The 56,569-nt window shown below is 64.8% G+C and carries 52 protein-coding genes and 1 other RNA gene (1 of these 53 cut by a window edge); 32 read left to right on the forward strand and 21 right to left on the reverse strand.

The genetic code is table 11. The features are described 5' to 3' along the window. The 6 genes from ABIB73_RS10660 to ABIB73_RS10685 all read right to left on the reverse strand — a co-directional run. Positions 1–670, reverse strand: partial view of an ABC transporter permease gene (locus tag ABIB73_RS10660; RefSeq protein WP_354223740.1) — the 5' portion only. It extends 593 nt beyond the left edge of the window; the window shows 670 of its 1,263 coding nt (coding positions 1–670); its start codon is at positions 668–670; the stop codon falls past the left edge of the window. Positions 671–691: 21 nt separating this feature from the next. Further along, positions 692–1,750, reverse strand: a complete 1,059-nt coding sequence (locus tag ABIB73_RS10665; protein ID WP_354223741.1) for an ABC transporter substrate-binding protein — start codon at positions 1,748–1,750, stop codon at positions 692–694. Between the two features lie 56 nt (positions 1,751–1,806). Continuing rightward, a complete protein-coding gene (locus tag ABIB73_RS10670; protein WP_354223743.1) occupies positions 1,807–2,916 on the reverse strand; it encodes an ABC transporter ATP-binding protein in 1,110 nt (369 codons plus the stop codon). Between the two features lie 123 nt (positions 2,917–3,039). Then, a complete protein-coding gene (locus ABIB73_RS10675) occupies positions 3,040–4,608 on the reverse strand; it encodes a DUF4403 family protein (RefSeq protein ID WP_354223745.1) in 1,569 nt (522 codons plus the stop codon). Positions 4,609–4,737: 129 nt separating this feature from the next. Continuing rightward, positions 4,738–5,385, reverse strand: a complete 648-nt coding sequence (locus ABIB73_RS10680) for a Vgb family protein (RefSeq protein ID WP_354223746.1) — start codon at positions 5,383–5,385, stop codon at positions 4,738–4,740. Positions 5,386–5,413: 28 nt separating this feature from the next. Continuing rightward, the gene (locus ABIB73_RS10685; protein ID WP_354223748.1) at positions 5,414–6,634 is read right to left on the reverse strand and encodes a helix-turn-helix domain-containing protein; all 1,221 of its coding nucleotides are present in this window, start codon (positions 6,632–6,634) and stop codon (positions 5,414–5,416) included. Between the two features lie 150 nt (positions 6,635–6,784). On the opposite strand from ABIB73_RS10685, the gene ABIB73_RS10690 reads away from it, so the two are divergent. After that, positions 6,785–7,567 carry a DUF899 domain-containing protein gene (locus ABIB73_RS10690; RefSeq protein ID WP_354223750.1) on the forward strand — a complete coding sequence of 261 codons (783 nt, stop codon included), beginning with the start codon at positions 6,785–6,787 and terminating at the stop codon, positions 7,565–7,567. Further along, complete coding sequence (locus tag ABIB73_RS10695) at positions 7,564–7,851, forward strand: hypothetical protein (protein WP_502918411.1); 288 nt, start codon at positions 7,564–7,566, stop codon at positions 7,849–7,851. Before ABIB73_RS10690 ends, ABIB73_RS10695 begins: the two co-directional genes overlap by 4 nt. Before the next feature lie 17 nt (positions 7,852–7,868). On the opposite strand, the gene ABIB73_RS10700 is transcribed toward ABIB73_RS10695, so the two are convergent. From ABIB73_RS10700 to ABIB73_RS10715, 4 genes are all read right to left on the reverse strand, one after another. Beyond that, entirely contained in the window at positions 7,869–8,366 is a 498-nt protein-coding gene (locus tag ABIB73_RS10700) for a GNAT family N-acetyltransferase (RefSeq protein WP_354223752.1), read from the reverse strand. Beyond that, positions 8,363–8,890, reverse strand: a complete 528-nt coding sequence (locus ABIB73_RS10705; RefSeq protein WP_502918412.1) for a Fic/DOC family protein — start codon at positions 8,888–8,890, stop codon at positions 8,363–8,365. Before ABIB73_RS10705 ends, ABIB73_RS10700 begins: the two co-directional genes overlap by 4 nt. 86 nt (positions 8,891–8,976) lie before the next feature. Then, positions 8,977–9,183 carry a hypothetical protein gene (locus tag ABIB73_RS10710; RefSeq protein WP_354223754.1) on the reverse strand — a complete coding sequence of 69 codons (207 nt, stop codon included), beginning with the start codon at positions 9,181–9,183 and terminating at the stop codon, positions 8,977–8,979. Between the two features lie 118 nt (positions 9,184–9,301). After that, on the reverse strand, positions 9,302–10,003 hold the full coding sequence (locus ABIB73_RS10715) for a L,D-transpeptidase (RefSeq protein ID WP_354223755.1): 702 nt from the start codon (positions 10,001–10,003) through the stop codon (positions 9,302–9,304). Between the two features lie 274 nt (positions 10,004–10,277). Between ABIB73_RS10715 and ABIB73_RS10720 the strand changes: the two genes are divergently transcribed. The 3 genes from ABIB73_RS10720 to ABIB73_RS10730 all read left to right on the forward strand — a co-directional run bounded on the left by ABIB73_RS10720 (position 10,278) and on the right by ABIB73_RS10730 (position 12,852). After that, positions 10,278–11,330, forward strand: coding sequence for a glycosyltransferase family 4 protein (locus ABIB73_RS10720; RefSeq protein ID WP_354223756.1), 1,053 nt, complete (start codon positions 10,278–10,280; stop codon positions 11,328–11,330). Positions 11,331–11,363: 33 nt separating this feature from the next. Then, a complete protein-coding gene (locus ABIB73_RS10725; RefSeq protein ID WP_354223758.1) occupies positions 11,364–12,053 on the forward strand; it encodes a class I SAM-dependent methyltransferase in 690 nt (229 codons plus the stop codon). A 139-nt stretch (positions 12,054–12,192) separates the two neighbouring features. Next, a complete protein-coding gene (locus ABIB73_RS10730) occupies positions 12,193–12,852 on the forward strand; it encodes a hypothetical protein (protein WP_354223760.1) in 660 nt (219 codons plus the stop codon). 320 nt (positions 12,853–13,172) lie between these two features. Here the strand turns inward: ABIB73_RS10730 and ABIB73_RS10735 are convergent, their stop codons facing one another. Beyond that, on the reverse strand, positions 13,173–14,837 hold the full coding sequence (locus ABIB73_RS10735; RefSeq protein ID WP_354223762.1) for an aminotransferase class III-fold pyridoxal phosphate-dependent enzyme: 1,665 nt from the start codon (positions 14,835–14,837) through the stop codon (positions 13,173–13,175). Positions 14,838–14,872: 35 nt separating this feature from the next. Here ABIB73_RS10735 and asd point away from each other — a divergent pair, with 35 nt between their 5' ends. Both asd and ABIB73_RS10745 read left to right on the forward strand, forming a co-directional pair. Continuing rightward, positions 14,873–15,736 (forward strand): archaetidylserine decarboxylase, encoded by an 864-nt coding sequence (asd, locus tag ABIB73_RS10740; RefSeq protein WP_354223764.1) that lies wholly within the window; start codon positions 14,873–14,875, stop codon positions 15,734–15,736. Between the two features lie 66 nt (positions 15,737–15,802). Beyond that, positions 15,803–16,372, forward strand: a complete 570-nt coding sequence (locus ABIB73_RS10745; protein WP_354223766.1) for an NUDIX hydrolase — start codon at positions 15,803–15,805, stop codon at positions 16,370–16,372. Positions 16,373–16,591: 219 nt separating this feature from the next. Here ABIB73_RS10745 and ABIB73_RS10750 read toward each other — a convergent pair whose 3' ends face one another. Both ABIB73_RS10750 and ABIB73_RS10755 read right to left on the reverse strand, forming a co-directional pair. Continuing rightward, positions 16,592–17,959, reverse strand: coding sequence for a FecR domain-containing protein (locus ABIB73_RS10750; protein ID WP_354224273.1), 1,368 nt, complete (start codon positions 17,957–17,959; stop codon positions 16,592–16,594). 299 nt (positions 17,960–18,258) lie between these two features. Continuing rightward, on the reverse strand, positions 18,259–19,035 hold the full coding sequence (locus ABIB73_RS10755) for a DUF2147 domain-containing protein (protein ID WP_354223768.1): 777 nt from the start codon (positions 19,033–19,035) through the stop codon (positions 18,259–18,261). 192 nt (positions 19,036–19,227) lie between these two features. Between ABIB73_RS10755 and ABIB73_RS10760 the strand changes: the two genes are divergently transcribed. Then, complete coding sequence (locus tag ABIB73_RS10760; protein ID WP_354223770.1) at positions 19,228–20,064, forward strand: DUF2147 domain-containing protein; 837 nt, start codon at positions 19,228–19,230, stop codon at positions 20,062–20,064. A 502-nt stretch (positions 20,065–20,566) separates the two neighbouring features. Next, the gene (locus ABIB73_RS10765) at positions 20,567–21,766 is read left to right on the forward strand and encodes an extensin family protein (RefSeq protein ID WP_354223772.1); all 1,200 of its coding nucleotides are present in this window, start codon (positions 20,567–20,569) and stop codon (positions 21,764–21,766) included. Positions 21,767–21,873: 107 nt separating this feature from the next. Here the strand turns inward: ABIB73_RS10765 and ABIB73_RS10770 are convergent, their stop codons facing one another. The 3 genes from ABIB73_RS10770 to ABIB73_RS10780 are packed head-to-tail and all read right to left on the reverse strand — an operon-like array spanning position 21,874 to position 24,098. Further along, on the reverse strand, positions 21,874–23,067 hold the full coding sequence (locus ABIB73_RS10770; protein WP_354223773.1) for a lanthionine synthetase C family protein: 1,194 nt from the start codon (positions 23,065–23,067) through the stop codon (positions 21,874–21,876). Beyond that, complete coding sequence (locus tag ABIB73_RS10775) at positions 23,064–23,408, reverse strand: DUF6665 family protein (protein WP_354223775.1); 345 nt, start codon at positions 23,406–23,408, stop codon at positions 23,064–23,066. Before ABIB73_RS10775 ends, ABIB73_RS10770 begins: the two co-directional genes overlap by 4 nt. 54 nt (positions 23,409–23,462) lie before the next feature. Then, complete coding sequence (locus ABIB73_RS10780; RefSeq protein WP_354223777.1) at positions 23,463–24,098, reverse strand: TetR/AcrR family transcriptional regulator; 636 nt, start codon at positions 24,096–24,098, stop codon at positions 23,463–23,465. Between the two features lie 194 nt (positions 24,099–24,292). Here ABIB73_RS10780 and ABIB73_RS10785 point away from each other — a divergent pair, with 194 nt between their 5' ends. The 5 genes from ABIB73_RS10785 (at position 24,293) to ABIB73_RS10805 (ending at position 32,196) form a co-directional block, all read left to right on the forward strand. After that, complete coding sequence (locus tag ABIB73_RS10785; RefSeq protein WP_354223779.1) at positions 24,293–25,606, forward strand: HlyD family secretion protein; 1,314 nt, start codon at positions 24,293–24,295, stop codon at positions 25,604–25,606. A 26-nt stretch (positions 25,607–25,632) separates the two neighbouring features. Continuing rightward, on the forward strand, positions 25,633–27,219 hold the full coding sequence (locus ABIB73_RS10790) for a DHA2 family efflux MFS transporter permease subunit (protein ID WP_354223781.1): 1,587 nt from the start codon (positions 25,633–25,635) through the stop codon (positions 27,217–27,219). A 326-nt stretch (positions 27,220–27,545) separates the two neighbouring features. After that, a complete protein-coding gene (locus ABIB73_RS10795; RefSeq protein WP_354223783.1) occupies positions 27,546–29,345 on the forward strand; it encodes an ABC transporter ATP-binding protein in 1,800 nt (599 codons plus the stop codon). A gap of 57 nt (positions 29,346–29,402) precedes the next feature. Beyond that, complete coding sequence (locus ABIB73_RS10800; RefSeq protein ID WP_354223785.1) at positions 29,403–30,797, forward strand: MATE family efflux transporter; 1,395 nt, start codon at positions 29,403–29,405, stop codon at positions 30,795–30,797. A 121-nt stretch (positions 30,798–30,918) separates the two neighbouring features. Next, positions 30,919–32,196: an O-antigen ligase family protein gene (locus tag ABIB73_RS10805; protein WP_354223787.1), complete on the forward strand. Its 1,278-nt coding sequence runs from the start codon at positions 30,919–30,921 to the stop codon at positions 32,194–32,196. Here ABIB73_RS10805 and ABIB73_RS10810 read toward each other — a convergent pair. Then, the gene (locus ABIB73_RS10810) at positions 32,193–32,936 is read right to left on the reverse strand and encodes a sulfite exporter TauE/SafE family protein (protein ID WP_354223789.1); all 744 of its coding nucleotides are present in this window, start codon (positions 32,934–32,936) and stop codon (positions 32,193–32,195) included. The two genes, ABIB73_RS10805 and ABIB73_RS10810, sit on opposite strands and share 4 nt — an antisense overlap. A 231-nt stretch (positions 32,937–33,167) precedes the next feature. Here ABIB73_RS10810 and ABIB73_RS10815 point away from each other — a divergent pair, with 231 nt between their 5' ends. Continuing rightward, positions 33,168–33,431 (forward strand): hypothetical protein, encoded by a 264-nt coding sequence (locus tag ABIB73_RS10815; RefSeq protein ID WP_354223791.1) that lies wholly within the window; start codon positions 33,168–33,170, stop codon positions 33,429–33,431. A 7-nt stretch (positions 33,432–33,438) separates the two neighbouring features. Here the strand turns inward: ABIB73_RS10815 and ABIB73_RS10820 are convergent, their stop codons facing one another. Beyond that, entirely contained in the window at positions 33,439–34,809 is a 1,371-nt protein-coding gene (locus ABIB73_RS10820; protein WP_354223793.1) for an aminotransferase-like domain-containing protein, read from the reverse strand. Between the two features lie 49 nt (positions 34,810–34,858). Between ABIB73_RS10820 and ABIB73_RS10825 the strand changes: the two genes are divergently transcribed. Further along, on the forward strand, positions 34,859–35,323 hold the full coding sequence (locus ABIB73_RS10825) for a DUF983 domain-containing protein (RefSeq protein WP_354223794.1): 465 nt from the start codon (positions 34,859–34,861) through the stop codon (positions 35,321–35,323). A gap of 72 nt (positions 35,324–35,395) precedes the next feature. Next, positions 35,396–36,109, forward strand: coding sequence for an alpha/beta fold hydrolase (locus tag ABIB73_RS10830; RefSeq protein ID WP_354223796.1), 714 nt, complete (start codon positions 35,396–35,398; stop codon positions 36,107–36,109). Positions 36,110–36,335: 226 nt separating this feature from the next. Here the strand turns inward: ABIB73_RS10830 and rnpB are convergent. Continuing rightward, positions 36,336–36,811: RNase P RNA component class A (gene rnpB / locus ABIB73_RS10835), an RNA gene on the reverse strand. Between the two features lie 149 nt (positions 36,812–36,960). Between rnpB and ABIB73_RS10840 the strand changes: the two genes are divergently transcribed. From ABIB73_RS10840 to ABIB73_RS10850, 3 genes are all read left to right on the forward strand, one after another. After that, positions 36,961–37,311, forward strand: a complete 351-nt coding sequence (locus ABIB73_RS10840; protein ID WP_354223798.1) for a YciI family protein — start codon at positions 36,961–36,963, stop codon at positions 37,309–37,311. Between the two features lie 100 nt (positions 37,312–37,411). Beyond that, the gene (locus tag ABIB73_RS10845) at positions 37,412–37,762 is read left to right on the forward strand and encodes a YciI family protein (protein ID WP_354223800.1); all 351 of its coding nucleotides are present in this window, start codon (positions 37,412–37,414) and stop codon (positions 37,760–37,762) included. Then, positions 37,762–38,994 (forward strand): RNA polymerase sigma factor, encoded by a 1,233-nt coding sequence (locus tag ABIB73_RS10850; RefSeq protein WP_354224275.1) that lies wholly within the window; start codon positions 37,762–37,764, stop codon positions 38,992–38,994. Before ABIB73_RS10845 ends, ABIB73_RS10850 begins: the two co-directional genes overlap by 1 nt. A 19-nt stretch (positions 38,995–39,013) precedes the next feature. Here the strand turns inward: ABIB73_RS10850 and ABIB73_RS10855 are convergent, their stop codons facing one another. Beyond that, on the reverse strand, positions 39,014–40,039 hold the full coding sequence (locus ABIB73_RS10855) for a D-cysteine desulfhydrase family protein (RefSeq protein ID WP_354223802.1): 1,026 nt from the start codon (positions 40,037–40,039) through the stop codon (positions 39,014–39,016). A gap of 123 nt (positions 40,040–40,162) precedes the next feature. Then, entirely contained in the window at positions 40,163–40,948 is a 786-nt protein-coding gene (locus ABIB73_RS10860) for an N-acetylmuramoyl-L-alanine amidase (RefSeq protein WP_354223804.1), read from the reverse strand. A 509-nt stretch (positions 40,949–41,457) separates the two neighbouring features. Between ABIB73_RS10860 and rsmH the strand changes: the two genes are divergently transcribed. The 12 genes from rsmH (at position 41,458) to ABIB73_RS10920 (ending at position 56,522) form a co-directional block, all read left to right on the forward strand. Continuing rightward, complete coding sequence (rsmH, locus tag ABIB73_RS10865; protein WP_354223805.1) at positions 41,458–42,447, forward strand: 16S rRNA (cytosine(1402)-N(4))-methyltransferase RsmH; 990 nt, start codon at positions 41,458–41,460, stop codon at positions 42,445–42,447. Between the two features lie 3 nt (positions 42,448–42,450). Beyond that, entirely contained in the window at positions 42,451–42,843 is a 393-nt protein-coding gene (ftsL, locus tag ABIB73_RS10870) for a cell division protein FtsL (protein WP_354223806.1), read from the forward strand. Beyond that, entirely contained in the window at positions 42,840–44,582 is a 1,743-nt protein-coding gene (locus ABIB73_RS10875; protein WP_354223808.1) for a peptidoglycan D,D-transpeptidase FtsI family protein, read from the forward strand. The genes ftsL and ABIB73_RS10875 overlap by 4 nt, the downstream gene beginning before the upstream one ends. An 84-nt stretch (positions 44,583–44,666) precedes the next feature. Continuing rightward, entirely contained in the window at positions 44,667–46,124 is a 1,458-nt protein-coding gene (locus ABIB73_RS10880) for a UDP-N-acetylmuramoyl-L-alanyl-D-glutamate--2,6-diaminopimelate ligase (protein WP_354223810.1), read from the forward strand. After that, the gene (locus ABIB73_RS10885; RefSeq protein ID WP_354223811.1) at positions 46,121–47,500 is read left to right on the forward strand and encodes a UDP-N-acetylmuramoyl-tripeptide--D-alanyl-D-alanine ligase; all 1,380 of its coding nucleotides are present in this window, start codon (positions 46,121–46,123) and stop codon (positions 47,498–47,500) included. The genes ABIB73_RS10880 and ABIB73_RS10885 overlap by 4 nt, the downstream gene beginning before the upstream one ends. Before the next feature lie 162 nt (positions 47,501–47,662). Beyond that, complete coding sequence (gene mraY / locus ABIB73_RS10890) at positions 47,663–48,766, forward strand: phospho-N-acetylmuramoyl-pentapeptide-transferase (protein ID WP_354223813.1); 1,104 nt, start codon at positions 47,663–47,665, stop codon at positions 48,764–48,766. Between the two features lie 7 nt (positions 48,767–48,773). After that, on the forward strand, positions 48,774–50,174 hold the full coding sequence (gene murD / locus ABIB73_RS10895) for a UDP-N-acetylmuramoyl-L-alanine--D-glutamate ligase (RefSeq protein WP_354223815.1): 1,401 nt from the start codon (positions 48,774–48,776) through the stop codon (positions 50,172–50,174). A gap of 211 nt (positions 50,175–50,385) precedes the next feature. After that, positions 50,386–51,537 carry a putative lipid II flippase FtsW gene (ftsW, locus tag ABIB73_RS10900; protein WP_354223817.1) on the forward strand — a complete coding sequence of 384 codons (1,152 nt, stop codon included), beginning with the start codon at positions 50,386–50,388 and terminating at the stop codon, positions 51,535–51,537. Positions 51,538–51,724: 187 nt separating this feature from the next. After that, positions 51,725–52,825 (forward strand): undecaprenyldiphospho-muramoylpentapeptide beta-N-acetylglucosaminyltransferase, encoded by a 1,101-nt coding sequence (gene murG, locus ABIB73_RS10905; protein ID WP_354223819.1) that lies wholly within the window; start codon positions 51,725–51,727, stop codon positions 52,823–52,825. A 122-nt stretch (positions 52,826–52,947) separates the two neighbouring features. After that, complete coding sequence (gene murC / locus ABIB73_RS10910) at positions 52,948–54,351, forward strand: UDP-N-acetylmuramate--L-alanine ligase (protein WP_354223821.1); 1,404 nt, start codon at positions 52,948–52,950, stop codon at positions 54,349–54,351. A gap of 241 nt (positions 54,352–54,592) precedes the next feature. Next, a complete protein-coding gene (murB, locus tag ABIB73_RS10915; RefSeq protein ID WP_354223823.1) occupies positions 54,593–55,513 on the forward strand; it encodes a UDP-N-acetylmuramate dehydrogenase in 921 nt (306 codons plus the stop codon). 22 nt (positions 55,514–55,535) lie between these two features. Further along, complete coding sequence (locus ABIB73_RS10920) at positions 55,536–56,522, forward strand: D-alanine--D-alanine ligase family protein (RefSeq protein WP_354223825.1); 987 nt, start codon at positions 55,536–55,538, stop codon at positions 56,520–56,522. Positions 56,523–56,569: the final 47 nt, after the last annotated feature.

Below are 56,569 nucleotides of genomic sequence, written 5' to 3' on the forward strand. Positions count from 1 at the left end.
GCAGGTAAGCGACCGGGAAGCCAAGGATCAGGCAGAGTGCCGTGACGCCGAGGCTGATGATGAAGGTACGGACGAATACGTCGCGGTAGATGGCCTGATCCGGCGGGGCTGCGACGATCGCGCCGTCCACGTTCCGCGTCAGGTCGAGCGCCGCCAGAAGGTAGAAGCCGGTCACTGGGCCACTGGCGTTCTTGATCGTCGTCCAGGTGGTGCGTTCGCGCCAGGCCGGGTTGATCTTGCCCAGCGCCTCCTTGGCCGTGCCGGCCTCCGGCACCGCCTTCAGATTGCGTGCAGTGCTGGTCAGGATGGTGCGGAAGCCGTTCAGTGCGTAGTTGAGCCGCTTCGCCGCGATGGCCACGGTGCCGGAGGCGCGGGCCGCCAGGATGTCGGTTGCCAGCGCCGCGTAGACCTTTTCGTCCGGGAGGTCCTTGCCGTCCCAATTGGCGAGAGCAGCTATTGTTTGCGGCAGAGCCTGACGCACCTCCCGGTCATCGACCGAGCGCCACAGCATGCCGGCGATCGGGCCTGCGAAGGTGAAGAGCAGGAAGACGAGAAGCGGCAGCACCAGCGCCAATGCCTTGACCTGGCGTGTCCGCTCCGCACGCCTCAATCGGCGCTTGAGCGGCACCTCGGTCGACGCATCGGCGCCAGTCAAGAGCGCATCCGTCATTGGTCGAGCCTTGTGGGGGCGCTATTTCGCGGCCCATTTGTTGAAGCGCTCGGTCAGACGGTCGATGTTCTCGAGCCAGAAGGCAACGTTGATCTCGACCGCGTTCTTGATGTTGTCAGGCGCTGTCGGCAGGTCCTTCAGAACGGCGGGTTGCAGCTTGGCGGCTGCGTCCTTGTTCGAGGTGCCATAGGCAATGTTCTCCGACAGCCTGGACTGGTTCTCCGCTTTGCCTGCGAAGTCCAGGAACTTGTAGGCCGCGTCCTTGTTCGGGCTACCCTTCAGGATGACCCAACTGTCGAGGGTGAAGAGCGCTCCGTCCCATACCATGCCAAAATTCTTCTTCTCGTTCTTGTTCGCGGTGTCGATGCGGCCATTGTAGACCGAGGTCATTGCCACCTCGCCCGAAGCGAGCAATTGCGGCGGCTGGGCGCCGGCCTTCCACCAGACGATGTCGCCCTTGATGGTGTCCAGCTTCTTGAACGCGCGATCGACGCCTTCGTCGGTCGCCAGCACCTTGTAGACGTCCTTCGGTGCGACGCCGTCGGCCATGAGGGCGATCTCCAGCGTGGTCTTCGGGCCCTGACGCAGGCCGCGCTTGCCAGGAATCTTCCTGGTGTCGAAGAAGTCGGCCCAGCCCGCAGGAGCGTCCTTCAGCTTGTCCCTGTCGTAGCCGAGAACGAAATCGTAGAGGATGGCGCCGACGCCGCAGGGATTAACTGACGGCGGGATATAGGCGGCCTCGCCGCCGATTTTGGAATAATCCAGCTTCTCGAACAGCCCTTCCTCGCAGCCGACCGCCAGCTCGTCGCTCTCGACCTGGACGACGTCCCAGGTGGCAGCACCACCCTGCACCTTGGCGCGCAACACGCCGACGCCGCCGTCCCAGGACTCGTCGTTCATCGGGACCCCAGCTGCCTTCTTGAACGGCTCGAAATAGACCTTCTTCTGGGCATCCTGATACGCGCCGCCCCACGATACGACGGTGAGGTCACGCGCCTGCGCGACCGTGGCCAGCGCAACGCTAGCGCCGAACGCCGCGGCGAAACCCAGAGCAATCTTGCCAATCTTGCGCTTCAGCATGGTCTTTGTTCCTTCTTCATCTGCGTTGCGTTGAGAATGATCGATGCCGGTCCGGATCAGACGGGATCGAGGGCCAGGCAGTCCTCGGGGCGGAAGGTGATGGACACACTTTCACCATGTCGCAGGCTGTCATGCGCCCCGGGCTGAAGCTTGACCATGAACTCCCCGTTGCCGGCGACGTCGAGGACGGCCAGCGCGTGGTCGCCGAGATAGATGGTGTTCTGCACCTTGGCCGGCAGTCGGTTCGGTCCCTCGCTGGAGGTGTCATCCAGGATAATCGCGATCCGCTCCGGCCGCACCGACAGGGAGGTCGATGCGCCCGCGCCTGATACATTGACCGCCCGTGCGGTCACGGCGCCGCCACCAGCCAGCGCGACGCGGCAAAATTCCCTTTCGATCGTCTCGACGGTGCCGGCCAGCACATTGTTCTCGCCGATGAAGTGAGCGACGAAGCTGTTCACCGGATGCTCATACAGCGCGTCGGGCCTGTCGATCTGCTGCACGATGCCGTCGTTGAACACGGCGATGCGGTCCGACATGGTGAGCGCTTCACTCTGATCGTGGGTGACGTAGACGACGGTGATGCCCATCGTGTCGTGCAGTTGCTTGATCTCCAGTTGCATCTGCTCGCGCAGGCGCTTGTCCAGGGCGCCCAGGGGCTCGTCCATCAGCACGAGTTGCGGATTGAAAACCAGCGCGCGGGCCAGCGCCACGCGCTGCTGCTGACCGCCGGACAGCTGCCCGGGCCGCCGGTGCGCCAGGGTTTCCATCTTGATCATGCGCAAGGCCGCCCTTACGCGCTCCTGCGCTTCTGCCTTGTTCGTCTTGCGAACGGATAGCGGGAAGGCGATGTTCTCCGCGATTGTCAGGTGCGGAAACAAGGCATAGTTCTGGAACACCATGCCGATGTCGCGCTTGTGGGGCGGCACGTTCTTGATCGGCCGGTCAGCGAGATAGATCTCGCCCTGGGTTGGAACCTCGAAGCCTGCCAGCATCATCAGCGTGGTCGTCTTGCCCGAGCCCGACGGGCCGAGCAGGGTGACGAACTCGCCCTTCCTGATTTCGAGGTCGAGGTTCTTCACCACGAGGTGCTCGCCATCGTAGGTCTTCTGAATGCCGGAAAAGCGCACCAGCGTCGGCGCGGGCGTGACCATGCCGGCTTCCATGTCGTCCTCGCGTTGTCCCCTACAGCGCCGTCAGCACCTCGTCCGAGGTTGCGAGGAACAGCTTAGCATCCTCCGACGAGAATGCCAGCGGCGCAAGCGACGCGCCCGGTGAGTGAAGGCGCGCTACATCCCCGACAGCTTCGTCACAGTCACGTTCAGCGTGCCGCCGGCTTCCGCGACCACGCGCAGCGTCTTGGAGTCGAAGGCGATGTCGGCCAAGGTCAGGCTGCTGATATTGGCCTCGACCTTGAGGCCGTCCTCGTTCTTCTGGTAATCGGCGATCACGGCCGCGATCTTCTCGCGCGCGTTGGCGGCGATCGGCTTCAGATCGAGTGTCGCCTTCTGTACCAGCGCCTGCTGCATCTGCGGCACCACCGCGCGTGCGGCCGCCCCCAGCAGGCCGAAGGCAGCCTCGGATTCCACCGCGAGCTGGATGTCGGCGAGCCGCAGCGTCTGCTGTGCCTGGTCGAGCATCGGCCGGCCCCAGATGTGCACCGTCGCCTCGGCGCCGAGGCCGAGCCAGCTCTTCTTCTCCTTGGCGCGCACCAGCAGCGAGACCAGCAGCCGCTCGCCCGACGGGACCACGTTGACGCTCTTTACGGTGACGTCGACCGGGCCGGAGCCGTCCTCGGGATACGTGTGGCCGACCATCTGCGCTGCGATCAGCTTGTTGATCTCGGTGAAGGGCACGTCGATGGGAACACCGATGTTCACACCGGTGCCGGTCGGCGGCACGATCGAGATCTTGTCGGGGAACGGACAATCCGGCTTGGTCGACGTCGAGGTCACGCGCGTCTCGAGCTCGAGGCCAAGCAGCAGCGTCACGTTCTGCGCGTCGACGCGCGGCTGCGCCGCGATGGCGCGGGTCGGCTTCATCTCGAGCCAGAGCGGCGGCAGCGCAGCGGAGGAGCCCGAGCCTTGCAGCGGGATCGAGCGGCAGGCCTTGGCCCATTGCACCTTCGCATTCTCGCGCAGCGAAGGATCGTTGCGGATGCGCTCGGAAACGGTGTTGATCTGCTCGCCGACGTTCTTGTCGATCAGCGGTTTCACCTGTGCCGGCACGTTGACCTTGGCACCGGCGACCGAAAGGTTGGTGTCGCCGAGATTGACCTGGGCGCCGAGATTGGGCTCGAGATGCCAGTTGGCCGCGAGCTTCGGGCGCGAGGTGACGACGACATTGCCCTTGATCTCGGCGCTGGCATTCAGGTTCTTGATGTTGACCGCGCCAATTTGTTTGGCGGCATTGCCGCCGAGCACGCTGCCCAAGGCCTCGCCGAGCGCGCCGGTGGCTTTCGACGATAGCGACCCCGTCACGTTGAGCTTGCCGGTGAGCGGCGTCGATAGCGTCAGAACGTCCTTGTCGCCGGTGGCCGACATCGGTCCGCGGGCAGCAATCCAGCCGATATCGGCGTTTTGCAGGATCTGCGAGATCGGATTGTCGGCCTTGCCGGCGAAATTGTGCGGTGAAGCCTTCTCGGCCTGGTCCCGGATCGCCGACAGCGCGATCGCCACCGGCGCAACCACGATCGAGCTCTTCGCGACCGGCGGCAGCGGCGGCAGTTGCGCAACCGCCGGCGCCGAATTGGTCGCGCGTGGCGACAGCCGGTCCATCACCTTCAGGCTGATGAAAAACGACGCCGCGAGCACCGCAACGGCGATCAGGACAGTCTTCAAGTTCAACGTCAGACGCATTTATCCCCCAGGCCGCCCGGGATGGATTTTACAGGGCGACAGAGGAGGGCGCTAGAGCGCATCGGTGGGGTGGAATTGGGGCGAATGGGTTAACGGCTGCGACCGCGCCGTTGCGGTGTATTCAGACCGTCATCGGGGGGCAGTGCCCCTGGGACGGCGGACCGCTCTCACATTGCCGCGATCGCCGCCGCCGCAAAAGAAGCGATCGGCGCCATCGGACTCCAGTCCCGAGACCATCGTCCCGGCAGGCAGGTCGAGCTGCTCAAGCACCTTTCCGGTTTCGGGATCGATCCGCCGCACATCGCTTTCCTCGCCTTCCCAGGTGCCATGCCAGAGCTCGCCGTCGACCCAGGTGACGCCGGTCACGAAGCGCTTGCTTTCGATGGTGCGAAGAACAATCCCGGTCTCCGGATCGACCTGATGGATCTTGCGCTCACGATATTGGCCGACCCAGAGCGAACCCTCGGCCCAGGCAAGCCCGGAATCGCCACCGCCGCCGGGCGCGGGGATGGTGGCGAGCACCTTGCCCGTCGCCGCGTCGATCTTCTGAATGCGGTCCTCGGCGATCTGGAACAAATGCCGGCCGTCGAACGCCGTTCCCGCATGCGCGGCGACATCGATCGAGCGGGCGATCTTGCCGCTGGCCGGATCGACCGCATTCAATTTGTCGCCGGATGCGAACCAGACATGGGTGCCGTCATAGGTGACGCCATGCACGGCCTCGACGCCCGCGAAAGGCCCGTACTCCCTGACGATCTCGGCAGCCGAACGCTTCATGTGCTTGATCCCTGTGAGATGATCTACCTTACGTCTTCAGGAGGGGCCCGGGGAGTAACAAGCCTGTCGGGAAACCCGGGACAGGCGGGGTGATCCAGCGCCGCGCCCGCCCGTGTCCGAACGACTGCACCTTGTTCAAGCGCGCCAGCTCGTCGAGAGCCCGCTGCACTGTTCGCGCGCTCGTTCCGAGCGCCAGCGCGAGCGCCGAGCTCGACCAGGGTTCGCCATCGGAGAGGAAGGCGAGCATGGCGGCGTGCTTCTCCTCGACCGGCCGTGCCAGCACGAGAACCTGTCGCGTCTTGCGCGGTGCCAGCGCGAAGCCCTGCTTCGTCGCGCTCACATCGGCGAGCGGCTTGAGTTTTGTGCGGAGCCGTCCGATTTCGACCCGCAACCGGGCACGATGCGATTCATCGGCGTGCCTGGCCCGAAACGCTCCGGCGATCAGCACCTCTCGCGAGACGTCCGCGGGCCACGCCTGCGCCAGGGGGCGGGCGAGCGCGAACAGCACCGGGCGGGTTCCGAGCGACACGACGATGCCTCCCTTGCGAACGGTGTGATGGAACGTGTCCACGACAAGCGCTTTGGACGCCGCCAGCGCTTCGACCTGTCCAAGCAACAGCGGATGCTCCTTGCCGCGCGCGATCAGGCGTGCCGCGGGGGTGTCGAGGACGAGGTTCGTGCTTTCGACTTCGGCCGTGAGCGCTGGAATCGCTGCTAACCGCGCCGCGTCGGCCGCGCGGTCGAGCGCCGCGCGCGCATCCTTCGTTCTGAGCCGCCTGATTGCGATGCCCGCGACCACGAGCTCGCGGGCGACCCGAGATGCAGGCGGGAGTGGTGATGCGCCGAGTTCGGCCAGCGTACGCTCGGCCTCGTCGAGCCGCCCGACGAGGAGGAGGCGCCGGGCCTCGATGTGGCCCGCATGCGCGGCATTGGCGAGATCGCCGTGTGCCGCGAGCGTCGCTCGTGCGGCCGCGAGCGTTTTCACCGGCCAGTTCAGGTCGCGCGAGACGAGCGCGATCTCGGCTTCGGCCACCACACACCTTGCGCGCGCCACAGCCTCTCTCGGGCCGAAAGCGCGCGCGGCGCTCCGCAGCAGCGCCTTCGCCTTCGCGAGATCGCCAAGCTGCGCCATCGCGATACCACGAAGCGCGAGCGAGGGCGCATCATTGCGTAATGCCACGCGGTTCAAGGCGCCGAGCGGATCGCCGGCTTCGAGCGCACGCGCTGCGGCCGTGATCAGCGACTCCATGAAAATCCCGCCACACTTGTTACTCCCGCTGTGCGGTCGTCCGGTGCCAGAAATAGCGCACGGCCGACAATGTGCGGCGAGGCGCGAGCGAATTCGCGTCTGTCACAGCGCGGTGCGGAACTCCCGCTCAACCAAGAGGTTTCAAGAGCCATGATGACATCAGTTGAAAACAGACGGAACAACGGAGAGCCCGCCATGCAAACACCACCGGTGGTGTCGCCGCAAGACTGGGAGGCAGCCCGTCAGCAACTGCTCGTGAAGGAGAAGGCGCAGACCCGCGCCCGTGACGCCCTCGCCGCTGAACGCCGGCGAATGCCGTGGATGGCCGTAGACAAAACCTATGCGTTCGATGGCCCAGGCGGCAAGGTCAGTTTGCCTGATCTGTTCCAGGGCCGGCGGCAGCTGATCGTCTACCGGGCCTTCTTCGAGCCCGGCGTGTTCGGGTGGCCTGATCATGCGTGCCGGGGCTGCTCCATGGTGGCCGACCAGGTCGCCCATGTTGCCCACCTGAACGCCCGCGGCACCACCCTCGTCTTCGCCTCGCGCGCGCCCCAGGGCGATATCGCGCGGCTCAAGAAGCGGATGGGCTGGGCGATGCCCTGGGTTACCATCACCGACAGTTTCGACGCCGACTTCGGCGTGGACGAATGGCACGGGACCAACGTGTTCTACCGCGACGGCGACCGCATCTTCCGCACCTACATGATCAAGAGCCGTGGCGACGAGCAGATGGGCGGCACCTGGAATTACCTCGACATCACGCCGCTCGGCCGGCAGGAGGTCTGGGAGGATTCGCCGGAGGGTTATCCTCAGACCCCGACCTACAAATGGTGGAACTGGCACGACAGCTACACGGAAGGCGCGGCACCCGACAAGAAATGGGTCGAGGTGTCGGACGCCGGAGAGAAGGCGCTCCGCGAGGCAGGCGCGTGACTGAGATCTGTCCCGCCAGTGCGGCCACCAACGCCAGCCGTGACGGCAGGGAGGCCGTGGCCGCATCTCACCTCGCCCGATGGCTGGGTCTTGCGGCCACGCCGACCTTCGCGGTCATGGCCGTGCTGACGGCCATTCTCGGGGGCGGCCCGATGGACATGCTCTGCTCCGCCGGGCACGGGTCGCTCGTCGGCGGGATGGTGCCGATGTATCTGCTGATGAGCGCGTTTCATTCAGCGGCGTGGCTGAGGTTGATCCCGGGTCGGGGAGGCGCCATCCGGTGAGCACCGGATGGCAGTAGTTACTTGCAGTTTTCGCTCAAGAACAAAGCCATCAGGATCTCGTCGAAGTATCGACCGTCGTGCTTCAGCGCTTTCACCTCGCGACCGTATTCGACAAAGCCGGCGGCGGTGTAGAGCCGGATAGCGGCCGTATTCCCGCTGACGACGGCCAGCTGGAGCTGTTCGACATGCTTCGCCCCATGTGCCACGACCGCGTCGACGAGGCGTCGGCCCACGCCGAACTTGCGTGCATCGGGGCGCACATACATGCCCCAGAGAACGGCCTTGTGCTCGGTCTTGGCGCCTTCCTGCCGGCGGAAGCCCGCAACGCCCACCAGCTCCTGCGCGATGAAGGCGCCGAAAACATCCGACGTCAAGAGGCGCTCCTCGAACCAGGCAAGCGGCTGTTCCTGCTCGCGCGCGAATGCGCTGGAAAAGGCCGTGGGGTGCGCGGCAAGGGCTTCCAGCCTGACAGGGCGATAGAGCGCGGCATCGGCGGACGTGAGCAGTCTGATCATGGTGATACCCGATGCGACGCAGAGAGGAGATCACGCAGGGCACGAGCCAACATATCTTCGCTACCATCAAAGCTCTCGATCATGGCTTGCATGACCTTGTCAGGATCGAGGCGCTCCATTGCGAGCGGATGGCTGGCGGTCTCGGCCAGAAGAACCAGGAACGTGAGTTGTGTGCGTCCGTTGCCTTCGCGGAACGGGTGGATCGCATTGAGCTCGGCAAGGAAATGAGCCGCGCTTGCCGCAAATTCGGCCGTCGTCGTATCCCGGAAATGTTTCTTGCCCGCGAGAGCACGAAACAGTTTCGACATCTCCCGATGGATGCTCTCGGGGAAGCAGAACATGCTGCCACCCTTCGAAATTCGGACGGTGCGGATTTTGCCGGCCCAGTCATAGACATCCTGGAATAGGTGTCGGTGGATGGCGCGATAGTGGGAATACGTTAACCGTCCGGCCGGCAGAGCCTCCTCCGCACGCTGCGCTGTAATTTCCGCCTCGAAGGAATCAAGCCCGGCTTGGTCCTTCAAATGCAGTTTGTTCTTGAGGACCGTCGTGCCCGGATAACAACCGGATAACAATACGGGTCTTCAACGGCGTCATACATGAGGACTGGTTAGCCCTTCTTGTGGGCTTTGACGATCTCGCGCCGACGCTCGGCGGCCGATAGCCCCTGTTGATCAAACCGGGCAACTCGCGCCTTCATCGCCGCCGAAGGGACGATACCTTCAACGGCGCTGATCTTGGCGAAGCGCTCTCTGCCAACGACGAGCTTGGCGGAGGTTCCGCTCGCATTGGCGGGTGATTTTTTACGACTGACCATGCCCTAGAACCTATCACAGAGAGTGATACTTTGCATCTGCAGTGTTAAGGATGTTGCCCCAAACAAAAATGGCCCCAGCATCGCCGGGGCCGTCCAAATCTCAATACTGTTCGCGGGCTTACCGCGTCGCTGCGCCGAGATCCGCTCTCCGTTCGCTCATCGGCAGTACGATCACCTTGGTGCCAACGTTGACGCGGGAGTAGAGGTCGGAGACGTCCTCATTGGTCAGGCGAATGCAGCCGGAGGAGACGCGCTTGCCGATCGTGTCGGGGGCGTTGGTGCCGTGGATGCGGTAGACGGTGCCGCCGAGATACATGGCGCGGGCGCCGAGCGGGTTGCCGGGGCCGCCGGCCATCTGGCGCGGCAGATAGGGCTGGCGCTGGATCATCTCCGGCGGCGGGGTCCAATCCGGCCACTCGGCCTTCTTGGTCACCGACTGCGTGCCGGACCAGGTGAAGCCGTCGCGGCCGACGCCGATGCCGTAGCGGATGGCCTGGCCGTTGCCGAGCACGTAATAGAGATAGGTGTTGGGCGTATCGATGATGATCGTGCCCGGCGCCTCGCGCGTCGCATAGCTCACGGTCTGGCGGCGGAAGCGCGCCGGCGTCTCGACGGCGTCCTGGCCCTCGGACGGCGCGGCCTGGTAGGGCGTGGCCTGATAAGGCTGAACCGGCGCGGTCATCTGCGGCAGCGGCTGGAAGAAGGGGAAGAGCTGCACGGGCGCAGCCCTGGCCGGGCCGGCGAACGCGATTGCGGAGATCGCCACTGCGCCGATGGCAACGGCGCGCGAATACGTCTTGAACGTGTCCAGATTGAACATTGGTCGCCCCTGTTTGCGCGGTGTTTCTAGGTCACCCCGGCACCGTTTCGGTGCTCCGTTGCCTCAATCACTAACGGCAAAAAGTTTCGGGACGTTTGCGCGGAAAACCGAAAACGGTTTCGTCGCGGCAAGGATTGTTTCATGACAGTTTCGTGGCCCCGCCAGCCCGTTAACGAACAAAACAGCGGGCCGACATTTATGTGACGTCACACGCCTGAAATATCCGTGGTTGATGGTCCTAAGCCGAGAATCATCAAACTCTCGGGATTTCCCCATGCGGGTATTAATCGCGACTGACGCCTGGCATCCGCAGGTCAACGGTGTAGTCCGGACACTGACCTCGCTGGCCGCTGCCGCCAAGGCCCTCGACGTCGAGATCGACTTCCTGACGCCAGACGGCTTTTCGTCATGGCCGCTGCCGACCTATCCGGGCCTGCGCATCGCGCTGCCTACGGGTAAGGAGATCACGCGGCGGATCGAGAAGGCGGCGCCGGAAGCCCTGCACATCGCGACCGAAGGCCCGATCGGCTGGGCCGCGCGGGCTTATTGCCGCCGTAACCACCTCGCCTTCACCACCTCCTACACGACGCGCTTTCCGGAATATGTCTCGGTGCGGACCGGCATCCCCGCCGCCGTCGGCTATGCCGTGCTGCGCCACTTCCACGATGCTGCCGCCATGGCCATGGTGGCGACGCCGTCGCTGCGGCAGGAACTCTCCGAGCGCGGCTTCAAGCGGCTCGGCTTCTGGACCCGCGGCGTCAATACCGAACTGTTTCATCCTGATGCTCCGGCCACGCTCGATCTGCCGCGACCGATCTTCATGACGATGGGGCGCGTGGCGGTCGAGAAGAATCTCGAAGCGTTCCTCTCGCTCGATCTGCCCGGCACCAAGGTCGTCGTCGGTGACGGCCCGCAGAAGGCGCAGCTCGAGAAGAAGTATCCTGACGCGGTCTTCCTCGGCGAGAAGAAGGGCGCGGATCTGACCTCGCATCTTGCAGCTGCCGATGTGTTCGTGTTTCCGAGCTTGACTGACACCTTCGGCGTGGTGCAGCTCGAAGCGCTCGCTTGCGGCACGCCGGTTGCTGCGTTTCCGGTGACGGGGCCCAAGGACGTCATCGCCGATCACCCGATCGGCGCGATCGACCACGATCTGCGCGCCGCCTGCCTGGGCGCGCTCACCATGTCGCGCGAGACCTGCCGCAACTTCGCGCTGGAGCGATCCTGGGAAAACAGTGCGCGTCAGTTCGTCGGAAATCTTACTTCACTTCAACCCAGCCGCATCCTGCGCGCCTCGCCGGTCATGGCGCGGCGGCCGGTGCGCGGTTGATCGTACCTTTGACCCACAGCGAGAACCTCATCGATGGCTAAGATCATGAACCTTGACGGCACCCAGCAGCTTGACCTCACCCGTGGCACGGTCGAGCAGGCCTATGACCGCTGGGCGCCGGTCTACGATCTCGTGTTCGGCGGCGTGTTCGCCAAGGGCCGGCAGGCGGCGATCGCGGCCACCAACAAGATCGGCGGCCGCGTGCTCGAGGTTGGCGTCGGCACCGGCATCTCGCTGCCGCTGTACGCGCCGCATCTGCGCATCTTCGGCACCGACATTTCGGAAGCGATGCTCGACAAGGCGCGCCAGCGCGTCACCGAAGGAAATTTGAAGAACGTCGAAGGCCTCGCGGTGATGGATGCCGAGAGGCTCGAATTCCCCGACAATTCCTTTGACGTCGTGATGGCGCAATATGTCGTCACCGCCGTGCCGAATCCGGAAGTGGCGCTCGACGAGTTCGCGCGCGTGCTGTGCCCCGGCGGCGAGCTGATCATCCTCACCCGCGTCAGCGCCGATGCCGGCGTGCGCCGCTTCATCGAGCAGAAGCTCCAGCCGGTGGTGCGTCCGCTCGGCTTCCGCACCGCCGAGTTCGCCTGGTCGCGCTACGCCAAGTGGCTCGCCGGCGCCAACGGAATCGAGCTTGCCGAGCGCCGCCTGATTCCGCCGCTCGGCCATTTCTCGCTGGTGCGCCTCCGAAAGGTCGATGTCGCCAAGGCGGCGTAAGCAAGGCGGCGTAAGCCGCCGCTAGCGTTCGCGTGCGTCATCGCGTCGCTGCACATCGTCACATGACAAAATGATGATGTCACATGGCGTACATCGAATCCCTGTAAATCCCGTACCCGAAAGCATTTTGGGGGAGAGCATGATCAAGAATTACCTCGAGCAGCTGCGGATCCAGCGCTGGGACGACCATCGCTACTATCACCACAGCCGCATCAATCAGAGCCTGCACTTCGTCAGCGCGCTGAGCTTCCTCTTCGCCTATCTCTGGATGTTCGTCGATCCGATGGTCTCGGCGCTGGTCGGCTGGCTGGTCTCGATGACCTCGCGCCAGGCCGGTCATTTCTTCTTCGAGCCGCACGATTACGACCACATCAACCAGGCCACCCACGAGCACAAGGAAGAGATCAAGGTCGGCTACAACCTTCAGCGCAAGGTGGTGCTGATGTCGATCTGGGCGCTGTCGCCGCTGGTGCTGTTCCTCGATCCGACGCTGTTCGGCCTGTTCAAGCCGTGGGCGGGCGCGACCGATTTCATGCGTCAGGTCGCAAAGATCTGGCTCGCGGTCGGCATCGGCGGGCTTCTGTTCCGCACCGTGCACCTGTTCTTCATCCGCGACGTCGAGACCGGCCTGGTCTGGATGACCAAGATCCTGACCGACCCCTTCCACGATCTGATGCTCTATCGCAACGCTCCGCTGGCGCTGATGCGCGGCGAACTGATGGATCCCGGTCTGCACCTCAATCCCGAGCACACGCTGGGCCTGATCTCCGAGCCCACGCTCGAAGAGCAGCACGCCTGAGCGCGCTGTTCTCACCCAACACTCCGATGTCTGATGATTGCGTCATGCCCGGGCTCGTCCCGGGCATCCACGTCTTGGGGGCCGTCGCTGCGGCTTCTTCGCCTCTCCCCGCGCTTGTCCGCCGAAGCCTTGGCGAAGGCGGATGCGGGCAGAGGCCGACGCGCGCCGAGCGATGCGGCGCATCGCTCGGAGCGCGGCGGGTGAGGGGGGCTCTCCGCGGGGGCGGTGCCAGCGGATCGTCCGCCAACTCTCACCGCGCTCGTAGAGAGTCCCCCTCACCCCAACTCTCTCCCCGCAAGCGGGGAGAGGAAGAATCAGCCTCAGCGTCCAAAATGCTTGGCCAGCATCTCTTTCAGGATCTGCCGCTTGATGGCCTTGTTCGTGAGCACGCCATCGTGCCACCAGAAACCGTCGGCTTTCATCTTCTCCGCGGCGCGGACGAAGCGCTCGGCGACTTCCGTGAAATCGGCGTCGGTGTAGTTGAGGCTGAAGATCAGCCGTCCGCTGCCGACCCAGCTCAGCGACAGGCCTTCGGCGCGCAGGTAATATTGCAGCATCCAGTTGTAGCGGGACGGTTCGGTGTATTTCACCGTCCAGATCGACGACAGATTGGCCACCTGCACCGGCAGCCCGGCATCGGTCAGCATCTGGTTGAGCTTTTGCGCGCGGCCGTTCCAGGTCTCTTCCAAATGGTCATAGACGGCGCGGAAGTTCGGGCTGGCGAGCCGGCTCAGGAACTCGTCCATCGCCGTCATGACGTAAGGGTGCGAGTTGAAGGTGCCGCGGGCGAAGCAGACGTCGGCCGGACGGTCGTCGCGGAAGCGGCGCATCAGCTCCTTTTTACCGCAGACCACGCCGACCGGCAGGCCGCCGGCGAGGCTCTTGCCGTAGGTCACCATGTCGGCGCGCACGCCAAAGTATTCCTGGGCGCCGCCGGCGGCGAGACGGAAGCCGACGAAGACCTCGTCGAAGATCAGCACGATGCCGCGCTCGGTGCAGACCTCGCGCAGCTGCTTCAGCCACTCCGTGTAGGCCGCGCGGTCGAAATTGCCGCCGCGGGAGCTGTCGACCAGCGCGGAATCTCCGGGCGCATTGGAATTCGGATGCAGCGCCTGGAGCGGATTGACCAGCACGCAAGCGATGTCGCGCCGCGTGCGCAGCACGTGCAGCGTCTTTTCCGACATCTCGGCGAGGGTGTAGGTCTCGTGCGCGGTGACAGGGTTGCCGACGCCGGGCTGCACGTCGCCCCACCAGCCGTGATAGGCGCCGGCGAAACGAACGAGATGCGTGCGCTTGGTGTGGTAGCGCGCGAGCCGCACCGCCTGCATCACGGCTTCGGTGCCGGACATGTGGAAGGAGACTTCGTCGAGGCCCGAGATCTGGCAGAGCCGTTGCACGTTCTCGAGGATGACGGGATGGTAGGGGCCGAGCACCGGGCCAAGGGCATGCGCCCGCTTTTCGGATCCCTCGATGCACTCCTTGTAGAAGTCGTTGCCGAAGATGTTGACGCCGTAGGAGCCGGTGAGGTCGTAGAAAGTGTTGCCGTCGACATCGGTGACGGTGACGCCGCTCGAGGACTCCATGAAGGTCGAAGTGCCCAGATTCTCGCGCACGAGCCGCGAGAATTGGAACGGCACGCGGTAGGTTTCGGTGAAGTTCAGGTCGGAGATCTTCTCCGCGGCCTCCTGCGTCATCGCGCGGCCCTTGGGGTAGCGATCGGCGTAGATGCGCGCGAGACGGAAGAAGGCGTCCTTGCGCTGCATCACAACGTTCGCCGGCGCACCATCGCAGCCGAAATACGCATCGCCTTCGAACTCGTAAAACGGAAGCAGCCGGGCTACCCGCCGCGACATCTTGGAGTGCCCGGCGAGCGACCGGTGCTTGGCGCGGGACAACGCAATCCGCGCCTTGAGCTTCGGGAAGGCGGCGGCAGCGGACGCTGCGGCGGCCACGGAAAATGAGAGAATCGGGAGTGTCGTTTCCATGACAACAAGCGCTAACCGGACCAGCTGACAGATTCATGACAGTCAAAGCCCTCATCGCCTCTTTCACCCAGCAGGAAGACCTCAACTTCCTGTTGACCAATCGCATCCCCCGCGCGGCCCTGACCCGCTTCATGGGCTGGTTCTCCAAGATCGAGAATCCGCTTGTTCGGGACGGCTCCATCGCCTTGTGGAAGCTGTTCTCCGACCTCGATCTGTCGGAGGCGCGCAAGACCCATTTCAGGAGCCTGCACGACTGCTTCGCCCGCGAGCTCAAGCCGGGCCTGCGGCCCTTTGATCCCGACCCGGCTATCGTCGCGAGTCCGTCCGACGGTATCGTCGGCGCCCATGGCCGGATTGCCGACACCGAGCTGTTCCAGGTCAAGGGCGCGCCCTATTCACTGCTCGACCTGCTCGGCGATTCCGCACTGGTCGACCAGCATCGCAACGGCTCCTTCGTGACGCTGCGGCTGACCTCGAGCATGTATCACCGCTTCCATGCGCCCTACGACGCACACATCGAACGCGTCACGCTGATCCATGGCGATGTCTGGAACGTCAATCCGATCGCGCTGAAGCGGGTCGAGCGGCTGTTCTGCAAGAACGAGCGTGCGGTGATCCGCACGCATCTCAGCTCCGGCGAGGCCGTGACGCTGGTACCGGTCGCCGCGATCCTGGTTGCCAGCATCCGTCTGCACTTCCTCGACATGGTGCTGAACGCGCAGACGAAAGGGCCGGTCAATTTTCCCTGCGACGTCAACGTGACCAAGGGCGAGGAACTCGGCTGGTTCGAGCACGGCTCGACCATCATCATCCTGGCACCGGGCGATTTTTCGTTCTGCGACGGTATCGGCGAAGGCACGCGCATCCGCGCCGGTCAAGCGCTGCTGCGAAAAAACTAGCCTTCAATCCGCCGTCTCGGCCGCCTATATCGTCCGCGGGGACGGTCGACACGGCGGGAATTTTCGATGGCGCGGGCGCCGGTACTGGCGGCGGGTGGTATCGTGTTGCGGCGTGGCGCGCCGCCGCTGGTTGCGATCGTGCGCCAGCGCAAGCGCAATGAATGGGTTTTGCCGAAGGGCAAGCTCGACGATGGCGAGACGCCGAAACAGGCCGCTCACCGCGAGGTGCTGGAGGAGACCGGCCACGACGTTGCCATCCACGAATTCCTGGGCACGCTCGTCTATCAGTCCGGCGGCCGATCCAAGGCCGTGCATTTCTGGCGAATGGAGGCCGAGGGTGGTGCAGTTCGCAAGCTGATGAACGACATCAAGGCGGTCGATTGGTTGCCGCTGGATGAAGCGATCGCGCGCCTGTCGCGAGAATACGAACGCGCCTTCCTGGTGCAGATCGGCCCGATCGCGCTCGCCGCCGCGGGCCTTGCATCTCCGCCTGCTTCCGAGCCGACGCCACAACTGGCGAGCGACGATATCGATGCCGTCTTGCAGACGCTGACACCCGCCGAAGCCGCCTCCGTCGACGAACTGCGTCACGGCCTGTTGCAAAAGGTGAAGGCGTGGCTGCGGGGAGAGGCGTGAGCGAGGACGATCGGCGCGCTGCTCTTCACCTCGCCCCGCTTGCGGGGAGAGGCCGTATCGCATCGAAGATGCGATACGGGTGAGGGGGACTCTCCGCGTCTTCAGTTAGCTTTTGTGCGGCACCAGCCCCTCACCCCACCCTCTCAGCGCGAGCGAAGCTCGTCGCGCCCCCATAAGAACGGGGCGAGGGAGCGCACCGGCGCTGTTGGCGCTTTGCGTTCATCGCCGCTTCTTTTCCTTCGGAGCCGGCGCAGGCTTGCGCGGCGTGGCGGGGCGTTGCGCGCCTGGCAGGCGCTGCTGCAAGCCGGGCTGACGCTGCACACCACCTTGTTGCGGCTGGACGGCCGGCTGAGCGCCGGGCTGCAATCCAGTGCGCGGCGTCTGGGGCGTCGTGCCCGGTTGCGGCGTGGCGCCGGGCTGGGTGCCTTGTCCGGTGCGCGGCTGGCCTGCCGGCCGTCCCGCACCTTGCTGCGGGCCTTGTTGCTGTTGACCCTGACCCGCGCGCGGCGTGCCCGGCTGCACGGCGCCGCCCTGTCCCTGCCGTTGCGGCGGCTGCGCACCCTGGCGGTTCGGCGCCGCCGGTTGCCGCTGACCCGGACGGTTGTTCTGACCTGGCTGGCCGTTCGGCCGCTGCGGTTGCTGACCCGGCGCAGTCGTCGGCTGCAACTGTTGCTGCTGCGGCGGCTGGGCCGGTCGCGGAATGCGGCTGCTTGCGGCGGGATTGGCGCGGCGGAAGTCGCGCTGCTCGGTGACGATCTGCCGGCCCGCGGTCTGCGCCGCATGCACCTGGTTGACGAAGCCGCGATCGCGCGCAATCTGCTGCGGCGGAATCGTGATCGGCACCGCGGCAAAGCGCATGCCGCCGGGGCCACCTGCACCGGGCCGGATCGCAAAGCCGCTCGAGGCTTGCGTCAGTGCGCCGAGCCGCGTGCCGCTGGCGCGGTCGTTGACGTCGATATGCCCGACCCGGCCATCGGCATCGGGATAGAGCTTGATGTTGACGTTGTTGGCGCCGCTCGCCGCTGCGCCCTCTGGCACGTCGACGACACCGGTGGTGCCGCGGATGCCGAGCGTTGCGGTCGGCGTCGCGATCTTCATGTCGCCAGTCTTGGCCACCGCCGCCGCGACGAAGGCAACCGTACCCTTGCCAATGTCGAAGATCGCCGAGTTCTGCTTGCCGCCGTCCTCGTAGACGTAATTGTCGATGGTGATCTTGGCGCTGGCCGAGAGGTTGAACGTGGTCGCATCGTTGAAGGTAATGCCGAGTGCGGAATTCGACGAGGTCTGCACGACGTCGTTGAGATAGATGTCGTCACGCACTTTCAGCGGATATGAATTCTTGTCGCGGATCACGGTCGCGATTCCCGTCACGGTCGCGACGTTGCCGATCGGCTCGACGGCGGCGGATTGTGGATCGGCGGCCGCCGTTGGCGAGGTTGATGGTGTCGGGGAGGGGGCGGGCGCCGGCTGTGCCTGTGGCTGCGCCTGCGCAAGCTCGATCGTGTCGGACGCGCACGCATTGCCCGCTCCTGCCAGCGGCAAAGCCAGCAGCGCAACAGCAAACACGAAGCGGCGCCATGCCACCATCAAAGCCACGATGAGGTCCCGGTGAGAACGCGAGGCGAGATCGGCCGATATCAACCGGAGCTGGCTGAATGGCGGATGAACATGTGTCGCATAGGAGGGGCGAACGTTCAAACGCCACGTCCCGTGCCGGAATTGCGAACGAGACAGCGATCAATGTACTGATGCTTCCACATCGTCATGGCCGGGCTTGTCCCGGCCATCCAGGCCTTGAGGTGTCCTGCTAAGAACGTGGATGCCCGGGACAAGCCCGGGCATGACGAGCGATTGTGTAGACGTCGTGACGGGTGGCGCCTTCCGCGTCAGCTCACGCGCTTCCAGGTCTGGCCGCCGCAGAACATGCCGCCGAAGGCGCAGCCCTGCACACGCATTGCGTTCGGACTCTTCATCGCGATGGTGGAGTCGTAGTTGCGGCCGGAGTCGGGATCGTGGATGCGGCCGCTCCACTTGGCGCCGTCGGGCTTCATGTTGATCAGGATCCGCTCATTGCTCTTCTCGGCATAGCCGCAGAGATTGGTGCCGCACTGCTCGACGCGCACATTGCCCTTGTTCTCTTCGGTCGCCCACAGGCCGAGCGGCGTGTTGGCAACCTGCGCAGGCGCAGCGGCCGCCGGAGCTGGAGCGGGCGCATAAGCAGGAGCCCGCGCAGTCGCGACCGGCGCGGGAGCCGCAACCGGCGCAGGTTGTGTGACCGTGTCGACCGACGGCGCCGCGGCAACCGTCGTGGCCGGGGCCGCAGGAGCAACAGCGGGGACTGCCGGAACAATCGCCTGCACCGGCGCCTGCTGCACCGGTTGCTGCTGCACCGGCGCCGGCGCGGGCTGAGCGGTCGTCGTGCTCGGCGTAGTGTCGTCGTCGTCCTTGGAGCCAAGGCCGTTGAGGTTGATGTTGTTCAGCTTGATCGGCTTGTTCGACAGGCCCGGCGCCACGATGGTGACGCAGTCGAGCGAGGCGCAGTTGCGCGGTGTCTCGATGCGGACGCGCTGGCCCTCGATCTGGAACGCGATCGAATTGCCGGCATGGGCTGCGGCGGTCGAAGCGAGGAAGAGCGCGGTGGCGGCGATAGTGAGCTTGTTCATGACAACCTCCTAAAATGCGTGGTCCCGATGACCTGAAGTCGGTGAACGACTGAATGTGGTTCGACCCTACGCCGGGCCCATCCCGCCTTCTGTGATGAACGTCACAACGATCCGCCGGCGCCTGGGTGAGCCAGCGCACATTCAGCCGCGGCTCGTCTGCGTAACATCGCCGCGACACAGAAGGAGGCGTCGATGAAGCGGCTTGCGACTTCGCTTGGCACATTGATCGCACTGATGATTGCGCCCACGGCCCAGGCTGGTGCCTATGCCTTCTCGATCGGCGGTCATCGGTTCCATGTCGAGGCACCGCGAAACTGCCGATCGACGTCTTGTGTTGCGATCTCCACCGATCGCGGCACGCAGGACGTCGAGATAACGCCGCTTCGGCATCCTGTGCCGACGCCAGTGGTCTTGCCGCCGCAGCCGGCCTGCCCGGTAGCCCCGATCGGGCCACCGCAAGCGAGCGTCGTCGCGCCATCCGCACCGGCCCCGCTTGTGCCCGTCATTGCGGCCACGACATCTCAGCCTGTCGTCCTGCCGCCGGCACCAAGGCTCGAGCCGCCGAGGACCGAGCCTGCGCGGATTGATCCGCCGCAAACGACAGCTCTCGATCCGCCACGCGTTGCGACCCCGGACGTAGCACCAAAGCCCGTGACGATCTCACAGCGCAGCGACGATGAGCTCGCGCCACTTGGCCAATGGGAGAGCGCGGGCGCCAAGGGCATGGTGCGCATCGAACATTGCGGCACGGCGCTGTGCGGTTATGCGCTGACCGAAGCTTCGAACAAAGGCGAGAGCGTGCTCGTCAACATGAAGCCGAAATCGGACGGCGTCTGGACCGGCAACATCTACAGCCGCTCCAGCGGCAACACCTACTACGCGACGATGACGCTGAACGCCTCCGGCAGGCTCCACGTCGAGGCTTGCGCGCTACTGCACTTCTTCTGCTCGGGCAATGACTGGACGCGGGTCGAGGAGCGGCAGGAGAAGTTGATCACGACGTCGCGGCAGTGGGGCGCGCGGTCGTAGCTTTTCGATCAACAAGCGCGCTGCTCACTCAGTCCCCTAACAAGTGGAGAAGGAGAAGGATGATGGCTATCCCGATCCCGACAATCCCGGCATCATGTGCCGCAATTTCAAGATCGGCGGCATCACGGGATCGGATTGCTCTAATTTCTGAGCAAAACTATTGCCCGCCGGTCGGATGATCCGGCGCGGCCGGAGGAGCACTGCGATTGGTAGACGCTGCTAGATCATGCCGAGCACGATGGCGCCAACAAAGGCCATGGCAAGGTACGCGGTAATAACGCTCAATCTTCCGACGAACGTCATGACGTTGCTCCCTGGATCGCTCCATCTGCGCGCGCTGCGCGCAACCATCATGGTTAACAGAGAGTCACCTTCCGAAAAAGCCAGCCTTACTGTCGTTCAGCCGGCAAGGCGAGTGGCACACCGCGCGCTCAGCATGGTTAAGGAAAGCTGAAATCAACACGTTGAAGAGTCTTTAAGTAAATTCACCGAACCTGCGCGCATGACGCGCGGAGTTCGTTTGTATCTCGTCGGCTCCATCGTCCTTGTTTCGCTCGCGGGTTGCGGACGCGGCTTGTTCCAGGCCGAACGCGAACCGTGGCGGGCCGAGGCCGAAGCGGCATGCCTGAAATCCGGCGCAGTGAAGGAGAGCGCGGAGATCGTTCGCATCGAGCCGATCTCCGGCCCCGGCATGTGCGGCGCCGAGTTTCCGCTGAAGGTCGCCGCCATCGGCGAAGGCTCCTCAAATTATGGTTTTGCCGACGAGGAATTGCGTCCGCCCGGCAGCATCGGCAACCAGCCGCGCTGGCCGGTGAGGCAGCCGCAGTCGAATTATCCGGCATCCTCCTATCCGCAACGGTCGAACTATCCCGAGAGCGCGGTGCGCCAGCCGCCCGGCTATGGCGCGCCCTCCGGCCCGGTATCCCTTAGTGCGCCCGGCGTGGCACCGCAGGAAGACGAGATTGATCTGCCGCCCGAGGGCACCGATGCCGCGGGTGCGGCGCGCTACATGAATGCACCGAGCTATCCGTCGCGGCCGTCGGGCCCGGCGCCTTACTCGCAGGCGCCGGCGCAGCAACCGCTGCCGCGCCTCGGTCCCGCGCAGGGCAATCCCGTTACCGCGGTCGGCCCCGTGGCGGTGAAGCCGACCGCGACGCTTGCCTGTCCGATCGTGTCCGAACTCGACCGCTGGTTCGCCGACACTGTGCAGCCCTCGGCGATGCGCTGGTTCGGCGCCCGCGTGGTCGAGATCAGGCAGATCTCCGCCTATTCCTGCCGTGGCATGAACGGCAACCCGAGCGCCCACATTTCCGAGCACGCCTTCGGCAATGCGCTCGACGTCGCCGCCTTCGTGCTCGCCGACGGCCGCCGTATCTCCGTGAAGGATGGCTGGCGCGGCATGCCGGAGGAGCAGGGTTTTCTGCGCGACGTGCAGTCGGGGGCGTGCGCGCATTTCACAACCGTGCTGGCGCCGGGCTCCAACGTCTATCACTACGATCACATCCACGTCGATTTGATGCGCCGCGCCAGCCGCCGCCTGATCTGCCAGCCCGCCGCCGTCTCCGGCGAAGAGGTCGCCGCACGCGCGCAGCATCGTAACCCTTACGCGAACACACGCGATCCCTACGTGACCGGCTCGCTCGGCGCGCACAAGAGCAAGCGCGAGAAGGTCAACGAGGAAGACGAGTTCTCGGACGATTAGTCGGACACATTTCAAGATGCCCTCCGACATCGTCCGCTATCTCACGCATCCGCAGGTGCAAATCTCGCCGGGGCGTAACGCTGTACCGCGAGCCGCCACAGCTCGGATCAGAACACGTCGATTGTGGGGAAGCACGGCTCCCCGGTGATGCAGTCCCAGAGGTAGATCGCCAGGCCGACGTCGCCGGTCCAAAGCGAATAGCGTCCGCGGCCAACGACCGTCTTGGCGCCGCGATACTGGACAATGGCCGTCATGGCGAATTGGCGTGCACGGTCGAGCCAGACCGGGTCGTTCGAGCGGCGGTAAAGCTTGAGGAATGCGTAGCCGTTCCCGCCGGTGCCGTGGCACAGGTTCGAACCCTTGGTCAGCGGTCCGGCGGTCCAGGCCAACCGGCCGGCATCCAGCAGAAGTTCGTCAAAGTCCGGCGTCGCGAACGGTGCGTCGGCAAATGTCGTCACCATGCCGGGGGCGCCGTGGCAGTGCTGACACAAGCTCGGTGGCGTCTCGCGCTTGCTTCTCGCGCCCCAATTGGTTCCGAGCTCGGACGACCACGCATTCGCGGCCAAGGTTTGCGGCACAACGTCGGCCAATTGCGCCTGCTGTGCCGGTGTCAACCAGTCCCATCCACGCAGCAACGGGATGATGTTGCCGGCGAAGCCATGCACAGGCCCGAGCCAGCGGTCCTTGGCGCCGTACAGATCCTGGGTCCAGAGCCGGCCTTGCGGCGTTTCCTCCAGATCATCCAACAGCCGGGCCGCTTGCATTTCGAACAGGCCACGCCATCGCGGTTCCCGTGTCATCTCGGCCATGTGGATCGCAGCCAGCATGGATCCGGGCATGCCCCACATCAGTTCACGGATCGGAAGTTCGGTATTGGCTTCGGCGCGCGCTTGGACGAGATCGGCCAAGCCCGGCGTAGGAGCAAGACGCATGGCGAGAAGTGCGGCTCCCATGTCGCCAAATAGCAGCGAGCCGTGTTTGGCATAGCCGGCCGGCGAATCCCTCTCGAACCTGGCGGTTGTCCGTTCGAGGAGTTTTGGCAGGACCGCGCGAAAGTCTTTTGTGGCAGGGCTGGCGCCGACACGATGCAAATAATCGAGCGCCCAGATCACGCCCGCCGCGCCATAGTAGAAGCTGGGGTTGCCGTCTCCCACCGCGTCGTCGCCGGGGTGACCGGGCCAAAACGCCTCGGGATCGAAATCAGCGATGGCGTCGGCAACGATGTCTGCAATCGTGGTGCGGACAGCCAACTCGCTCCAGGCGTCGCGCACAAGCGCGCGGTGTCGACCGGGGGTGATCATGACCTGCGCTTTCGGACGTCCGTCGACGGCGCCAGCCCCATGCATAGCTGCACCTCGGCCGGTACGTTGTAGGTCCGCATGATATGGCGGCTGTCGCGCAGGCCGGTCGCCTCGCGTTGCACCACGAACATCCAGAGTGCCTGGCCGGCGGCCGTTACCAGCTTGCGCCGGGCCGGCTGCAGCGAGGCCGGTATCTCGGGGCGCGCGTGCGTGGCGTCGAACGCGCGCAATTCCGCGAGGGCCTGTTCGAGCGTGCGGCCCATTCGTCCAAGCGCTGAGGCCTGTTCTTGGACGATCTCATAATGGAGAATATCGACCGGCGGGCGAAGATCACGGGACATGGCGCTCAATATAATGCAGCGCGAACCGCATGCGCAACGCGTGGCCTGCCGCCGCTACTTCGCCTTGTACGCGGCCAGAAACATCCGCGTTGCGCTGTCGACGACTTCGGCCATGCGCTCTTCCGACGGCGGTGGGGCGGCCTGGAAGACGAAGGGGAGAAACAGCGAGGCCTTGCACAGTTCCATGAACTGCGAGGCGGCAAGATCGCAATCGTCGATCTTGAGATCGCCGGAGGCGACATGGGCTTTGAGATAGTCGGAGAGCCGGTTGATGGTCTTGTCCAGCACGCGCAAATAATAGCGGCGGCCGACGTCGGGCATGCGCTCGGCGATCGCCATCACGGTGCGGATCGCCGATCCGCCGCCGGGCCGGCAGAGCAGGTGGATATAGGCCTGCCCAAAATCCTTCAGCGTGGTCTCGGCGTCGCGCGCGGGATCGAAATTGAACACGACCTGGCCGTGCTGGAGGGCCTCCTCCTCGAGGATGGCTTCGAACAGCGCGCATTTGTCTGCGAAATAAACGTAGAGCGTGCCCTTGGAGACGGTCGCCGCGCGCGCGATCTCGCCCATGCTGGCGCCGTCAAAACCCAGATCCATGAACACCTTGCGGGCGCCGTCCAGGATCTGGCGGCGCTTCGAGCCGTCCTCTTCGGAGACGACGTGCAGATGTTCGCGGTCGGCTGCAACCATTGGTTTAGGTTCTCGAAAGGTTTTGGGCAGGGTCTCCCGCCATGAAACCCAAATAAAGGATTCGGACCAGTAGGGTCTTGACAGGGAATAATGTATATTGACCGAACCGTTCGGTCAATGATATTTGGGATGGGCGAGAGGGAGGCCGGGCGACGGCCCGTCCCGGATCGCGTTTTTTTATTGGGGAGGCCTTTATGGCCGTATCGAGAGACCAGGCTGCGCGCGTCCTTCGCCAGGGAACGGTGGAGACGACGCCGGAGCAGGCGGGCGGTGACGCTGCGGCGGAGAAATCCGCAGTGCTCACCGAACAGTTGCGGTCTCATCTGGCCGAAGAGAGTAAGCGCCGCACCAGCGAGGTGCCGGAGAAGCCTGTGACCGACAAGCCGGCCCCGAACGCGCCCCAGGCCGCCGCGCCTAAATCCGGCAGGCGCAAATTCACCATGATGGGCATCGGCCTGGTGCTGGCGCTCGCGGCTGCGAGCTACGCCGGCTACTACACGCTGGTCGGCCGCTTCTACGTCGCCACCGACGACGCCTATGTCCGCGCCAACAACACCATGCTGGGCGCGCGCGTTGCCGGCCACATCCTCTCGATCCTCGCCGGCGACAACACGCTGGTGCATGCCGGTGACACCATCCTGCGTATCGACGACGGCGACTACAAGATCGCCGTCGATGCCGCCGCGACCAGGATCGCGACCCAGCAGGCCACCATCGATCGCATCGGCCGCCAGGTTGCGGCGCTCGACAGCCAGGTCGTGCAGGCCAAGGCGCAGCTCGTCTCCGCGGAAGCGGGCCTCAAGCGCGCCGATCTTGATTACGAGCGCCAGCAGGCGCTGAGCAGCAAGGGCTTTGCCTCGCGCGCGACGTTCGAAACCTCGGAAGCCGGACGCGATCAGGGCGCGGCCGCCGTCAAGGCTGCGCAGGCCGCGTTTGACGTCGCCGTCAGCAATGTCGACGTCGCCAAGGCGCAGCAGGCCGAAGCACAGGCGCAGCTCGCCGAGCTCAAGACCACGCTCGCCAAGGCCGAACGCGACCTCTCCTTCACCGCGGTGCGCGCACCGGTCGACGGCACGTTCTCCAACCGCCTCGTCAGCGCAGGTGACTTCATCGCCGTCGGCCAGCGGCTCGGCAACGTCGTTCCGCTCGACGATGTCTATATCGACGCCAATTTCAAGGAAACGCAGCTCAAGCGCATCCGTCCCGGCCAGCCGGTGATGATCAAGGTGGATGCCTACGGCATGCGCAAGTTCTCTGGCATCGTCGACAGCATCGCGGCGGGCTCGGGCTCCGTGTTCACGCTGCTGCCGCCGGACAACGCCACCGGCAACTTCACCAAGATCGTGCAGCGCGTGCCGGTTCGTATCCGCGTGCCGAAGTCCGTCGCCCGGCAAAACCTGCTGCGCGCCGGCATGTCGGTCTACGCGACCGTCGACACCAACAAGGGTGCGGCCGACGCCGACAGCGAGATCGATCTCGACGACCCCACCATGATCCATCCGCAGTAGGCGCCTGAGCACTGCGAGGTCAGACCATGGCGAACGCCACGACTGCTTCACCTGACATGATGGCGGCACCCGCTTCGGAGCGCATTGCGCCGAAGCGGCTGATCGCCTTCCTTATCATGGTATTCGGGATGTTCATGTCGATCCTGGACATCCAGATCGTCTCGGCCTCCCTGAGCGAAATCCAGGCCGGCCTGTCGGCGAGCTCCAGCGAAGTCTCCTGGGTTCAGACCGCCTATCTGATCGCCGAAGTCATCGCGATCCCGCTGTCGGGATTTCTGTCGCGGGCCCTCGGCACGCGGCTTCTGTTCGCGATCTCGGCGGCTGGTTTCACCGTATCGAGCCTCGCCTGCGGCTTTGCCACGACCATCGAAGAGATGATCCTCTGGCGCGCGCTCCAGGGCTTTCTCGGCGCCGGCATGATCCCGACCGTGTTCGCCTCGGCCTACACAGTCTTCCCGCGTTCGAAATTCCACATCGTCGGCCCCATCATCGGGCTCGTCGCGACGCTGGCGCCGACCATCGGACCGACAGTCGGCGGCTACATCACCGACCTGATGTCCTGGAACTGGCTGTTCTTCATCAACGTCGTGCCCGGCATCGGCATTACCCTCGGTGTGCTGGCGCTGGTCGATTTCGACGAGCCGCATTTCGAATTGCTCGACCGCTTCGACTGGTGGGGCCTGATCTTCATGGCCGGCTTCCTCGGCACTCTGGAATATGTCCTTGAGGAAGGCCCGCAATATGAATGGCTGCAGGACACGTCTGTGGCGATCTGCGCCTGGATCTGCGTCATCTCGGCGATTGCCTTCTTCGTGCGCGTCTTCACGGCGGCCGAGCCGATCGTCAATCTGCGCACCTTCACCAACCGCAATTTCGCCGTCGGCAGCACGCTGCAATTCTGCATCGGCATCGGCCTCTACGGTTTGACCTATATCTATCCGCGCTATCTCGCCGAGGTGCGCGGCTACAGCGCGCTGATGATTGGTGAGACCATGTTCGTCTCCGGCATCACCATGTTCCTGGTCGCGCCGCTGGTCGGCCGGCTGATGGCGAGTCTCGACATGCGTTACATGATCGCGTTCGGCCTGATCGTGTTCGCGATCGGCTCCTACCAGATGACCTGGATCACGCGCGACTACGATTTCTACGAGCTGCTCGTGCCGCAGATCCTGCGCGGCATCGGCATGATGTTCGCGATGGTGCCGACCAACAACATCGCGCTCGGCACGCTGCCGCCTGATCGGGTGAAAAACGCGAGCGGCCTGTTCAACCTGATGCGCAATCTCGGCGGTGCGGTCGGGCTCGCCGTCATCAACACCGTGCTCAACGATCGCACCGACCTGCACATCACGCGCCTGCAGGATCGCGTGACCTGGGGCAATACGACCGCGACCGAAACCCTCAACCTTCTGATGCAGAAATTCCAGGGGCTCGGCGACTCCTCGCTGATGGCGATGAAGCAGCTCAGCCAGATCGTGCACCGGCAGGCCGTGGTGATGAGCTTCGGCGACGCCTTCTTCATACTGACGCTGTTCTATCTCGGCCTCAGCCTGCTGGTCACGCTGCTGAACAAGCCGGCCTCGCCGTTCGGCGGCAGCGGCGACGCGCACTAAATTGCAACACTCGCGCGTGATCTCGCGCGAGCCCCGTTGCAAATCGCAAACGACACATCTATAAAGCGCACCTCATTCATCGAACCGGGGAGGGATTTGCATGATTTCGTCGCACTCGCAGATCGCACGCCCGCGCTCGATGATGTTCTGGCTCGGTATGTGCTCGGCCTTTTAGAGGCCCTTTCCGCCAGCTTCGATTGGGGCCCAGGTCCCGATCCTTCCGCTTCCCAAGTCCAAGTCAAATTTGAGTGACGCCGTTTCGGCCTTCGTGGCCGGCCTGCGTCCATCGATGGAGCCGGCCCGCGCCAAAGCGGCCGGATGATGCCATGACCGCTCTGTCAAAAAAGCCCGCGGCGATACGCGTGGTGCTGCCCTTCGTGTTCCGGCACTGGCTGAAGCAGCCGGGACGTACGCTTGCCATTTCCGGCGGCCTGTTGGGTGCGACGGTTGCCGACCTGTTCATGCCAGTATTTTCAGGTCATCTGGTCGACGCGTTGACGCTGGGTCCGTCCAATCCCGAGGCGCGCCACGCCGCGCTGGTGGCGTTGGGCGGCATCGTGGCTCTGGGTGCGGCTTCGATGGTGCTGCGGCTGACCGGCCTCCAGGTCATTGTGCCGTTCACGCTGAAGATCATGTCCGAGGTCGCGCAGGACGCATTCATGCGCGTGCAGCGCTTCTCGACCGACTGGCACGCCAATTCGTTCGCCGGTTCCACGGTGCGCAAGATCACGCGCGGCATGTGGGCGCTCGACCTGTTGAACGACACCATCCTGCTGGCGCTTCTGCCTTCGCTGATCGTGCTGATCGGATCGATGATCCTGCTCGGCGTGCACTGGGCCTCGCTCGGCGTGGTGATCGCGCTCGGCGCGCTCGCCTATGTCACGATGACGGTGCTGTTCTCGACGCGCTACATCGCGCCGGCCGCGCGCATCTCCAACGCCTGGGACACCAAGGTCGGCGGTACGCTGGCGGATGCGCTGACGTGCAACGCCGTGGTGAAATCCTTTGGCGCCGAGGCGCGCGAGGATGCGCGGCTCGCCCGCGTCATCAACCGCTGGCGCGTGCGCGTGCGGCGGACCTGGCTGCGCTACAACTACACCGCCATGTCGCAGCTCTCTTTGCTGCTATGCCTGCGGGGGTCGGTGATTGGCGGCGCGGTGCTGCTGTGGATGTCGGGGCGCGCTTCCCCCGGCGACGTCACCTATGTGCTGACCAGCTACTACGTCATCCACGCCTACCTGCGCGACGTCGGCATGCACATCAACAACCTCCAGCGCTCGGTCAACGACATGGAGGAGCTGGTGGCGATCCATGACGAGCCGATCGGGATTGCCGATGCGGCCGACGCGCGGCCGATCGCGATTGCGGGCGGCGAGATCGTGTTCGACGATGTCACGTTCCACTACGGCGGCCATCGCGCGCCGCTGTACGACGGGCTGTCGGTGACGATCCGTGCCGGCGAGCGGGTCGGCCTCGTCGGCCGCTCCGGCTCCGGCAAGACCACCTTCGTCAAGCTGGTGCAGCGGCTCTATGACGTCACCAACGGCCGTGTGCTGATCGACGGGCAGGACATCGCCAAGGCCACGCAGCAGTCGCTGCGCAGCCAGATCGCGATCGTGCAGCAGGACCCGATCCTGTTCCATCGCTCGCTCGCGGAGAACATCGCCTATGGCCGGCCCGGTGCCAGCCTGGAGGCGATCGAGCAGGCGGCGCGGCTTGCGAATGCGCACGACTTCATCCTGCGCCTGCCCAAGGGCTACGGCACGCTCGTCGGCGAGCGCGGCGTGAAATTGTCGGGCGGCGAGCGGCAGCGCGTGGCGCTGGCGCGCGCCTTCCTGGCCGATGCGCCGGTGCTGATCCTGGACGAGGCGACCTCGAGCCTCGATTCGGAGTCGGAGGCGCTGATCCAGCAGGCGATGGAGCGGCTGATGAGGGGCCGCACCTCGATCGTGATTGCGCACCGGCTGTCGACGGTGCGCAGCCTCGATCGGATCCTGGTGTTCGACCGTGGCGAGATCGTCGAGCAGGGCACCCACGCGATGCTCGCAGGCAGGCCCGGCGGCATCTATCGCAGCCTGTTCGAGCGTCAGGTGGTGGAGCTCGGGCACATCGCAGCAGCGGAATGAGAGGCGCGCGGCGGCGGGGCAAGAGTCCGGCCGTCACGCCGCCAAGGATGGAATGAGATGAAGGACCTGACACGCGGCTCCGTCGTGAGCCACATTCTGAGTATGGCGCCACCGATCGTGGTCGGCATGATCACGATCATGATCTGCCAGCTGGTTGACCTGTACTTCGTCTCCGGGCTGGGTGACGCGGCCGTTGCAGGTGTCGCGGCGGCCGGTAACGCCGGCTTTCTCGTCAACGCCCTGATGCAGATGCTCGGCGTCGGCACGGTTGCGCTGATCGCGCATGCCGTGGGCCGCAAGGACCGCGGCGACGCCAATCTCGTCTTCAACCAGTCGGTCGTTCTGTCGGTGCTGTTCGGGCTGCTGACGCTGCTCGCGGGCTTTGCGCTGGCGCGCCCCTATATGCGTGCGATTGCTGCGGACGAGGCCACCATTGAGGCCGGCACCACCTATTTTCTCTGGTTCATGCCGGCGCTGGCGCTGCAATTTGCCATGCAGGTGATGGGGTCCGCGTTGCGGGCCACCGGCATCGTGCGCCCGAGCATGCTGGTGCAGGCGCTTGCCGTGATCATCAACATCGCGCTGGCGCCGGTCCTGATCATGGGCTGGGGCACCGGACACGCGCTCGGCGTTGCCGGAGCCGGCCTTGCAAGCTCAATCGCCATTTTCATCGGCGTGCTGATGCTGCTCGCGTATTTCCGCAGACTGGAGCGCTACGTCGCGTTTCATCCGGCGCAATGGCGTCCGCAGCTTCGGCAGTGGAAGAGGATCCTCAATGTCGGCCTGCCCGCGGGCGGCGAGTTCGCGATGATCTTCATCTTCATGGCCGCGATCTACTATGTGCTGCGCGATCTTGGCCCGGCGGCACAGGCGGGATTTGGCATCGGGACACGCGTCGTGGGCCTGATTCAGATGCCGGCCCTCGCCATTGCGCTGGCCGCAGGGCCCATCGCCGGCCAGAACTTCGGTGCGGGGAACGGTGCGCGCGTGCGGGAGACCTTCGTCAAGGCGGCGCTGATCGCGACCGCCGTGATGATCGCGCTCACGATTCTCGTACAGCTGTGGCCCGGGCTGTTGCTCGCCGGCTTCTCGAACGATCCGGAGACGATGAGGATCGCGTTTCTGTTTCTGAAGATGGTCTCGCTGAACATGGTGGCGCAGGGTCTGATCTTCACCTGCTCCAGCATGTTCCAGGGCCTCGGCAACACCAAGCCGGTGTTGTGGAGTTCGGCGACGCGAGTCCTCACCTATTCCTTGCCGGCGATCTGGCTCTCGACGCGGCCGGGCTTTCGGATCGAGTATGTCTGGTATCTGTCGAATGCGGCGACAACGCTACAGGCCGTTCAGAGCCTGTGGTTGTTGCGCCGCGAATTCAGGAAGCGCCTGGTGTTGCCGCCGCAGGAGGAAGCTGGACAGGAGTCCGTCGCGTCTCCCGCACGTGTGCCCACGTAGCGATAGCTCTCGTTGCGAAACAGTGCGACAGAGAAAATTGAATGGGGCACGCTTGTCCTCGACCCAGGGCTCCCACTAGTTTGCCGCGCCGTGGAGCGGCGCGGATCTACAAGGGGACTGAATGATCGACGTGTTGAACGAGCCGCGGCCGGCGTCCTGGCTCTCCGCGATCTGGGCGGCACGCTACCGCACGCCGGCCCGTTTCATCGCGCTGGTCGCACTGTTGTTGCCGTGGACGACGACCGGGGTGACCTTTGCGCTCGTGCCCTGGCTGATCGCCTTCGCGTTTGTCGATCTGAGGGCGTTTCCGCGTTCGCTGCTCCGCCCGGTCTGCCTGCTGCCGATTGCGCTGTTTGCGCTCGCCGTTGCCGGCACGCTCTGGTCGGAGGCGTCCTGGCCTGTGCGGTCGCGTGCGATCGGGCCGTCGGCAAAGCTGTTGGTGCTGCCGCTGCTGATCTACCAGTTCGAACGCTGGCCCTACGGTAACTGGGTTTTCAAGTCCTTCCTGGTGTCCTGCACGCTGCTGATGCTTTACTCATTCGCTGTCGCGATCGATCCCAACCTTTCGCTGAAACTCTATTTTTCTCGCGGGCCCTACCAGGTCGCGAGCGGGGTCGCGGTGCGCAACTATATCGATCAGAGCCAGGAGTTCGCGCTCTGCGCGATCGCGCTGGTCTATCCGATCGTGACGTTGTTCCGCGCCGGCCGCGTTAGCATTGCGTTGCTGCTCGCGGTGATGACGATCGGCTTCCTCGCCAACATGATGTTTGTCGTGGTGTCGCGGACCGTACTGGTGACGTTGCCGATCCTGCTGGTGGCGTTCGCGCTGCTGCATCTGCGCTGGCGTACAGCTCTGCTCGCTGCTGCCGCGGTGGCGCTGTTGACCGTCGTGCTGTGGAACGTCTCGCCGCATCTGCGCGCGACCGTCGCGAAGTTTCAGGGCGATTATGAAAGAAGCATGGAGAAGGATAACAATTCGATCAGCGGCATGGGCTCACGCCTGGAGTATTGGCGGAAGTCGGCGCAATTCATCGCCAACGCGCCGCTGCTCGGCCACGGCACTGGATCGACCCGCGGCCTGTTCTCAAGCGTGGCTGTTGATGCGGAGATCGACCCGTTGCACGGCGAGGTCGTCAGCGATCCCCACAATCAGACTCTCAATGTCGCCGTGCAATGGGGCGCGCTCGGTGTCCTCGTCCTTTACGGTCTGTGGTTTGCGCATCTCTTGATGTTTCGCGGCGAGGGGCTGGCCTGCTGGATCGGCCTCCTTGTCGTGGTCCAGAACATGCTGTCCTCGTTATTCAACTCGCATCTCTTCGATTTCACCGAGGGCTGGATCTACGTGCTCGGCGTCGGCGTCGCCGGCGGCATGGCGCTCGCGAAGAAGACGGCGCGCTAGTGCACGGCAAGACTGTTCCAGACGAGCGTCGCGCCCGACAGGAACAACAGGCCCAGCACGACATCGCCAAAATGCTTGTCGCTCAGCGCGTGATAGACGCGTGCGCCGGCCCATGCGCCGATCAGCGTGCCCGGAAAGGCGATCAGCGCGAGCCACACCACCTTGAACGCGACGAGACCCGAAGCTGTCTGCAACACCAGCGCGGTGGCCAGCACCGTGAAATTGAAGAGCTGGAAGATGCCGCGCCGCTCATGCTTGTTCCAGCCGCGGATATTCGCCCACAGGATCGGCAGCGGTCCGGATAATCCGGCCAGCCCGCCCAGAATGCCGCCGGCAAAACCGATCGCGCCGTCGGCGATGCGCCCGCCGAACTTGATGGCGAGCGACTTCTTGTTCAGGTACAGCGCGGTCGAGAAGATCAGCAGCAGCACGCCGACGCTCAGCTTGAACACTTTTGGATCGGCGGAGGCCACCATCATGGTCCCAAGCGGTACGCCGATCAGGCCGCCGATCAGAAACGGCCACACCAGCGAGAGATCAAAGCTCTTCCACATCGACGGCAGCGTCGAGGTCTGCGCGATCACCGAGCAGATCAGCACCAGCGGCACCGCGAGCGAGGGCGGCAAGACATACAGCCAGATCCCGAGCGCCATCAGCGCCGTGCCGAATCCGGCCAGCCCCGAGACGAAGCCGCCGGCCAGCGCGCCGAACAGCAGCAACGCGTAGTAGGACGTTTCCACCAATCATTTCCTGTCGTTATCGGCGATCCCGAAGCGTTGATCGCCGCTTGGCGCATAGCACAGATGCGGCGGCGGCGGTCAATTTCAAAACCGCACGCAACCGTGATCCCCAAGGGCGGGCGTTCTCGGAAGGCGCCCCTACATCATGATCGTAGAGCAATTTGGGGGATCCGCCGCAAGCCAGGTAGCACTTCGATTGGCCAGTCCCCGATGAGATGATGGAGCATGATCATGACCCGCACGAGCATTGCCATGGCGGCCGCGCTGTTGTCGGCGACCCTGCTGCCGACATTGGCGCAGGCGCAGCTTTCGGAGCCCGCCGCCTATCAGGCCGCACATCCCGACCGCGACGTGTTGAACGGGGGACAGCTCACGCCGGCCGCTCGTGCGGCCCTCGGCCAGCAGGGAGCGCCGAGCGATGCTTACGCGTTGCAGGCCTATCCGTCGCCCGCTGCGCCGGTCGTCCGCTCCCGCCATCATCGTCAGCATCAGTAAATTTCTGCTAGACGATCTGCCTGGTATCGGCGGGCCTATGCAGCGCGCCGACAAGGATGCGAAGGCCTTCCGTCAATTCCGATCGGTTGCGTGCTGCGCCGAGCGAGATGCGCGCCGCATGTGGCGGCGCTCCATCCACTGCGAAGGCATCGCCGGCAACGACTGCGAGCCCGTTGCGCAGCAGATGTGCCGCGACGTCGGGTCGGCTGTCCGGCAATTTTAGCCACAGATGATGGGCGGCGGGCCTAGCCATGAACTGAAAGCCCCTCAGCGCGCGCTGCGCCAATTGCTGGCGACCGACGGCCTCGTTGCGGATCGCGGTGATGATGCGGTCGGCGATGCCGCTCTCGAGCCAATGCGTCACCAACGCCACCATCAGCGGCGCCGGCATCTGCACGGTGGCCTGCAAATATGACCGCATCTCTTGCTGCGCGCCGCTGTCGGGCGTCAGCAGATAGGCCACGCGCAGCGCCGGCGCGATGCATTTTGACAGCGTGGTCGCGAGGTACGTCCGCTCCGGAATGAGGTTTGCGATCGGCGATGCCGAGCGGTCAAGCAGCCCGTAGGCGTCGTCCTCGATCAACATGGTGTCGGCATCGCGGATGACGTTTGCGATCGCGTTGCGCCGCTCTGCGGAGAGCGTCGCGGTGGTCGGATTGTGCTGCGTCGGAATGAGATAGACGGCCTTTGGCTTGTACGCGCGACAGGCTTTCGCCAGCGCATCGGGCAGGATGCCGCCTTCATCCATCGCCACGCCGACAAGCTTGACGCCGAGTCGCGTGGCAGCGGCCTTGACGCCGGGGAAGGTGAGCGCCTCCGACAGCACGACATCACCAGCGCGCGCGAGATGCGCGAGCAGGTTGAACAGAATCGTCTGCGCGCCCGGAAAGATCACCAGCTTGTCCGCGTGTGCCTGCGGAACGCGGGTGCGCATCCATCGCGCCGCGACCTCGCGCTCATGCGCGCTGCCGCCGGGTGGCTGGTAGTTGAGATGCGCGGTCAATCCTGATTGCGCGCGGATCGCCTCCAGCCCCGCGATGATGCGCTCGTCGAGCTGCGCTTCGAGCGGATGCGGCGGCACGTTCATCGAGAGGTCAATCGCGACGGGATGCGGCAGGTCGACCGCGCGGCGTGCGCTGGTCTCCGACACGAACGAGCCCTGTCCGACCCGGGCCTCCAGAATTCCGCGGCGCCGCGCCTCGGTGTAGGCGCGCGTCACTGTGGTGAGGTCGATGCCGAGCGCTTTGGCCAGCGCGCGCTGCGTCGGCAATTGTTGGCCGCGCACCAGCCGGCCGGCGGCGATGTCGGCCTCCATGGCCTCGACGATGCGGTGGTAGCGCGGGCCCGAGAGCTCCGAGATTGTAGGGGTCCAATCCATGCAATTTCGACCCATTTCCTTTGAATGTATGGATACAAGATATTATTGTATGGATCATCGAAACGGAAGAGGTGTGGTCATGGCGACCGGTTCAGTCTCTCTGGCAAAGGCGATGTGGCGGGGTTTTCGCGGCAAGTGTCCGAACTGCGGCGAGGGCCACATGTTTGGGCGCTTCCTGAAGGTCGCCGACGCTTGCGACCATTGCGGCGAGGAGCTGTTTCACCAGCGTGCCGATGATTTCCCGGCCTATCTGGTGATGGTCGTGGTCGGCCATCTCGTGGTGCCGGCGATCCTCGCGGTCGAGACCGCCTATGCGCCGCCGGTCTGGCTGCAACTGGCGGTGTGGCTGCCGGTGACGCTGTTGGCCTCGCTCGCGCTGCTGCAACCGACCAAGGGCGCAATCGTCGGGCTGCAATGGCAGATCGGCATGCACGGCTTTGAAGCGAGCAAGTTGCGGCGGGAAGCTGGGTTTGCACCCGTGCTCGTGAAAACGAACGCGCCGCGCACGGCCTGAGGCGTCTCGCGGCGTTTACATCGCGAACTCGGCCGCTACACTCCATCGTCAAACAAAACGATGGAAACGCCGATGACCGCGCGCTCGAAGACCTTCCTGCTTTGTCATGGCGCGTGGTCCGGCGGATGGGCCTGGAAGAAGATGCATCCGCTGCTGGCGCAGGCCGGCCACCGCCTGGTCGCGCCGACCTACACCGGGCTCGGCGAGCGTTCGCACCTCGCCAGTCCCGCAGTTGATCTCGAGACGCATATCCAGGACATCCTCAACGTCATCAAATTCGAGGATCTCAGCGACGTCGTGCTGCTCGGCCACAGCTATGGCGGCATGGTCGCCACGGGGGTTGCCGACCGCGCGCGTGAGCGGGTGACGCAATTGATCTATCTCGACGCCTTCGTGCCGCGCGACGGCCAGTCATTGTTCGATCTCAACGAGGGCGGGCGCGAGCCGATGCGCAGGGCGGCAGCTTCCGGTGACGGTTATCGCATCTCGCCGAATCCGCCGCCATCGGATACGCCACAGGCCGATCTTGACTGGCTCAACGCGCGCCGGATCAACATGCTAATCAAGTGTTTCGAGACGAAGCTGAAGCTCGAACATGGCGAGCCGGCAATGCCGCGCAGCTATATCTACTGCAAACGCATTCCGCCGGGCGACGTATTCGGGCAGTTTGCGAAACGCACGAAATGCGAAGATGGCTGGCGCTATTTCGAGCTCGACGCGAGTCACGCGCCGAACGTGACGGCACCAGAGGCGTTGATGGGCGTTTTGCAAGAAATCGTGGGCTAACTGACAGTCGTCATTCCGGGGCTCGCGCAGCGAGAGCCCGGAATCCATTCATCCACCAACTCTGTGGCCTGATGGATTCCGGGTTCTCGCTGCGCACGCCCCGGAATGACGGTGGCACAAAATGGTGAGGGGTCCGGCGCGCTAGCGCCGAACCCCTCGTCACTTTCTTGGTAAGACGCGTTTTCTTTGCGCGAACCGGAAAACCACTCGCTCGAAAACGCTTTAGAATATCAGCCGGCCTGTAAGCCGGGTTCTGTAGGGCACCGTCCGCTTGCGCAAACGATACGTGACGGCCATTCCTCTGGGACCATGTTTGCACATGGCCTCGAGCAACCTACCCGGACGGCGGGCCTGACATCGCCCCGCGGCGTTATCGCTTGCGCGATCGGCCCGCTACGCCGTCCCTATTCGGTTTTGCTCCCGGTGGGGTTTACCATGCCGGTCCCGTTGCCGGAACCGCGGTGCGCTCTTACCGCACCTTTTCACCCTTACCCGTCTACGCAGCTTGCGCTGCTACGACGTGGCAAGCCTGGGCTTGCCTCGCCGAAGCCCAAAGGGCGAAGGCGGGCGGTTCGTTCTCTGTGGCACTTTCCCTGGGGTCGCCCCCGCCGGACGTTATCCGGCACCGTATGTCAAGGGAGCCCGGACTTTCCTCCCCGGCGGCCTTTCGGCACCTGCCGGAGCGGCCGTCCGGCCGACTGACGGCTTACGCATGGGCATTTATGACGGTTTCGTCAAGCAGAGATCGCCGCGCACGCCGTGGCGCAAATAATTTATCCTGAAGATGTCGTTGGGTGTGCGCCCGGTTCGACTGGATGCCGGCAATCCAGCCGAGCAACAGGAGTTAGGCGATGCAGTATTTGCTGCTGATCTACCGGAACGAAGCTCAACAGAGCAAGATGGACCCCGCTGACTACCAGAAGCTGCTGGCGGCTTATTCCGCCTACACCCAGTCCATCGTTCAAAGCGGCAACTTCAAGGCCGGCGACGGGCTCCAGCCGACCTCGACCGCGACCACCGTTCGCGTTCGTGAGGGCAAGATCCTGGCGACCGATGGTCCCTTTGCCGAGACGCGCGAGCAGATCGGCGGCTATTATCTGGTCGAGGCCGGGGATCTCGACGCCGCGATTGCAATGGCTGCGCGGATTCCCGGAGCCAGGGACGGGTCGATCGAAGTCAGGCCCGTCATGATCTACAAATGATCTCGTCCGCTGGCATCGAATAATTATCCCGAGGATGTCGTTTGATGTTGGCCCCGTTCGACTGGATGTCGGCGATCAAGCCGAACAACAGGAGTAAGCCATGCAGTATCTGATGCTGATCTACCGGAACGAAGCGGAACTGAGCAAGATGACCCCCGCAGACCGTCAGGCGATGTCGGCGGAGTACGGCACTTACACGCAGTCCATCGTCCAGAGCGGCCATTTCAAGGCCGGCGACGGGCTTCAGCCGACCACGACCGCCACCACCGTGCGCGTCCGCGAGGGCAAGACCCTGACGACAGATGGTCCGTTTGCGGAAACCCGCGAGCAACTCGGCGGCTACTATCTGGTCGAGGCCAAGGATCTCGACACCGCCATTGGGCTGGCCGCGCGGATTCCCGGGGCCAAGGAGGGATCCATCGAGGTCAGGCCGGTCATGATCTACAAGTGATCTGTCCTGCCGACATCGACAAGATCTTTCGCGACGAGGCGGGGCGGGCGCTGGCCACGCTGATCCGCCTCGTCGGTGATTTCGATCTGGCCGAGGACGCGCTCCAGGACGCCTTTGCGGTTGCCCTTGAGCGCTGGTCTGCGTCTGAGGTGCCCGACAATCCGCGCGCCTGGCTGGTCAATGTCGGCCGCAACAAGGTGATCGACCGCGTCCGGCGGCAGGCTGTCTTCCGCGGCAAGCAGCAGGCGCTCGTGCAGGAGCTCGAGCTGAACGCGCAAGCGCCCGCCGAGCCACCGGCGATGCTCGACGACGACATGCTGCGGCTGATCTTCACCTGCTGCCATCCGGCGTTCGCGGCAGAGGTTCAGGTGGCGCTGACGCTGCGCACCGTCTGCGGGCTTTCGATGGCCCAGGTCGCGCGTGCCTTCCTCATCGGCGAGGATGCGATGGCGCAGCGCCTCGTCCGCGCCAAGCAGAAGATCAGGCTCGCCGGCATTCCCTACGAAGTGCCGGAGCACGCCGCGCTGACGCCGCGGCTCAACGGCGTGCTCGCCGTGATCTATCTCGTCTTCACCGAAGGCTATGTCGCGACCTCCGGCGCGGATCTGATGCGGCCCGATCTCGCGGTCGAGGCGATCAGGCTCGGCCGGTTGCTCGACCGGCTGATGCCGGATCGCGCCGGGATCAAGGGCCTGCTCGCGTTGATGCTGCTGCACGATGCGCGCCGCGCCGGGCGCGAGACGGCGGCCGGCGACATCGTGCTGTTGGAAGAGCAGGACCGATCGCTCTGGGATCGCGCGCAGATCGATGAGGGCTTGCGTCTGGTGGACGACGCGCTGCGCGTACCCGGCCGGCCGCAACCCTATGCGGTGCAGGCTGCGATTGCCGCGCTGCATGCGCGCGCGCCGAGTTTTGAGAAGACGGATTGGCCGCAGATCGCCGGGCTCTACGAGGTGCTGTTGCGCATCAATCCGTCGCCGGTGGTCGAGCTCAACCACGCCGCGGCCGTGTCGATGGTCGACGGCCCGGCGCGGGCGCTCGATCTCGTCGACGCGATCACCGCGCGCGGCGGGCTTGCGGGTTATGAGCTGTTGCCGGCGGTGCGGGCGGACTTGTTGCGGCGGCTGGAGCGCAAGGACGAAGCGCGCGAAGCGTACGCGGCGGCGACCGAGGCGACGCAGCTCGCGCCGTTGCGAAGGCTGTATGCGCGGCGGGTGAGGGAGCTTGGCTAGAGTGTGGTAACAGAAGGAATCAGATGCCGAGCGCGCTCTGGTAGGCGAAGAGCGCGGGGGCGCCGCCCGTGTGCAGGAAGATGACATCCTCGTCGTTGCGCCAACGCCCTTGGCGGATCATCGCGATCAGGCCGGCGAGCCCCTTGCCCGAATATACCGGGTCAAGTGCAAGAGCCTCCGATTTTCCTGCAAGACGGATCGCTTCGATCGTGGCCTCGTGCGGCACCCCGTAGGCTGGTCCGGCATGACCGGCGACCACTTCGACCATGGCCTCGTCGAAGCCGGCGCCAAGCAGATCCGCGGCTTGCCGCGCAAGGGCCAACACATCAGAGCGCACCCGTGCGGGTTCGGCATCGATATCGATCCCGACGACTCTTGTGCCCGGCATGGCAACGGCCGCGCCGACCACCAGACCGGCCTGCGTGCCGGCGCTTCCGGTGCAATGCACGATTGCGGCCGGCTCGAAGCCTGACCGCGCCGCCTGCTGCTCGATTTCGGAGATCGTGGTGGCATAGGCGACCGCGCCCAGCGCATTCGAGACGCCGTAGGGCACGAAATACGGCCTGCGCCCCGACGCCCGGAGATCGTCGACGAGGGTGCGGATGGCCGCATTGCGGTCGCCGGTCCATGGCACGTCATGCAGGTGCGCGCCGAACAGCCGGTTGAGAAAGGCGTTGCCCGAGGTTTCGTATTCCGGCGTCGGCGGCGCGAGTCGGCCGTGATAGACGGCCAGATGACAGGCAAGCCCGAGCTTTGCGGCAACCGCCGCAACCTGCCGCTGGCTGTTCGATTGCACGACACCGCCCGAGACGACCGTATCGGCTCCCTTTGAAACAGCATCGTGCAGGACGTAGTCGAGCTTACGCAACTTGTTGCCGCCGAATCCAAGCCCGGTCGCATCGTCGCGTTTGATCCATAGTCGCGGCCCGCCGAGATGAGCCGTCAGCCGTTTCATCGGCTCGAGTGGAGTGGGAAGATCGGCCAAGCCCAGGCGAGGAAAAGCTGCGAGTCGGTCAATCAGCGGCTTGCGATCAATCTGCGTCATTTCGTTCGCCCCGCTCGCGCATGATCGTTGGACAATAGCCTGACGCCCGCAATTGCAGCGACCATCGCGTGATCACATTCAAGCGAACAGGGGAAGAATTCTTATGAAGGAAGCGCAAAAGGGTTACTTCGCGGCGAGCGTCGTCGTCCCTTCAGCCGGCAGGCTCGACAGCAGCGCCTGCAATGTCGACAGCGTCGAATGATCGGCGACGCCATCCAGCCGTGCCGGGCGAAAATGGCGCTGGAAAGCGGTGACGACTTCCATCGTCGACGCGTCGTATTTGCCGGTCAGCGGCACGCCGTAGCCGTATCTTGCAAGCGCCTGTTGCAGGCTCAGCACCTCGTCGCTGATGGTGCCGAGCATCAGGCTCTCGCCGCGCACGACTGGTGCCGGCGTCACCCAGTGACCGACGCCGGAATTGGCCAGCGAATGCCACGGAAACTTTTCGCCGGGGTCCTTCTTGCGCGCGGGCGCGACGTCGGAATGGCCGAGCACCCGGTGCGCCGTCACCTTGCGGCGGAGCATGATGCCGCGGCACAGCGCGATCACGGCTGCGATCTGGCGCAGCGGGAACTCCGGATAGCCCCAATCGTGCCCGCGATTGACGATTTCGATGCCGATCGAGCTGGAGTTGATGTCGTCCTCGCCGGCCCAGGACGAGACTCCGGCATGCCAGGCGCGCCTGGCCTCCGGCACGCATTGCACGATGCGTCCGTCCTCGAGCACGACGTAATGCGCCGACACTTCGCTGCCCGCCGTGCACAGTCGCGCCAGCGCGCCCTCGACGTCGGGCATGCCGGTGTAGTGCAGCACGATCATGTCGGGCTGCCGTCCCTTGTCGCGCTCGCCATGATTGGGCGAGGGGATGATGTCGGAGACGATCGAGGAATCCGGATCGAACGTCCGCATGTTCGCCGCGGCCTTGGGAACCGGGAGAATGCGTTGACGCTTCGAATCAGATCCAGATGGCGTGGACGAACCGGACGACATAAACAGCTCGGGACGGACAGGAGAATGGGCCAAGCCCTTCTCTTTACTATTTCTTTACCGTCCGCTTCGCGCAATCGCGCTGCGCGGTTAACGGGTGCATTTTGGCCGGGTGTGTGGATGAGGCATCACTGCCCCTTTACCTTTTCAACTTGTAAGGAGCCGATCAACGCTTTCTTAACGCTAAGGGCCGTTACTGAGGCGTGAAGAGCCGACCCGCGTTCGGAGGCGGCCAAGCGTTTTTGGCTCGAAATCCCATGGCTGCCCGACAAATTCCACTGGGAACTCTGGGTTTGCGGCCAGGGACGACCGGGCTCGGCAACCATGCTGGACAGAGGTTGGGTCGTGGAACCGCCGCGACGCGGAATAATTCGAGGCGTGATGGGCTCGCTCGACCCCGATTTCACCTGTCCTTTCGGCAGGCGTGGCGCATGAGCTCCGCGCTTCACATTCCCGTGCTTGGCCGCGAGGCCGTCGATCATCTCGCGCCGCGCGAGGGCGGCATCTACGTCGATGCCACCTTCGGCGGCGGCGGCTATAGCCGCGCCATCCTCGACGTGCCGGGAACCCGTGTCATCGCGATCGATCGCGACCGCACGGCGATTGCCGGCGGTGTTGAGCTGGTTGATCGCTCCGCGGGCCGGCTGACGCTGGTCGAGGACCGCTTCTCGAATCTCGCCGAGGTCTGCGTGGCGCAGGGTATCGATGCCGTCGACGGCGTCGTGATGGACGTCGGCGTATCCTCGATGCAGCTCGACCAGGCCGGCCGTGGTTTCTCGTTCCGCCTCGAAGGCCCGCTCGACATGCGGATGGGGCAGGCGGGACCGACCGCCGCCGACGTCGTCGCGCGTGCCTCGGAAAGCGATCTCGCCGACATCATCTATCTCTTCGGCGAGGAGCGGCATTCGCGCCGGGTCGCCCGCGCCATCGTCGCGGACCGGCAGGAAACGCCGTTCACGACCACGCGCGCGCTCGCCGATCTCGTCGGCAGGGTGGTTCGCTCCAAGCCCGGGGATATTCACCCCGCGACGCGGACGTTTCAGGCGCTGCGCATCTTCGTCAACGAAGAGCTCGATGAACTCCAGACCGCGCTCGCTGCTGCCGAGCGTGTGCTCAAGCCCGGTGGCCGCCTCGTGGTGGTGTCGTTCCATTCGCTGGAAGACCGCATCGTCAAGAATTTCCTCTCCGAGCGTTCCAGGACCGGCGGCGGCTCTCGCCATCTGCCGGAACTGGCGCAGTCTGCGCCGAGTTTTCAACTTCTGACGCGGCGGCCTGTGATCGCCGGCGAGGACGAAGTTGCGCATAACCCGCGCGCCCGTTCCGCCAAACTGCGCGCCGCCGAGCGCACCGATGCGCCTGCGCATGACGACGGCGAGCCGTCATCCTGGCCAAAACTCTCCGACGTCATGAGGGGTGGCTAGCGCATGCGCATCATCCACCTTCTCGTCATTGGCGCGCTGATCTTCGCGGCCGCCTATGTCTACCGGATCAAGATGGATTCCACCGCCCGCACCGAGAAGGTGCTGCGGCTGCATGCGGAGATCCGCGAGCAGCGTGACGCGATCGCGGTGCTGCGCTCCGAATGGGCCAAGCTCGATGCGCCCTTGCGCCTGCAAGGCCTCGCCGAGCGGCATCTGCCGCTCAAGCCCGTCAACGGCACGCAATATGATTCACTGAAGAACCTGCCCGAGCGTCCGCCGCGGATGTTCAGGCCGGGCGAGCCTGATCCGATCGGAGCCATGCTCAACACCATCGAAGCCGCGAGCGATCCGGATACGGTGACGGGCTCCGTGCCTCAGTCTGAGGACAAGCAATGAGCGCTGCGACTCCGGCCAAACCAGTTGAGCCCTGGCGGCAGCGTCTAATCCGCAGCCTGCTCTACGGGCGCAATGTCGATCGCGCCGCGAAGGCGCGCGCCCGCGTCGGGCTCGCAATGCTCGCCTTTGCTGCGGTCTACGTCCTGATCGGCGGCCGCCTCGTGATGTTCGCGATCGGCGCCGATGCCCACAGTGCGCGGCGTGCTGCCTCGCAGGAGGTGGTTGCGACCGCGCGGCCGGACATCGTCGACCGCAACGGCGCGATCCTGGCGACCGACGTCAAGGCGGCAAGCCTGTTCGGCGAGCCACGCCGCATCATCGACAAGGACGAGGCGATCGAGCTACTGACCGCGACCGTGCCCGACCTCGACGAAGCCGAGGTGCGCGAGCGCCTGTCGTCGCGGAAAGGCTTCGTCTGGCTCAAGCGTGAGATCACGCCGAAGCAGCAGCAGGACATCCACAAGCTCGGCCTTCCCGGCATCGGCTTCCTGCGAGAGAACAAGCGCGTCTATCCGACCGGCAACGAGGTCGCCCACGTCATTGGTCTGGTCAACATCGACAACCAGGGCATCGCGGGCATGGAGAAGTGGCTCGACAATCAAGGGCTCGCCGATCTCCACCGCGCGGGCTTTGCCACCGACCGCCTGCAAAAGCCGATCGAGCTGTCGGTCGATCTGCGCGTCGAGCACGCGCTGCGCGACGAGCTTCAGAAGGCGAAGGAGAAATTCCACGCCAAGGCGGCTTCCGGCATCATCTCCAACGTCAAGACCGGCGAGATCGTGGCCATGGTCTCGCTGCCGGACTTCGATCCCAACAATCCGAAGGAAGCCCACGATCCCGATCGCATCAATCGCCTGACCACAGGCGTCTATGAAATGGGATCGACGTTCAAGTCGTTCACGCTGGCGATGGCGCTCGACTCCGGCAAGATCAACCTGAACTCGTCGTGGGACGCACGTGGAAACCTGCACTACGGCAAGTTCACCATCCATGACAGCCACTCGCTTGGGCGTTTCATCAACACCAAGGAAGTGTTCACCTACTCGTCCAATATCGGCGCCGCGCGGATCGCGCTCAACCAGGGTGTCGAGGCGCACAAGGCGTTCCTGGCCAAGATGGGACAATTGACGCGGCTGCGCACCGAGTTGCCGGAGAGTGCGGCTCCGCTGGTGCCGCGCCACTGGGGTGAGCTGAACACGGTCACCATCGCGTTCGGTCAGGGCCTGTCCGTGGCGCCTCTCCAAGCGGTGATGGGCATCAACGCCCTGATGAACGGCGGCTATTTGATTCCGCCGACGTTCCTCAAGCGCAGCGAAGCTGAAGCGGCAGCGATGGCCAAGCGCGTGATCAAGCCGGAGACCAGCGACAAGATGCGGTATCTGATGCGGCTCAATGCCGAAATCGGTACCGCCAAGTCCGCGGACGTCAAAGGCTACTATGTCGGCGGAAAGACCGGCACGTCGGAGAAGGTCATCAACGGCCGCTATGCCAAGAAGCGGGTGCTCAACTCCTTCACCGCGATCATGCCGTCGGACGATCCAAAATATCAGATTCTCGTCATGCTGGACGAGCCGCAGGCGATTCCTGAAACGAAGGGTTTCATCACCTCGGGCTGGAACGCGGTGCCCACGGGCGGCAAGGTGATCGAGCGGATCGCGCCGCTCTTGGGCATCGAGCCTCGGTTCGATTTGCCGCCGTCCGACCGCCTTATTCTTGCAGCATCCAAGGCAACCCAGTAATCAACGGGGTGGGCCATTGCCGCTGCTGAGTCGGGATTTTCCCGAAGATTCGGCTTTCCGGCATGGCATGTCGACTGGAAGACCATGAAGCTGCGCGATCTTCTTGGCAATGATGCCGCAATCGAGCCCGCTGTCGCGGCGCTCGAAGTGACGGGGATTGCGCTGGACAGCCGCGTGGTCAGGCCCGGCGACCTCTTCTTTGCGCTCGCGGGCAGCAAGACCGACGGCGCGCGTTTCATCGATGCAGCGACCGCGGCCGGTGCGTCGGCGGTCGTCGGCGATCATGCATCAGCGGGCTGCAAGGTGCCGTTCATCGCTGCCGCCAATCCGCGCCGTGCGCTGGCGCTGGCCGCGGCAAAATTCTTTCCCACGCAGCCAGCGACCATCGCGGCGGTGACCGGCACCAGCGGCAAGACCTCGGTCGCGGCGTTCACGCGACAGATCTGGGAGCGGCTGGGGCATGTCTCGGCCAGCATCGGCACCATCGGCCTCGTCTCGCCGAAGCGCACCGTCTACGGCTCGCTGACGACGCCGGATCCGATCGCGCTGCATCGGCAGTTAGAGGAGATCGCGCGCGACGGCGTCACCCATCTTGCGTTCGAGGCGTCCTCGCACGGACTCGATCAATATCGCCTCGACGGCGTGCGCGTCTCCGCCGGCGGCTTCACCAACCTCTCGCGCGACCATATGGATTATCATCCGACCGTCGCGCATTACCTCGCGGCCAAGCTCAGGCTGTTCCGCGAGTTGGTTCCGCTTGGCGGAGCTGCCGTGATTTCGGCCGATCATGATTGCTCGGCTGAAGTGATCGATGCGGCGAAATCGCGCGGCCTGCGTGTGGTGGCGGTCGGACGCAATGGCGACGGGGCAGGCGAGGGCATTCGTCTGATCGATGCCGAGGTCGAAGGCTTTTCGCAAAAGCTTGCGCTCGAGCATCGCGGCAAGCGTTATGCGATCCGGCTGCCGCTGGTTGGCGAATTCCAGATCGAGAATGCGTTGGTGTCGGCCGGCCTTGCGATCGGCACCGGCAGCGATGCGGCAAACGTGTTTGCAAGCCTCGAACATCTCGAAGGCGCCAAGGGTCGGCTCGAGCGCGTCGGCGAGCACAACGGCGCGCCGATCTTTGTCGACTACGCGCACAAGCCCGATGCGCTGGCGAAGGCGTTGCAGGCGTTGCGTCCCTACGCGAGGCGCAGGCTGATTGTGGTGTTCGGTGCCGGCGGCGATCGCGATGCCGGCAAGCGTCCGATCATGGGCGAGATCGCGGCGGAGAACGCCGATAGCATCATCATCACCGACGACAATCCGCGCAGCGAGAAGCCCGAGGCCATTCGCGCCGCGATCCTCACGACCGCCAAGGGCGCGCGGGAAATCAGCGACCGTGCCGCCGCGATCCGCGCAGCGATCGAGGAGTTGCAAGAAGGGGATGCGTTGCTCGTCGCCGGCAAGGGCCACGAGACCGGACAGATCGTCGGTGGCGAGGTGCTGCCCTTCAGTGATCACGAGGCGGTCGCCGCCGCATTAGCGTCGAGGGTTGCATGAGCGCGCCAATATGGACGGTTGCCGAGGTGGCGCGAGCGCTGGTCGTTGCCGGATCATTCCCGGATACCCCGATCGATTTCGTCACCCAGGACAGCCGCCTGGTGAAACCTGGCAGCCTGTTCGTCGCACTGAGCGGCACGCCGAGCGGCGGCTTCATCTCGGCCTTCGCCAGCGCGCGCGACGGCTGGGAGTTCGCGGACAAGGCGGAAGCCTCGGGCGCGGTGGCGATGATCGTGCCGCACGAGATCGCGGGCATCGGTATTCCGCAGATCGTGGTGAAGGACACCCTGATCGACGGGCTCTGGGGCCTCGCGCGTGCCGCACGCGCCCGCTTCAACGGGCCGGTGATCGGCCTTACCGGCAGCGCGGGCAAGACCAGCACCAAGGAGTTTCTCGCGGCTTATCCGAACGCCTATGCAAGTCCGTCGAGCTTCAACAATTTCTGGGGCGTGCCGCTGACGCTGTGCAACGCCAGGCCCGATGCCAGCCTCTGGGTCGTCGAGATGGGCATGAACCAGACCGGCGAGATCGCGCGGCTCAGCGAATTGACGCGGCCGACGGTCGCGCTCGTCGTCAACGTCCAGCCGGTGCATCTGGAAAAGCTCGGCTCGCTCGAAGCCATCCGGCGCGAGAAGGTGTCGATCGCGCTTGGCCTGCCCGAGGGCGGCGTGCTGGTGTTGCCGGCCGGGATCAAGGCGTCCGAATGGAAGGGCAAGGTCGTACGCTTCGGCGAGAATGCGGAGGTGCACGAGGTCGCGCACGCGCCGCATGGCGAGAGCTGGCAGGTCGTGGCCGCGATCGGCAAGAAGGAGATCGCGTTCAGCCTCACGCCAGGTGCGCCGCACCGCGTTCAAAATGCGCTGGCCGCGCTTGCGTCGATCCATGCCGCGAAGCTCGATGCAGCGACGCTTGCGATCAAGCTCGATCGCGTCGGCATCATGACCGGCCGCGGTGTCGAGCAGGTGGTCGGCGGCGTCACCGTGATCGACGACAGCTTTAACGGCAATCCGGCGAGCATAGCTGCTGCACTGCAAAGTCTTCAGGCGCGTCACATGACCGGCGGCCGCCGCATTGCGGTGCTCGGCGACATGCTGGAACTGGGCGGCGACGCACCTGGCTATCACACCGGCCTTGCCGCGCATCTTGCCGGCATCGACGGCGTCTATTGCGTCGGGCCTCTGATGCGCGGCCTCTACGACCTGCTTCCCGCCGGCAAGGGCCTCGGCTGGCACGACGACCCCGCCACGCTCGGGCCGAGCGATGTTGCGGCGCTTCTGAAGGCAGGCGACGTGGTGGTTGTCAAGGGCAGCAAGAAGATGTTCTGGGTCAACAAGTTTGTGCCGGGCCTAGTGGCCGCCTTGCAGGCAAAGGCGTAAACTGCTTGGAAGGCGCTGTTCCCGATCCCACCTTTTTTGCGGCGCGAAGCCGGCAGGTTTCTTAGAGGTCGCCCGACCCATGATGAAGACCAGCGAATGCGCGTGAGGCGAAATCCGCGTCTGAAGAAGCCCGCGTGCGAAAGGCGCCATAGGACCGTCTGAATGTTTTACTGGCTGATCGAGCTCTCCAACACATTTCCGAGCTTCGGTGCAATTCGCACCGTCCTGAACGTCTTCCGCTACATCACCTTCCGCACCGGCGGCGCCGTCGTCACCGGCGCGCTGTTCGTGTTCCTGTTCGGACCCTGGATCATCGATCATCTGCGCATCCGCCAGGGCAAGGGACAGCCGATCCGGGCCGATGGCCCGCAATCGCATCTCAGCAAGAAGGGCACGCCCACCATGGGCGGGCTGATGATCCTGTCGGGCCTCACGGTCGGAACCGTGCTGTGGGCCAACCCGCTCAACCCCTACGTCTGGATTGTGCTCGCGGTGACGCTCGGCTTCGGCTTCGTCGGCTTCTATGACGATTACCTCAAGGTGACCAAGCAGACCACCACCGGGTTCGGCGGCAAGCTTCGCCTGCTGATCGAGGCGATCATCGCGCTGGCCGCCTGCTATGCGCTGGTGCGGCTGAACCGCGATCCCTCGTCCACCGCGCTCTCCATTCCCTTCCTCAAGGATACGGTACTGCATTTCGGCTGGTTCTTCGTCGTCTTCGGCGCCTTCGTCATCGTCGGCGCCGGCAACGCGGTGAACCTCACTGACGGTCTCGATGGCCTCGCCATCGTTCCTGTGATGATCGCGACCGCGAGTTTTGCGATGATCGCCTATCTCGCCGGCAACGCGGTGTTCGCCGACTATCTCCAGATCAAATATGTCGCGGGCACCGGCGAACTCGCGGTGCTCTGCGGCGCGCTGCTCGGGGCCGGGCTCGGCTTCCTCTGGTTTAACGCGCCGCCCGCGTCGATCTTCATGGGCGACACCGGCTCGCTCGCGCTCGGCGGCATGTTGGGCTCGATCGCGGTTGCCGTGAAGCACGAGATCGTGCTCGCGGTGATCGGTGGCTTGTTCGTGCTGGAGGCGGTCTCCGTCATCGTGCAGGTGGTGTCGTTCAAGCTCACGGGCAAGCGCATCTTCCGCATGGCGCCGATCCATCACCATTTCGAGCAGCTCGGCTGGACCGAGCCGCAGATCGTGATCCGCTTCTGGATCATCTCGGTGATGCTGGCGCTCGCCGGCCTCTCCACGCTGAAGCTCCGGTGATCGACCGATGATCCCCGTTACGTCCTTCGCCGGCAAAATGGTCGCGGTGTTCGGTCTCGGCGGCTCGGGGCTCGCGTCATGCCACGCGCTGAAGGCTGGCGGCGCCGAGGTGATTGCCGCCGACGACAGTGCCGAGAATGTCGCCAAGGCCGCGCAGGCCGGTTTCATCACCGCCGACTTGCGCAACGTCTCCTGGGCGAATTTCGCGGCGCTCGTGCTCGCGCCCGGCGTGCCGCTGACCCATCCGGTGCCGCATTGGAGCGTGCTGAAGGCGCGCGAGGTGGGCTGCGAGGTGATCGGCGACATCGAGCTGTTCTGCCGCGAGCGGCGCCGGCATGCGCCGGATGCACCGTTCGTCGCGATCACCGGCACCAATGGCAAGTCGACCACGACGGCGCTGATCGCGCATCTGACCAAAGTCGCCGGCTACGACACCCAGATGGGCGGCAATATCGGCACCGCGATCCTCTCGCTGGAGCCGCCGCGCATGGGCCGCGTCCACGTGATCGAGATGTCATCCTACCAGATCGACCTCACGCCCTCGCTCGATCCCTCCGTCGGCATCCTGCTCAATGTCAGCGAGGACCACATCGACCGCCACGGCACGATCGCGCATTACGCCGCGGTGAAGGAGTGCCTCGTTGCGGGCGTGCAACGCGGCGGCACCTCGATCGTCGGCGTCGACGACGGCTTTTGCCGCGACATCGCCGACCGGCTCGACCGCGCCGGCAAGAACGTTGTGCGGATCTCCGTCAAGAACCCGCTGGCGAGCGGTATCCATGTCGAGCACGGCACCATCGTGCGCACCTCGGGCGGTGCGAAGAGCGAGGTCGCAAAGCTCGGCGGGATCGGCTCGCTGCGCGGCCTGCACAATGCGCAGAACGCGGCTTGCGCCGCGGCCGCCGCGCTCGCGATGGGCATCAGTGTCGATGTGCTTCAGAACGGCCTGCGCAGCTTTCCGGGCCTGGCCCATCGTATGGAGCAGGTCGGCCGCCGCTCCAACGTGCTGTTCGTCAACGATTCCAAGGGCACGAATGCGGACGCCACCGCGCATGCGCTATCGTCCTTCGCCGATATATTCTGGATCGCCGGTGGCAAGCCGAAGGCGGGCGGCATCACTGGCCTCACCGGCTTCTTCCCGCGCATTCGAAAAGCCTATCTGATCGGTGAGGCCGCGCAGGAGTTTTCCGGCACGTTGGGCACGCAGGTGGTGCACGAGATCAGCCAGACGCTCGACGTCGCGGTCGAGCATGCCGCCCGCGATGCGGAAGCATCCGGCCTCACCGACGCCGTCGTGCTGTTATCGCCCGCCTGCGCCTCCTTCGACCAGTACCGCAACTTCGAGATCCGTGGCGCCAAGTTCCGCGATCTGGTGCAGGCGCTGCCGGGTGTGAAGCCGGTGGTGTGAGGCTCCCGTGTCCCGGACGCGCGTAGCGCGAGCCGGGACCCAGAATGTCGCAATCATGGGCCCCGGTTCAGCAGCGCAGCGCGCCGCGAAGAAATGGCGTGCTGCGCTGCGCCCGGGCAAGAGACTCTTCACAACTTGATCGGTCCCATTAACCCCCCGGTAACCAACCTCGGCGACCAATGGGCGGACCTCTGTCCGAAAGCGGCCGCCCATGCTCTCCCGTGAAGAACGCACCCCCTTTTCCGAGTGGTGGTGGACCGTCGACAAGCCGCTGCTCGGTGCGATTCTCGTGCTGATGCTGACCGGCGTCATCCTGTCGCTGGCGGCGAGCCCCCCGGTTGCGACCCGCATCGGGCTCGATCCCTTTCACTTCTTCAGCCGCCACGTGATGTTCCTGGCGCCGTCCTTCATGGTGCTGGTCGGCGTTTCCTTCCTGTCGCCGCGGTCAATCCGTCGCTCGGCACTGATCATCTTTGCCGTCAGCATCGTCCTGATCGTGCTGACGCTCGCGATCGGCCCGGAGGTGAAGGGCTCGCGGCGTTGGATCACGCTGCTCGGTGTCAACATCCAGGCCTCTGAAGCGGCCAAACCGTCCTTCGTCGTCGTCGCCGCGTGGCTGTTTGCGGAATCCACCAAGCGCCCGGAGATGCCGGCGACCTCGATGGCGCTGGTGCTGCTGTTGATGCTGGTCTCGCTGCTGGTGATGGAGCCCGATTTTGGCCAGACCATGCTGATCCTGATGGTGTGGGGCTCGCTGTTCTTCATCGCGGGCATGCGCATGATCTGGGTGTTCGGCCTTGCAGGCGCCGCCGCCGCCGGCCTGTTCAGCGCCTATCTTTTCGTTCCGCACGTCGCCGGACGCATCAAGCGCTTCATGAACCCGGCCTCCGGCGACACCTTCCAGGTCGATACCGCGATGGAAGCCTTCTACAACGGCGGCTGGTTCGGGCTCGGGCCGGGCGAGGGCATCGCCAAACGCAGCCTGCCGGACAGTCATACCGACTTCGTGTTCGCGGTTGCCGCCGAGGAGTTCGGCATCATCCTGTGCCTTGCGATGCTGGCGCTGTTCGCCTTCGTCGTCATCCGCACACTGTCGCGCGCCTACGCCAATGAGGACATGTTCTCACGCTTCGCAGCCTCAGGCCTTGCTATCCTGTTCGGCGTGCAGGCCGCGATCAACATGTCGGTCAACCTCCAGCTCATCCCCGCCAAGGGCATGACGCTGCCGTTCATCTCCTACGGCGGCTCCTCGATCGTGTCGCTGGCCTACGGCGTCGGCATGATGCTGGCGCTGACGCGGCTGCGCCCGCGCACCGAGGTCGAGGCGAGTGGCCACGCCGAGGCGATGCGCAGCTACGCGTAGCCTCCCTCGTGTCCCGGACAAGCGCAGCGAAGCGGAGCGCAGAGCCGGGACCCAGAATGCCGCATCAATGGGCCCCGGTTCAGCAGCGCACCACGCCGCGAGGTGCGGCGCGCTGCCCTGCGCCCGGGGCACGCGCACCGTGTAGCCGGCTCGCAATGACGGAAAAGTCCCTGTAAAACTCTCCGCCATGGACACGTCTCCTTTGATTCTTCTCGCTGCGGGCGGTACCGGCGGCCATCTGTTTCCGGCCGAGGCGCTCGGCGTCGAATTGATCCGGCGCGGCTTTCGCGTCCGTCTCGTCACGGACGAGCGCGCGCTGCGCTACAGCGGGCTGTTCAGCAAGGACATGATCGACGTCGTCGCAAGCGAGACCGCGCGCGGCCGCAATCCGTTGCAGCTCGCCTATGCCGGCCTCACGCTCGCCACCGGCACGCTGTCGGCCTACGGCCTGATCAAGCGGTTGAAGCCGGTCGCCGTCGTCGGCTTCGGCGGCTATCCGACGCTGCCGCCGCTGGTCGCGGCGAAATTCGCCGGCGTGCCCGGCATCATTCACGACGCCAACGCGGTGCTCGGCCGCGCCAACCGCTTCCTCGCGGGCCGTGTCCGCGCGATTGCGACGTCCTTGCCCGGTGTGCTCGATCGCGATCCGGCGCTCGCCAGCAAGACCACCACAGTCGGCACACCAATGCGGCCGGCGATCCTCGCCGCAGCCGCGGTGAAATATGTCGCGCCTGAAGTGAACGGACCGCTCCGTCTGCTCGTCGTCGGCGGTAGCCAGGGCGCGCGCATCATGGCCGATATCGTGCCGGGCGCGATCGAGCGGCTCGAGCCCGCACTGTGGAGCCGGCTCATCCTCACCCAGCAGGTGCGCGACGAGGACATGGCGCGCGTGCGCGCGGTCTACGACAAGCTGAAGATCAATGCCGAGCTTGCGCCGTTCTTTACCGACCTGCCGGCGCGGCTCGCCTCCAATCATCTGGTGGTGTCGCGCTCCGGCGCCGGCACGGTCGCCGAACTCGCCGCGATCGGCCGTCCCTCGATCCTGGTGCCGCTGCCGGGATCGATCGACCAGGACCAATTCGCCAATGCCGGCGTGCTGGCCAAGGTCGATGGCGCGATCCGCGTCCCGCAGACCGAATTCACCTCCGATCGCCTGGCCGCCGAGATCTCCGCCTTCGCCGCCGAGCCCGCGCGCCTTGCCGCTATGGCCGAAGCCGCTCGCGGCGCCGGCCGGCTCGATGCAGCCGAACGTCTGGCCGATCTGGTGGTCAAAGTCGCGGGAATCTGACGCGAAAAAGCCCTTGTCTTCGTCTTCTAAAGCGGGGCATCCAGTAAGAACGGCGCGGCTGATTTGGCCGTGACCTTTGCCAGATGCCGCCTGCGCAAGGCCGTGAGGTCAGGGAACAGAGCATGAGACTGCCGCGTGAGATCGGACCCATCCACTTCGTCGGGATCGGCGGGATCGGCATGAGCGGCATTGCCGAGGTGCTGGTCAATCTCGGTTATACCGTTCAGGGCTCGGACGCTTCCGACAATTACAATCTCGACCGTCTGCGCAAGGCGGGCGCAAAGGTTTCAATCGGCCACAAGGCAGAGAATGTCGACGGCGCCGACGTCGTCGTGGTGTCCTCGGCAATCAAGCGCGACAATCCGGAATTGATGGCGGCGCGCGAACGGCGCATTCCCGTGGTGCGCCGTGCCGAGATGCTGGCCGAGCTGATGCGGCTCAAGAGCTGCGTCGCGATTGCCGGCACGCACGGCAAGACCACGACGACCACGATGGTCGCGACGCTGCTCGATGCCGGCGACCTTGATCCCACCGTGATCAACGGCGGCATCATCAACGCCTACGGCTCCAATGCGCGGCTCGGGGCCGGCGAGTGGATGGTGGTGGAGGCCGACGAGAGCGACGGTACGTTTTTGAAGTTGCCGACCGAGGTCGCGATCGTCACCAATGTCGATCCTGAGCATCTCGATCACTTCAAGACCTTCGACGCCGTGCAGGACGCCTTCCGCCATTTCGTCGAGAACCTGCCGTTCTACGGCTTTGCCGTGATGTGCATCGATCATCCCGTGGTGCAGAGCCTCGTCGGCAAGATCGAGGATCGCCGCATCATCACTTACGGCGAGAATCCGCAGGCGGATGCGCGCCTGCTTGATCTGACCCCGATGGGCGGCGGATCGAGGTTCAAGGTCGCGTTCCGCAACCGCAAGACCGGCGCTGTGCACGAGATCGAAGATCTCATGCTGCCGATGCCTGGGCGTCACAACGCTTCCAATGCAACGGCGGCAATCGCGGTGGCGCGCGAGCTCGGGGTGTCCGACGACGCGATCCGCAAGGCGCTCGCCGGCTTCGGCGGCGTCAAGCGTCGCTTCACCAAGACCGGCGAATGGAACGGCGTCACCGTGATCGACGATTACGGCCACCATCCCGTCGAGATCGCAGCCGTGCTGAAGGCGGCGCGGGAATCCACCAACGGTAAGATCGTCGCCGTGGTACAGCCGCATCGCTACACCCGCCTGCAATCGCTGTTTGAGGAATTTTGCACCTGCTTCAACGACGCGGACGCGGTGATCGTCGCAGATGTCTATGCTGCCGGCGAGACGCCGATCGAAGGCATCGACCGCGATCATTTCGTCGCAGGCCTGCGCGCGCATGGGCATCGCGAAGTGATCCCGCTGCCGGCGGCGTCGGAGCTCGCGGGCATCGTCAAGGGTCTCGCGACATCGGGCGATCTCGTCGTGTGCCTGGGCGCCGGCAACATCACGCAATGGGCCTATGCACTGCCCGGCGAATTGAAGGCGTTGGGGTGACGATGGCGATTTTGATCTCGCTGTTTGCCAAGCGGCACACTGCGCTCCCTCCGCCCTTGCGGGGGAGGCATAGGCCGCCTTCGGCGGCCGTTCTCTCAAGAGACGCCGAAGCGAGGCTTCGGCTATGGGAGGGGGGTAGCCACGAACTCCGATCTCGCTTGGGGCTACCCCCCTCCCTGACCCTCCCCCGCAGAGAGGGAGGGAGCGGAGATGGCGTGCCTCCCTCACATGAGGGAATCGCATGAGCTTCCCCGACATCACGCTTGCTCTCAAAGCCGCGATGCCTGATCTCCGCGGCCGGCTGCTGGCCAACCAGTCGCTCGCCGAACTCACCTGGTTTCGCGTTGGTGGACCCGCGCAGGTCTTGTTCACCCCGGCGGATGAGGACGATCTCGCCTACTTCCTCGCGCATCTTGCCGCCGACATTCCCGTCTATGTCGTCGGCGTCGGCTCCAACCTCATCGTACGTGACGGCGGCATTGCCGGTGTGGTGATCCGGCTTGCGCCGCGCGCTTTTGGTGAGGCGAATGCGAGCGGCGACATCGTCACAGCGGGAGCTGCCGCGCTCGACAAGCGCGTGGCTGAGATTGCGGCAAGCGCCAATATCGGCGGGCTCGAATTCTACTTCGGTATTCCCGGCACGATCGGCGGCGCGCTGCGCATGAATGCCGGCGCCAATGGCGGCGAGACCAAGGATGTGCTGATCGAGGCCACCGGCGTCGGGCGCGACGGCAGGAAGCACGTCCTCTCCAACGCCGAGATGAAATTCGTCTACCGCAACAGCGGTGTCGATCCCTCCATCATCTTCACGTCCGCGCGCTTTCGCGGCGAGATCAGGGATACTGATGCAATCCGCGCGCGCATGGCCGAGGTGCAGAGCCATCGCGAGACCGCGCAGCCGATTCGCGAAAAGACCGGCGGCTCGACCTTCAAGAATCCGCCCGGTCACTCCGCCTGGAAGCTGGTCGACGCCGCCGGCTGCCGCGGCCTGCGCATCGGCGGCGCGCAGGTCTCGGAGATGCACTGCAATTTCCTGATCAACATGGGCGAGGCCACCGCGCGCGACATCGAGACGCTGGGCGAAACCGTGCGCGAACGGGTAAAGGCAAATTCCGGAATTGAGCTACACTGGGAAATCAAGCGGATCGGACTTCCCGGCTAACCTGGACGAGCGGCGAGAGAACATGCGCACCACCATCCTCTTTGGCGGCTCCAACCGCGAACGTCTGGTTTCTGTCGCGTCAGCCCAAGCGCTGCATCAGGCGCTGCCCGAGGCCGATCTCTGGTGGTGGGACGTCGAGGACAAGGTGCATGTCGTCCAGTCCAAGCAGCTGCTCGAACATGCTCGTCCGTTCGAGGACGAATTCAAGCCGGGCACGCGCGGCGTTCCGCTCGAGCAAGCGCTCGACCAGGCCAGAGCGGAAGACCGCGTGCTGGTGCTCAGCCTGCATGGCGGGCGTGCCGAGAACGGCGAATTGCAGCTGATGTGCGAAGCCCGCGGCGTGGCCTTCACCGGGTCGGGCTCGGCCTCCTCGCATCTCGCCTTCGACAAGATCGCGGCCAAGCGGTTTGCCGCGCTCGGCGGCGTGACGCCGCCGGTGGGCGTTGCGCTCGAAAACATCGATGATGCCTTCGCCGAATATGGCCGGCTGATCGCAAAACCGGCGCGCGATGGCTCGAGCTATGGTCTGATCTTCGTCAACGCCAAGCAGGATCTCGTCGCCGTCCGCAACGCGGCGAAGCACGAAGAATATGTCATCGAGCCCTACATCGCCGGCGTCGAGGCGACTTGCGGCGTGCTGGAGCGGCCGGATGGCTCGATCATCGCGCTGCCGCCGATCGAAATCATTCCGGGCGAGGGCAATTTCGACTACGCCGCAAAATACCTTCTGTCGACGACCCAGGAGATCTGCCCCGGCCGCTTCACGGCGGAGGTCACCGGCGCGCTCAAGCAGCAGGCGATGCTGGCGCATCGGGCGATGTCCTGCACCGGCTATTCCCGCTCCGACTTCATCGTCTCGGACAAGGGACTGGTTTATCTCGAGACCAACACGCTGCCCGGGCTGACCAAGTCCTCGCTCTACCCCAAGGCGCTGAAGGCCGAAGGCATCACGTTTGTCGACTTCCTGCGCGGCCTGATCGAGCTCGCCCAGCAACGCGTGCGGAAATAGTTAGGATTGGTTAACGGCTAAACGGGCGAAAACGCCCGGTTTGGCGG

The sequence above is a fragment of the Bradyrhizobium sp. F1.4.3 genome (genome assembly GCF_040548375.1).
GTDB lineage: Bacteria > Pseudomonadota > Alphaproteobacteria > Rhizobiales > Xanthobacteraceae > Bradyrhizobium.

Coding starts and splice junctions, on each gene's coding strand:
- ABIB73_RS10745 (WP_354223766.1), top strand. CDS start 15,803: ATGGCGCGGGCGCCGGTACTGGCGGCGGGTGGTATCGTGTTGCGGCGT.
- ABIB73_RS10800 (WP_354223785.1), top strand. CDS start 29,403: ATGAAGGACCTGACACGCGGCTCCGTCGTGAGCCACATTCTGAGTATG.
- murC (WP_354223821.1), top strand. CDS start 52,948: ATGAGACTGCCGCGTGAGATCGGACCCATCCACTTCGTCGGGATCGGC.
- mraY (WP_354223813.1), top strand. CDS start 47,663: ATGTTTTACTGGCTGATCGAGCTCTCCAACACATTTCCGAGCTTCGGT.
- ABIB73_RS10710 (WP_354223754.1), bottom strand. CDS start 9,183: ATGGTCAGTCGTAAAAAATCACCCGCCAATGCGAGCGGAACCTCCGCC.
- ABIB73_RS10770 (WP_354223773.1), bottom strand. CDS start 23,067: ATGATCACCCCCGGTCGACACCGCGCGCTTGTGCGCGACGCCTGGAGC.
- ABIB73_RS10830 (WP_354223796.1), top strand. CDS start 35,396: ATGACCGCGCGCTCGAAGACCTTCCTGCTTTGTCATGGCGCGTGGTCC.
- ABIB73_RS10855 (WP_354223802.1), bottom strand. CDS start 40,039: ATGACGCAGATTGATCGCAAGCCGCTGATTGACCGACTCGCAGCTTTT.
- murG (WP_354223819.1), top strand. CDS start 51,725: ATGGACACGTCTCCTTTGATTCTTCTCGCTGCGGGCGGTACCGGCGGC.
- ABIB73_RS10805 (WP_354223787.1), top strand. CDS start 30,919: ATGATCGACGTGTTGAACGAGCCGCGGCCGGCGTCCTGGCTCTCCGCG.
- ABIB73_RS10760 (WP_354223770.1), top strand. CDS start 19,228: ATGAAGCGGCTTGCGACTTCGCTTGGCACATTGATCGCACTGATGATT.
- ABIB73_RS10670 (WP_354223743.1), bottom strand. CDS start 2,916: ATGGAAGCCGGCATGGTCACGCCCGCGCCGACGCTGGTGCGCTTTTCC.
- ABIB73_RS10815 (WP_354223791.1), top strand. CDS start 33,168: ATGACCCGCACGAGCATTGCCATGGCGGCCGCGCTGTTGTCGGCGACC.
- ABIB73_RS10725 (WP_354223758.1), top strand. CDS start 11,364: ATGGCTAAGATCATGAACCTTGACGGCACCCAGCAGCTTGACCTCACC.
- ABIB73_RS10820 (WP_354223793.1), bottom strand. CDS start 34,809: ATGGATTGGACCCCTACAATCTCGGAGCTCTCGGGCCCGCGCTACCAC.
- ABIB73_RS10875 (WP_354223808.1), top strand. CDS start 42,840: ATGAGCGCTGCGACTCCGGCCAAACCAGTTGAGCCCTGGCGGCAGCGT.
- ftsW (WP_354223817.1), top strand. CDS start 50,386: ATGCTCTCCCGTGAAGAACGCACCCCCTTTTCCGAGTGGTGGTGGACC.
- ABIB73_RS10840 (WP_354223798.1), top strand. CDS start 36,961: ATGCAGTATTTGCTGCTGATCTACCGGAACGAAGCTCAACAGAGCAAG.
- ABIB73_RS10730 (WP_354223760.1), top strand. CDS start 12,193: ATGATCAAGAATTACCTCGAGCAGCTGCGGATCCAGCGCTGGGACGAC.
- ABIB73_RS10780 (WP_354223777.1), bottom strand. CDS start 24,098: ATGGTTGCAGCCGACCGCGAACATCTGCACGTCGTCTCCGAAGAGGAC.
- ftsL (WP_354223806.1), top strand. CDS start 42,451: ATGCGCATCATCCACCTTCTCGTCATTGGCGCGCTGATCTTCGCGGCC.
- ABIB73_RS10920 (WP_354223825.1), top strand. CDS start 55,536: ATGCGCACCACCATCCTCTTTGGCGGCTCCAACCGCGAACGTCTGGTT.
- ABIB73_RS10825 (WP_354223794.1), top strand. CDS start 34,859: ATGGATCATCGAAACGGAAGAGGTGTGGTCATGGCGACCGGTTCAGTC.
- ABIB73_RS10735 (WP_354223762.1), bottom strand. CDS start 14,837: ATGGAAACGACACTCCCGATTCTCTCATTTTCCGTGGCCGCCGCAGCG.
- ABIB73_RS10765 (WP_354223772.1), top strand. CDS start 20,567: ATGACGCGCGGAGTTCGTTTGTATCTCGTCGGCTCCATCGTCCTTGTT.
- ABIB73_RS10720 (WP_354223756.1), top strand. CDS start 10,278: ATGCGGGTATTAATCGCGACTGACGCCTGGCATCCGCAGGTCAACGGT.
- ABIB73_RS10685 (WP_354223748.1), bottom strand. CDS start 6,634: ATGGAGTCGCTGATCACGGCCGCAGCGCGTGCGCTCGAAGCCGGCGAT.
- ABIB73_RS10680 (WP_354223746.1), bottom strand. CDS start 5,385: ATGAAGCGTTCGGCTGCCGAGATCGTCAGGGAGTACGGGCCTTTCGCG.
- ABIB73_RS10665 (WP_354223741.1), bottom strand. CDS start 1,750: ATGCTGAAGCGCAAGATTGGCAAGATTGCTCTGGGTTTCGCCGCGGCG.
- ABIB73_RS10885 (WP_354223811.1), top strand. CDS start 46,121: ATGAGCGCGCCAATATGGACGGTTGCCGAGGTGGCGCGAGCGCTGGTC.
- ABIB73_RS10845 (WP_354223800.1), top strand. CDS start 37,412: ATGCAGTATCTGATGCTGATCTACCGGAACGAAGCGGAACTGAGCAAG.
- ABIB73_RS10790 (WP_354223781.1), top strand. CDS start 25,633: ATGGCGAACGCCACGACTGCTTCACCTGACATGATGGCGGCACCCGCT.
- ABIB73_RS10785 (WP_354223779.1), top strand. CDS start 24,293: ATGGCCGTATCGAGAGACCAGGCTGCGCGCGTCCTTCGCCAGGGAACG.
- murD (WP_354223815.1), top strand. CDS start 48,774: ATGATCCCCGTTACGTCCTTCGCCGGCAAAATGGTCGCGGTGTTCGGT.
- ABIB73_RS10675 (WP_354223745.1), bottom strand. CDS start 4,608: ATGCGTCTGACGTTGAACTTGAAGACTGTCCTGATCGCCGTTGCGGTG.
- ABIB73_RS10775 (WP_354223775.1), bottom strand. CDS start 23,408: ATGTCCCGTGATCTTCGCCCGCCGGTCGATATTCTCCATTATGAGATC.
- ABIB73_RS10750 (WP_354224273.1), bottom strand. CDS start 17,959: ATGGTGGCATGGCGCCGCTTCGTGTTTGCTGTTGCGCTGCTGGCTTTG.
- murB (WP_354223823.1), top strand. CDS start 54,593: ATGAGCTTCCCCGACATCACGCTTGCTCTCAAAGCCGCGATGCCTGAT.
- ABIB73_RS10690 (WP_354223750.1), top strand. CDS start 6,785: ATGATGACATCAGTTGAAAACAGACGGAACAACGGAGAGCCCGCCATG.
- ABIB73_RS10700 (WP_354223752.1), bottom strand. CDS start 8,366: ATGATCAGACTGCTCACGTCCGCCGATGCCGCGCTCTATCGCCCTGTC.
- ABIB73_RS10880 (WP_354223810.1), top strand. CDS start 44,667: ATGAAGCTGCGCGATCTTCTTGGCAATGATGCCGCAATCGAGCCCGCT.
- asd (WP_354223764.1), top strand. CDS start 14,873: ATGACAGTCAAAGCCCTCATCGCCTCTTTCACCCAGCAGGAAGACCTC.
- ABIB73_RS10860 (WP_354223804.1), bottom strand. CDS start 40,948: ATGCGGACGTTCGATCCGGATTCCTCGATCGTCTCCGACATCATCCCC.
- ABIB73_RS10795 (WP_354223783.1), top strand. CDS start 27,546: ATGACCGCTCTGTCAAAAAAGCCCGCGGCGATACGCGTGGTGCTGCCC.
- ABIB73_RS10715 (WP_354223755.1), bottom strand. CDS start 10,003: ATGTTCAATCTGGACACGTTCAAGACGTATTCGCGCGCCGTTGCCATC.
- rsmH (WP_354223805.1), top strand. CDS start 41,458: ATGAGCTCCGCGCTTCACATTCCCGTGCTTGGCCGCGAGGCCGTCGAT.
- ABIB73_RS10755 (WP_354223768.1), bottom strand. CDS start 19,035: ATGAACAAGCTCACTATCGCCGCCACCGCGCTCTTCCTCGCTTCGACC.